Genomic DNA, 54,091 nt, shown 5'->3' with positions numbered 1-54,091 from the left:
CCGACTCCACGCCGTGACGAATCACGCAAAGGACACAAGCCGGTATCGGTGACCGGTCGTAGCGCTGCGTCACGCCCGGGGGCCCGGTGCCCCCGGGCGTCGCGCCCTAGTCCGGCTCGATGACCGTCACGTACGCCGCCAGCGCGGCCACCGCGTCCTCCTCCACGACCCCGCCGTCCCGGTCCGTGTCCAGGCTCTGCGCGGCGAACGCCGCCGCGTCCGGGCTGGCGCCGAGGACTCTCAGGGCCCGCTCCACGGCCGGCACCGGTGCCCGGTTCCCGCCGGACGGCCCGGCCGCCACCGCGAGCGCCGCGCGCAGGAACGGGCGGGCGATCTCCGCGAAGCGCTCCGGGTTGTCGCGCAGCCGCTTGACCGCGCCGCCCACGAACTCCTCACGGGTGACGCGCTGGTCCCCGTCCACGTCGGCGATGCCCGCCATGCCCTGCCAGAACGCCTCGGCGCCGTTGTAGAGCGCCTGGCCCTTGTCGCAGCGGGCCGTCGTACCGAACTCGGTGAGCAGACGGGCCGCGGCGGCGTTGAAATCCGCGCGATCGATGTATCCGTTGCCGTCCTGGTCGAAGGCGGCGAAGCGGAAGGCGATCTTGCGCTCATACTCTGCGCTGTCCATGCGGGGAGCGTACGACGCCTTCGGGCGTCACGTGTCACTTACCGGGCTCAGCCCTGTGACAGCTCCGCACGCACCGATGCGGCGACAACCGTTTCAGGCCGTCAGCGGCTCGGCCTCCTCGTCCACGGCCGCGTCCCAGTCCGGGAAGACATCGAACAAGCGGCGCACGCCGAGGGCCGCGAGCACGCGGTTGACGTGGGAGCCCTCCTCCGCGCCCCGGGCGGGCAGGATCAGCCGCAGCCGGCCGCCGCAGGACCGCATCAGGCGGCGCAGGGCGATGAGCACCCCGACCCCGCTGGAATCGCAGAACTGGACCCCGGACAGGTCGAGGACCACGTCGTGGCGGCCCACGGCCACCACCTCGTGGACGGACTGGCGGACGGTGGCCGAAGTCAGCAGGTCCAGTTCGCCGCCTATGTGCAGCACGGTCCATCCGCCCCGCTCGGTCTCAGAGACTTTCAGGGTCACGCGACTGGGCCTCTCGTTCCGGGGATTCCGGGGCAGCCCGGAGATCCGGAAGTTTGCGTTCCTCCCCTGGCGGCTGCCCCCGTACGTCCCTCGCGAAACACCCGTCTCGCAAAGAGGGCGTGTTCCGGGGGTGTCCGATCAGGGCCGGATCAGGCCGCGGCGTCTGGCGCCTTGCGATGCACCGCGCCAGGCGTCGCGGACCCGGCCATGATCGGCAAGGCACCCCCGGGGACGTACTTGTCGTAAAGGGGCGTGCTTCCGGGGAGGCGGGGACTACATTCGGACAGGACGAGTGGGACAGGGACGCACAGGTCCGACGGCGGAGGGCTGGAGGTCAGATGGCCGAAAACGCACCACCCCGCTGGGACCGCAGGATGCAGCAGCGGCTGTCGCGCGGCGAGGCCGCCGCCCTCGGCGAGATGTACGACCGGTTCGCCGCCCTCGTCCACAGCCAGGCCAACCGGATGCTGGACGACGAGGACGCCGCCGACGCGGTCACCCGCGAGGTCTTCGGCTACGTCTGGGAGAACCCGGACATGTACGACCCGAAGCAGGGCTCCATGCGGGCCTGGCTGGCCTTCCTCACGCACCGCGAGTCCGTACGGCGGCTGCGCGGCGAGGCGGCGGACGGCGAGGCCCCCGATGCCCCCGACGCTTTGGACGAGCGGGTCCGCCGGGCGACCGCCGCCGCCCGGGCCGACTACATCGTCGCCTCGATGCCGGCACCGCTGCGGGCCGCCCTGGAGCTGGCGTACGTACAGCGCCGCGACTACCGGCAGACCGCGGCGGACCTCGGCGTCACGGCGGACGAGGCGCGACGGCGGCTGCGGCTCGGACTCCAGCTGCTGTCCACCGCCCGGACCCGCCCGGTGGAGGGCGCCCCGCCGCCCGGATACGGGAGGGCGCTGTGAGCGGCGGCGCGGGCGGCGACCGGGACGAGGAGGGCCGCGACGAGGTGCGTGGCGCCCGGCGCATACCGGGGCCCAGGCCCGCCGCCGACGACTTCGGCGACCTGGGGCGCATGACGCCGCCCGAGCAGGCGCCCCCGCGACCGGAACCGGAACCCGAAGCGGAACGCGTACCGCGCCCCGCGACGCCCGCCCCGGTCCTCCCCCACCGCGTGCTTCAGGCCCTCCTGGGGGCCTGGGCGCTCGCCGCGTGCTCCGCCGAGGAGACCGAGACCGTCGAGGCGCACCTGACCGAGTGCGCGCCCTGTGCCGACGAGGCGCTGCGGCTGCGGGACGCGGTCGGGCTGCTGCACACGGACCGGAGCCTGGATCTCGATCCGCTGCTGCGGTCCAGGGTGCTGGAGAGCTGCCTGAGCCGGCGCCCCGCGAAGATCCCGGTGCCGGACTGGGCCGCCCCGTACGACGCAGAGACGGCGCGGCTCGACGCGCTGCTGCGGGACATCGACGCCGCCGAGTGGCACGCCCCGGTGCGGCTGAAGTGGTTCGAGGACGAGCGGCAGGCGGGCCGCCGGACCACGGTCGCCGGGGTGATCGGGCACCTGATGAGCGTGGACGGCCTGGTGGGCGCCGCCCTCGGCCTCGACGACCCGCTCCCCGGCGCCCCGCCCACACCGACCGGGCGCACCGAGGCGTACTGGTCGTCCGCCCGGCGCCCGCTCACCCGCGCGGTCCGTGAGCCGTGGCGCGAGCAGAGCCACACGCTGATCAGGACCGTGTCGTTCGCGCGGCGCGGGGCCTCGGAGCTGTCCGTGCCGTACGGGGCGTTCGCGCTGCCGTTGCAGGACGCGATGCTCGACCGGGCCTTCGAGTGCTGGGTGCACGCGCGGGACATCGCGAAGGCGGTGGACTACCCGTACGAGCCGCCGTCCGCCGGGCATCTGCACCGGATGATCGACCTCGCGGCCCGGATGCTGCCGGGGGCGCTGGCGCTGCGGCGCCGGGCGGGGCTCGCGGGCCCGGCCGGGCGGCTGGTGTCGGCCGGGTCCCCGGGGCGCTCGCTGCACCTGGAGATCGAGGGCTCGGGCGGCGGCGACTGGTACATCGCGCTGGACTCCCCGGCCGCCCTCGGGTCCGCCGAGCACGTGGTGGCGCAGGTCGCGCTGGAGGGCGTGGAGTTCTGCCGGCTGGTGGCGGGGCACGTACCGCCCGTGGAGGCGGCGGCCGGGCAGCGCGGGGACCGCGAGGCGATCAGCGACGTGCTGTCCGCGGCCGCCTCGCTCAGCCGCCTGTAGCCCGGCCCCGTACGGCGCTCAGTCGAAGACGACCGTGCGGCGGCCGTTGAGCAGGATGCGGCGTTCCGCGTGCCACTTCACCGCGCGGGCCAGCGCCTGGCACTCCACGTCCCGGCCGATGGCGACCAGCTGGTCCGGGGTCACGTTGTGGCCGACCCGCTCGACCTCCTGCTCGATGATCGGGCCCTCGTCCAGGTCGGCGGTGACGTAGTGGGCGGTGGCGCCGATGAGCTTCACGCCGCGCGCGTGCGCCTGGTGGTAGGGCTTGGCGCCCTTGAAGCTCGGCAGGAAGGAGTGGTGGATGTTGATGATCCGGCCGCTGAGCTGCTTGCACAGGTCGTCCGAGAGGACCTGCATGTAGCGGGCCAGGACGACCAGCTCGACGTTCTCCTCGCGGACCAGGTCCAGCAGCTCCGCCTCGGCCTGCGCCTTGTTGTCGCGGGTCACCGGGATGTGCCGGAAGGGCACGTCGTACGAGGCGACGAGCTCGGCGAAGTCCGGGTGGTTGGAGACGACGGCGGCGATCTCGACCGGCAGCGCGCCGATCCGGGACCGGAAGAGCAGGTCGTTGAGGCAGTGGCCGAACTTGCTGACCATGAGCACGATCCGCATGCGCTCCGAGGCGCGGTGGATCTGCCACTCCATGGCGAAGGAGTCGCCGATCGCGGCAAAGCTGGCCCGCAGCTTCTCCACGGTGACCGGGGTGCCCGCCGAGAAGTGGACGCGCATGAAGAACAGACCGGTGTCGTGGTCCCCGAACTGCTGGCTGTCCTCGATGTTGCAGCCGGTCATGAAGAGGTAGCTCGACACGGCGTGCACGATGCCCTGTTTGTCGGGGCAGGACAGCGTGAGGACGTACTGGTCGGGGGCAGGCTGCGGCGCGGTCATCCCCGTAGCGTGCCACAACCTCGCGGCGTCAGGCGGACCTGGTCAGAATGCGGAGGACGTCCAGGGAACGCGGCGGGGTGTCGGGGTCCTCGCCGTCGTTGGCGGAGAGCAGCACATGCGCCTCGCGGGCGGCGGTGACGGCCTCCGGCCAGCCGGGGTGCTCCAGGTAGACGGAGACGTGGGCGTCCGCTCCGACCTGGTGCAGGATGCGCAGCACCCGGAGTACGGCGGCGTCCACGAGGGCCGCCTCGGCGGCGTCCCGGAAGATCGTGCCGACGTACTTCTCGGCGGACCAGTTGTCGAGCCAGGTGTCCTCGACCAGGCGGTACACGGCGTCGGTGACGTCGCCGTATCCCTCCCGGCCGGCCAGCCAGCAGTCGCGGTGGAAGACGGGGTCGGAGAGCATGTGCAGCGCCGAGCGCACGTTGCTGCGCCAGCGCCACCACGGAAGGTCGTTGAGCGGCATGCCGCCCATGGTGGAGGAGCGACGGCCACGACGGGAAGAGTTCTCGGAACCTTGCTGCACGGTTGTCGATCGTACGTTCCCTTTTCGGTGACCTTGACCGGCCCCTGGCGTTCACGGTGACGTCACCCGCCGTTGACGGGAGCACACCACGGCGTTACCCGGGGCGGGGAAAGGTCTCGGTCCATGACCGGACGGCGACGCCCCCTCCCTTCCCGCCCCTTCGGACTGCTCACCGGTGCGGTGACGGCCGGGGCCCTGCTGCTGTCCGGCTGCGGCGCGCTCCCTGGGGGATCGGGGGACTCCAGGGAGCCCGTCACCGTCGTGACCTGGGCGCCGAGCGGCGCCTCGGCACCGGACGCCGTGAACATGGCCGGGATGACCGCCATGGCGCAGGCGTACGGGCGCTGGACCAACGCGCATGGCGGGATCGACGGGCACGAGCTGCGCGTCGTCACCTGTGACGAACAGGACGCCTGGACCGGGGCCGGGGACTGCGCCCGCAAGGCCGTCGAGGAGAAGGCGGTCGCGGTCGTCGGCTCGTACAGCCGGCACGGGCGGGCGTTCATGGCCCCGCTGGAGGTCGCCGGGATTCCGTACATCGGCGGTTACGGGGCCTCCGAGGAGGAGTTCCGCAGCTACGCGTCCTACCCGGTGACCGGGGGCCAGTCCGCGCTGCTCGCGGGGACCGCCGAGCAGCTGTCGCACGACTGCGCCCGGGTCTCGCTGGTGCGCCCGGACACCCTGTCCGGCGACAGCCAGGCCTGGCTGCTGCGCACCGGTCTCAAGGGAGCCGGGCGACCCGCCCCGCTCGACATACCGGCCGCCGAGGGCGCCACCTCGTACGACGCGGAAGCGGAACGCGCGCTCTCCGGGGCGGGCACCACCGGCGGATGCGTGACGTCCGTGCTGGACGACCGCACGGAGACCTTCTTCGACTCGTTCCGGCGGCTGGAACCGGAGGGCGCCTCGGTGCGCGTGGCCTCCGTGCTCGGCAGTGTGGGGCAGCCGCTCATCGACCGGACCGGCGGCCGGGAGAGCCCGTTCGAGGGGGCGTACGTCACCGGCTGGTACCCGCCCCCGGGCGATGCCAGGTGGAACACGATGCGGAAGGTGATCCGCGAGTACGCCTTCGGCGACAACCGGATCGACCCGGACGACACGGGCGTGCAGACCACCTGGGTCGCGTACACCGCGCTGAAGTCGGTCATCGAGTCGATGCACGAGTCCGGGATCACCGCGGCGAAGCTCACCCACGCCCTCGGCCAGGGGGCGCGCGCGGACACCGGGGGCCTCACGCCCGCGCTGCGCTGGCGCTACGAGGACATGATCGGTTCGCGGTCGTACCCGCGCGTCGTCAACAGCAACGTGACGTTCCAGGTGGTGCGGGACGGGCGGCTGGTCGCCGCGCGGAAGGACTTCGTGGACGTCACGGAGACCATGGCCGAGGCCAGCGCGACCCGCTGAACCGGCGCGGGGGCACCGGTTCAGCGGACCCGGGGAATCAGAGCGCGCGGGAGATCAGAGCGCGGTCGCCTCGCGCTTCGTCAGGCCGTACTTCTCGGCGATCTTGTTCCACAGCGCGGCCGCCTGCCGCTTCGCGGTGCTGGCCTCGCCGCTCTTCACGGTCGCCTGCTGGGTGTGCGAGGTGGTCTTCGCGTGGCCGTGCTTGCAGACCTTCTTGCTCTTGGCCTGCGCCGCCCAGGCCGCGTAGTGGTCGTCGGCGGACGCGGACGCCTGCCACGCCTTGGTGAGCTCGGAGGTGAGCCGCTCGTGGTCCGGCAGCTTGTCGACGGAGAGCGCCTGGAGCCGGGTGACCAGGTCGCGGCGCTGCTTGGCGGCGCCCTTGAGGTCGGCGACGGCCTTGTCCAGGTCGGTGCAGGACTTGGTCTTCTCGACCGCCCCGATCACCGCGGCGCGGCTGTTGTTGCTGTCCGCGAGGAGCTTGTCCAACTCCTCGGCCTGCGGCTTCGCCGGGTCGGCCGCGGGCTGCTCCTCGCCCTTGGACGGATCACCCGCCGCCGGTGAACTCGCGGACGCCACCGGCTGCTTGGCGTCCTTGTCGTCATCGTCGCCGCCGCTCATCAGCGCACCGGCGCCGAGCCCGATCACCGCGCAGCCGACGACGACGGCCGCGATCAGCGGCACCGCGCCGGACTTCTTGCGCCGCCCGCCGTCGCCCTCGTCCAGCCCGGGCCCATCCTGGGGGCCGGTGTACGGGGGCGGCTGCTGGAAGCCCTGCTGCGGCGGCGGGCCCGCCTGGTACGGGGGCTGCTGCGGGCTCTGCTGGTACGGGGGCTGCTGCTGGGCCGGGTCGAACCGGGGCATCTGCTGCGTCGCGCCCTCGGGGGCGTCGCTGCGGAAGAGGTTGTCGAACTCGGCGGGCGGCTGCCGCTCGCCGGGCGTCCCGGGCCGGATGCCGTACGGGGCGCCGCCGGGCACCGGGGGTATGTACTGCGTCGCCTCGGCGTCCCCGCCGCCCTGGGAGGCGTGGCCCAGGAACTGGGTGGACTCCGCGGGGTTCTCCGGCGGCAGCCCGCCGGGTACCGGTGCGATGTACTGCGTGGCGTCGGAGTCCCCGCCCGGGGCGCCCGCCTCGGGCGGCAGCGGCTGCGCGTACGGCTGGGGCTGCTGGGGCTGCGCGGGCGGCAGGGGCGCGGCGCCCCGGCCGTACGCGTCCTGCCCGTACCCGCCCTGCTGCTGTCCGTACGGGCCCGGCTGCTGCGGGTACGACTGCGGCGGCTGCTGCTGCCCGTACGCGTCCTGCCCGCCGCCGTGCTGCGGGCCCCACTCCTGTCCCCACGGCTGACCACCGGCCGGGGCCGCCTGGTCCGCCGCTCTCCCCGGCGTCCAGGGCTCTCCGCCGTCCGAGGGCAGCACGACACCCTCGTGCGCGGGTCGTACAGCAGGGTGCTGCTGCTCGTCGCCCTGTCCGCTCTGTGTCACCGGGACTCCTACGTGCGTGTCAACTATGGAATCGTCGGCTCACGCTATCGGGTGGCGACCGCGGTGTGCCAAGTGCCCGCGGTCCGCAGCACGCCCGTGACACAGGGTGTAACACCGGGGCCCTTTAAGACGCAGTTAAGGGGTTCGCCCGCCGGATCGCCCGCCCCCGCTCAGGCCGCCTGGAGCTCCAGCCGCGTCCCGAACTCCCGTACCGCGGGCTCGTCCCCGTACGGCAGGAGGCGCTGCTGGAGGTCCTCCAGATACTCCGCGCCCCGGGACGAGCGCACCGTGCCGAGGAGCTCCATCGCCCGGGTCCCCGTGTGGCACGCCTGCTCGACCTCCCGCAGCTGCACCTGGGCCGTGGCCAGCAGCGCGAGGCCGATGCCCCGGCGCCGGGCGCGGGACTCCGGGTGGCCGTCCAGGGACTCCTTCGCCCGGCGCGCGGCGGCCTCCGCCTGCCCCAGGTCCCGGTGGCAGTGCGCGAGTTCGTCCGCGAGGTAGGCGTGGTCGAAGTGGGCGATCCAGTCCGGGTCGTCCCCGCTGTCCGGCTCGGCCCGCTCCAGGGCGGCCTCGGCCCGGCCCGCGATCTCCAGGCAGGTGCGCGCGTCCCCGAGCAGCGCGTGGCCGCGCGCCTCCGCCGCGTAGAACATCGCCTCCGCGCGCGGGGTGACCCGGCCGCGCGCGCCCTCCTGCGCGGCGCGCGCCAGCTGGGCGATCTCGCGCGGGTTGCCGAGCTGGGCGGCGAGATGGCTCATCGAGGCGGCCAGCACATAGCCGCCGTAGGCACGGTCGCCCGCCGCCTGCGCGAGGCGCAGGGCCTGGATGTAGTAGCGCTGGGCGAGGCCCGGCTGGCCCGTGTCGATGGCCATGTAGCCGGCGAGTTCGGTGAGCCGGGAGACCGCCGCGAAGAGCTGACGGCCCGTCGATTCGCGGTACGCCCCCGAAAGGAGCCCCGAGACCACGCTGTTGAGGTAGTGCACGAGGACCGGGCGGACATGGCCGCTGCCGAAGCGGTGGTCCAGGTCGACCAGTGCGGCGGTCGTCGCCCGCACCGCCTCCACGTCCGGCATCCCTACCCGGGACCCGGCGGCCCGGGCGACCTGGGGGTCGGCGCCGGTGATCAGCCAGTCGCGGCTGGGCTCCACGAGCGCGGACGAGGCGACCGTCGAGCCGGTGAGGAAGTCGCGGCGGCCGACGTCGCTGCGCCAGAGCTCGCAGACCTGCTCGATCGCCCCAATCACCGTCGGCGCGAACTGGAGGCCGACGCCCGAGGCGAGGTTCTTGCCGTTGGCCATCCCGATCTCGTCGATCGTGACCGTACGGCCGAGCTTGCGGCCCAGCGCCTCGGCGATGGTGCCCGGTGCCCGGCCGCGTGGCTGCTGGCCGCGCAGCCAGCGGGCCACGGAGGTCTTGTCGTAGCGGAGGTCGAGGCCGCGTTCGGCGCCGACCATGTTGACCCGGCGGGCCAGGCCCGCGTTGGAGCATCCGGCTTCCTGGATGAGCGCCTGGAGCCGTTCGTTCGGCTGCCGTGCGACGAGTGGCCTGGCTGCCATGTGTATCCCCCTGAGGCCGCAGTGATAGGTGGCGGGATCACTGCCCGGCATATGTCCGAGAAATGCGCCCATTCATCGTGTTGGTCACTTTCTGCGCGACTTACCTCATTCGTCACGGCCGGTCACTAAAATGCCGCGCCGAACCGGACCGGCCGGACGTCCCGTAACCAGCTACCCGCCCAAGGCCCGTGCCTCTCCCACGCGCCCCCGCCCGTGCACCCGTGCGCCCCGTGTGCGGAACCGTGCGAGAGGCGGCCGTAACTCTTCGTGAAGCCCGTAGTTGAGCTGGACGTGGAAGAGCCCATCGGAGTCATGGAAGCGGCGCAGGTCCCCCGGCAGCGCGTGGAGCAGCTGCTCGACGCCGCCGTGCGGTACACGGAGGAGAGGCACTGGGATGTGTGCCCGGGCACCTGGCTGGAGCCGTCCGGCAGCGGCCGGAGGTGTTCCTGCGGCGAGGAGGCGTGCGCCGCGCCCGGCGCCCACCCCGCCGGGGACGGCTGGGCGGACGGCGCCACCGGCAGCGGCGCGGCGGCCCGCCGGATGTGGAGCCGGCGGCCGGGGGCGGCGGTGCTGCTGCCCACCGGGCGCGCGTTCGACGCCCTCGACGTGCCGGAGTCGGCGGGCTTCCTGGCGCTCGCCCGGATGGAGCGGATGAGCCTGCCGCTCGGCCCGGTCACCCGCACCCCGGACCGCCGCATGCAGTTCTTCGTGCTGCCCGGCGCCGCCGCGAAGGCGGACGACCTGGTCCGCCGGGCCGGGTGGAACGCCGCGTCGATCGGCCTGCGCGGCATCGGCGAGGGCGGTTACGTCGTCGCGCCGCCGACCCGGGTCGGCGGGGTGGGCGCGGTGCAGTGGGCCCGCACCCCCACGACCGCCAACCGCTGGCTGCCCGAGGCCGAGGAGCTGATCGGCCCGCTCGCGTACGCCTGCGGGCGGGCGAAGGCGGACGCGCGCCAATAACGCCTTTCGTAGGGTGGTCCCCACATACGGGGACTTCGAAAGGCGTGCACATGCCGGACCGGGCGGAACGCGAGGGTACGGAAGGGACCGAGGCACCGCGGGCGACACCGCCCGCGGTGCGCGTCCAGGGGCTGTGGAAACGGTTCGGCGAGCAGACCGCCGTCGCCGGCATCGATCTGGAGCTGCCCGCGGGCAAGTTCATCGGCCTGGTGGGGCCCAACGGGGCGGGGAAGACCACCACGCTCTCGATGGTCACCGGTCTGCTCCGGCCCGATCAGGGGCGGATCGAGATCGGCGGGCGCGACGTCTGGGGCGACCCGGTCGAGGTGAAGTCCCGGATCGGTGTCCTGCCCGAGGGGCTGCGCCTCTTCGAGCGGCTGTCCGGCCGCGAACTCCTCGCGTACACCGGCCGGTTGCGCGGGCTGCCCGGCCAGGAGGTGGACAGCAGGGCCACCCAGCTGCTCGACGTGCTGGACCTGGCGGGCTCGCAGCACAAGCTGGTCATCGACTACTCGACCGGGATGCGCAAGAAGATCGGGCTCGCCGCCGCCCTGCTGCACAACCCCGAAGTGCTGTTCCTGGACGAGCCGTTCGAGGGTGTCGACCCCGTATCCGCGCAGACGATCCGCAAGGTCCTGGAGCGCTATACGCGTTCGGGGGCGACCGTCGTCTTCTCCAGCCATGTGATGGAGCTGGTCGAGTCGCTGTGCGACTGGGTGGCCGTCATGGCGGCGGGCACCATCCGCGCCCAGGGCCCCCTGGCCGAGGTGCGCGGCGAGGCGTCCTCCCTCCAGAACGCGTTCCTGGAGCTGGTCGGCGCGGGCGACCGGGACGCCGGCGCCACCCTGGACTGGCTGGGCGGCGACCGATGAGCGTGCTCGACGCCCCCGCCGGAACCGGACCCCGGACCGGGGCCACGGCCGGTGCCCCGGCGCTGATCCCCGTATTCGCCCGGCTCAAGCTGGCCCTGCTCCGCAACGGGCTGCGCCAGTCCTCCGGGCGCAAGGCCGTCTACCTGATCTCGGTGGTGGGCTCCCTGCTGGCCGCGGCCGCGCTGATGCTGGGGCTCGTCCTGCTGCGCGGCCACGACCACGCGGCCTCGCTGGTGGTGCTGCTCGCCGGGGTCCTGGCGCTCGGCTGGGCGGTGATGCCGCTGTTCTTCGCGGCCGGGGACGAGACCCTGGACCCGACCCGGCTGGTGATGCTGCCGCTGCGGCCCCGGCCGCTGATCGTCGCGCTGCTGGTCTCCTCGCTGATCGGGCTCGGCCCGGTGTTCACGCTGTGCCTGGCGGCCGGGTCGGTGGCGGCGCTGGCCGAGGGGGCGGGCGCGGTGGTCTTCGCGGTGCTCGCCGTGCCGCTGACCCTGCTGGTCTGCGTGGCCCTGGCCCGTACGGTCGCCGCCGCCAACACCCGGCTGCTGACCTCCCGCAAGGGCCGGGACCTGGCGGTCCTCAGCGGCCTGCTGATCGCGGTGGGCATCCAGGCCGTCAACTTCGGCGCCCAGCGCCTGGGCCGGAGCGGCGGGCTCGCCCCGCTCGACCCGGCGGCGGACGTGGTGCGCTGGCTGCCGCCCGCCTCGGCCGTGGGGTCCGTGGACTCCGCCGCGGAGGGGGCGTACGGGCGGGCCGTCGCGCAGCTGCTGATCGCGGCGGCCGCGCTGGTGGTGCTGCTGTGGCTGTGGCAGCGCAGCCTGACGAAGCTGATGACCGCGCCGGACGGCTCCACGACCGCCGCCGCCGGGCCGGACCGCGAGAAGTCGGGGCGGATCGGCGCGGGCCTGTGGGCGCTGCTCCCCGAGGACCGCACCGGCACGGCGATCCAGCGGTCCCTGCGGTACGTGGCACGGGACCCGAAGACCAAGGCGGCCTGGGTGACCGCGCTGGCGATCGGGCTGATCGTCCCGCTGATCAACGCCCTCCAGGGCCAGGGCACGGTGTACTTCGCGTGCTTCGCCGCCGGGATGCTCGGCATGCAGATGTACAACCAGTTCGGGCAGGACACCTCCGCGTTCTGGATGGTCGCGCAGACGATCTCCTCGTCCCGGGACGCGTACCTCGAACTGCGCGCCCGGGCGCTGGCGCTGCTGCTGTTCACCCTTCCGTACACCGTGCTCGTGGCGGTGGTGACGGGGGCGCTGCTCGGCGACTGGAAGCTGCTGCCGGGGGTGATCGGGCTGTCGTTCGCGCTGCTGGGCGCGATGCTGGCGACGGGCTCGGTGGCCTCGGTGAGCTTCCCGTACTCGATCCCGCAGGAGGGGGCGTTCAAGAACGTGGCGCCGGGGCAGGCCGGGATCGCCTGGATCTCCATCGTCGGCGGCATGGTCGCGGCGGCCGTGCTGAGCGCCCCGGTGATCGCCCTGACGGTCACCCTGCACGTCACGGACCGCACGGACTGGCTGTGGCTGCTGCTCCCGGTCGGGGCGGTGTACGGGGCACTGATCGCCTGGGGCGGTCTGCGGCTCGCGGCCCCGCGCATGGCCCGGCGGCTGCCGGAGATCCTGTCGGCGGTCAGCAAGGGCTGAGCGCCGTCGGGCTTACGGGGAGGGCTTACGGAGACGGCTTACGGGGACACGGGCTCGCGGTCGTCCCGCGCGTCCTCGGAGAGCTGTTCGAGGAAGGGTTCGACCGCGGCGCGCCAGCCCTCCGGCTGGTCGAAGTGCACGAGGTGGCCGGCGTCCGCCACCTCCGCGTACTGACCGCGCGGCAGGACCCGGACCATCTCCTGGGCCTCCGCCCGGCCGAGCTCGCCGTCCAGGCCGCGCAGCACCAGCGTCGGGCATCTGACCTGGGCCAGCTCCTCCCAGTGCGCGTCGAACACCCAGGTGGCGCGGGACTCCAGCATCTGGCGGCGGGAGAACACGGGCCACCAGCCGCCGTCCCGCTCGGCCATCACCTCGGCGTAGAACGCGCCCCGGGCCGGGCTGGGGCGCTCCACCCAGGGGTCCTCCTCGCCGAACCAGCGCCGCACGGCGTCGGGCGAGGCGAAGGGGAGCGGCCAGCTCCCGAACCAGTCCTCCCACTCGCGCTGCGAGGCCGCGCCGAGCGCGGAGGCCCGCATGTCGCAGACGACCAGCGCGCGGACCAGGTCGGGGCGCTTGGCGGCGAGCTGCCAGGCGGTGAGCGCTCCCATGGAGTGGCCGACGAGGGTGACGGGGGCGAGCCCGAGCTGTTCGATGACCGCCTCGGCGTCCGCCACGTAGGCGTCGCGGGTGTAGGGGCCGTCGGCCGGTTTCCCGCTGTCGCCGTGGCCGCGCTGGTCGAGGCCGACCGGCCGGTGCCGTTCGGCGAGCCAGGCCGCCGTGGGCGCCCAGTGCGAGGCCCGGCCCATCAGGCCGTGCAGCAGTAAGACGGCGGGGGCGTTGTCCGCGCCCGCGCGGGGCGGGTCGGCGAACTCCCAGGCCGCGAGGCGTACGCCGTCCGATCCGGTCACTTCGATGCACCGCGCCATGGCTTCTGGCACCCCCTTCTCTCCCTGAGACTCCGGCTGGGTCACCGGGGTTGTCGTGTCGGCCAGACTATCGAACTCCTATTCGAAAACCGGGATCTGCCGGCCAACACCGCTCGTTCGAGTGACTGCTTCCCAGGATTGACGACGGCGGCTGCGGGGAGATGTTCTGCGGGAGGCGGGCCACTCGGGGATGAGGGCTCGCGGGACCGACCTTGAGAGCTCGGGGCTCCAGGTCGGGCACAGGGAGGGACAGGCCCCGGCGCCTCGCGGCGCCGGGGCCATCCGCTTGTCTGCGGACGACGGGTGCATCGCAGCTCCCCTCCGGCGGCAGGGGCGGCGGCCGACACGCTCAGCCACCCCTCCGCCACAGCCTGGCACGGTCCGCGCCGGAACGCTGCGGTTCCGGACGGAAAAAGAGAAACCGGGCACCGGCGGCTGCCGGTGCCCGGTCTCCCGGAAGGCGGTTCTACCTCTTCGCCACGAAGACGTGCGAGGCGACCTCGGAGTCGAGCTCCGCCGCCTCGCCGCTGCTGCCGACCAGCACTCCGCCGGGCGACTGCGTCACGCTGACCACGGCGCCGGGCTGCACGCCCGCCCGCCGCAGCGTGTACATCAGCTGGGCGTCCGTCTGGATCGGCTCCCCGATCCGGCGGACCACCACCGTCTTGCCGTCGCTGCCCGGGTCGAGATCGGACAGGCTGACCATGCCCTCGTCGAGGAACGGGTCGGCCTCGGCGCTCTCGCCCAGCTCCTCCAGGCCCGGGATCGGATTCCCGTACGGCGACTCCGTCGGGTGCCGCAGCAGCTCCAGCACCCGGCGCTCGACCGCCTCGCTCATCACGTGCTCCCACCGACACGCCTCGGCGTGGACCTGCTCCCACTCCAGGCCGATCACGTCGACCAGCAGGCACTCGGCCAGCCGGTGCTTCCGCATGACGCGGGTCGCCAGGCGGCGGCCCTCCTCCGTCAGTTCCAGATGGCGGTCGCCCGCGACCTGAACCAGGCCGTCGCGCTCCATCCGCGCCACGGTCTGGCTGACGGTCGGACCGCTCTGGTCCAGCCGTTCCGCGATCCGGGCGCGCATGGGGACCACGCCTTCCTCTTCGAGTTCGAGGATGGTGCGGAGATACATCTCCGTGGTGTCGATCAGTCCGGACATTCGTGCCCCTCGATGCAATCGTGCGCTGGCCCTGCACCAATTCTGACGCATCGCGCGTGGAACCGTGCCCCGCCGTCGTCACCGGGGCCGTGCGGTATTGACAGGTCACTGGTCCAGACCGCAACGTGATCGGCGTTACGGACGCCCCATGGACATCCCACCCCGCCGGAAAGGTCCTCCCCGATGAGCGAAAGCAAGCTGGCCGGTCAGTTCTTCGATGCGGCGATCGGCCTGCTGGGGAGGGTACGGGACGAGGAGGCCGGGAACATCGCGGCCGCCGGTGCCGCGATCGCCGACACCGTCGAGGCGGGCGGCCGGCTCTTCGCCTTCGGCGCCGGGCACTCCTCGCTCGCCGCGCAGGACGTCGTCTACCGGGCGGGCGGGCTCGCCCTGATGAACCTCATGGCCGTCCCCGGGGCCCTCGGCGTGGACGTCATGCCCGCCACCCTGGGCTCGGCCCTGGAACGCGTGGACGGCCTCGCGGGCGCGGTGCTCGACTCCAGCCCCGCGAAGTCCGGCGACGTGCTCGTGATCATCTCGCTCTCCGGGCGCAACGCCCTGCCCGTCGAGATGGCGCTCAACGCCCGCGCGCTGGGCCTGAAGGTCATCGGCGTCACCTCGGTCGCGTACGCGGAGAACACCCGGTCCCGGCACAGCTCGGGCGGCTTCCTGCGGGACCACTGCGACATCGTCCTCGACAGCAAGATCGCGATCGGCGACGCGGAGCTGGAGGTGGACGGCATCGAGGCGCCGTTCGCGCCCGCGTCCACGGTGGTCACCAGCGCGATCATGCAGGGCATGATGGCCGCCGCGGCCGAGCGGCTGCTGGAACGGGGCATCGAGCCGCCGCTGCTGCGCTCGGGCAACGTGGACGGCGGCCACGAGTGGAACGGGCGCGTGATGACGCAGTACGCGGACCGGATCTTCTACCGGCACTAGCGGCTTACGGGGCGGCCGGGCCGCCCAGCTGGTGCAGGTCCACCGACGCGGCCACCCGGGCCGCCACGCTCTCCGCGTACATCGCGTCCGGGCGTTCGAACGCGGCGCGGTGGGACGAGCGGAGGAACGTCACCACGCCCAGGGTGCGGCCGCGGCTGCGCAGGACCGTGGAGAGGGCGTGGACCGCGTCCGGGGGCCACTGGCGGCGGCGGGCCCACTCGCCGTCCACCCGGTCCGCCCCCGCCGAGGTGCGCACCGAACCCGTGCGGTCCACCGCCTGGAGCGCCGGGTGGCCCGGCGCGTACCGCAGCGGGATGCCGCCCCCGGCCACCGGGAGGCAGGGGCCAGGCGCGTCGGCCGGGGTGGCCGCGGCCCGGACCAGCCGCTCCCCCGCCATCAGGTCGACCAGCGCGTGATCGGCGAACCCGGCCAGCGCGAAGTCGAGCGACGCCATCGCGGCCTCCATCGGGTCCTCGCACTCCGCGGCGGACCGCGAGGCGCGGTGCAGCTGGTTGGAGCGGAAGCGCAGCCGGTCCGCCTCCTGGGCGGCGAGCCGGGCCTCCGTGACGTCCTGGAAGACCCATCCGGCGCCCAGCGGCACGGGCTCCTCGGTGAGCGGGGACGCCAGCCGCAGAAAGCCGCTGCGCCAGCAGCGACGGCGGGTGCCCTCTCCGCCGCGCAGGGTCACCCACAGCTCGGCGGGCGCGTCCGGCGCCCCCTCCGCGAGGACGTGCTGAAGGGCGCCCTCCAGCTCCTCGACCCCTTGCGCGATCAGCTCGCCGAGGGGCCGCCCCAGCATCGACGTACGACCGCTGCCCAGGGCGCGGGCCGCATGGGCGTTGACGACGGTGGGGCGCAGGTCCACGTCGACCAGGACGACGCCCCAGGAGGCGTCCTCGAACAGGGCCTCGCTCAGCGCGATGGCCCGTTCCAGGTCGATCTGGGCGTGCACCTCGCTGAACGCGCAGTACACCCCGGCCGGCTTGCCGTCGGCGCCCCGGACCCCGGCGGACTGGGTGCGCACCAGGACCCGGCCGCCGTCCTTGCGCAGCAGCGCGAACTCGTGGACCTGGCGCCCCGGCGCGTCCATGACCGCCATCAGCCGCCCCTGCACCTCGTCCGCGTCGGCCCGGCGCACCGCCCAGCCGGCCAGCCCGGGCCGGCCCACGGCCTCGTCGGCGGACCAGCCGAGGACGCGCTCGGCCTCGCGGTTCCAGTGGGTGACGGTGCCGTCCGCACCGAAGGCGCAGAGCGCCGCGTCCATGCCGTCGAGAAGGGCCGCCAGCAGTTCCGCACCGGCCGTCCCCCTGCTCGTGGAAGCACTCATCCCGGTCCCCTTGCGAGAGGTGTCCGCCATAGCCGCACGTCAGACCATTGAACTCGAACGTGACCCGGGACACAGCGACTTTCCCGGAAATCGGCCCGCCGTTAATTCGGTTGTGCGGCCCCGGGGCGCTTCCTAAGCTGTCCGTACACGTTGAAAGGAGGTGATCCGAAAAGTGCAGTCTTATCGGATTCGTGAGGTGGCTGCGGGCTGACAGCCCGTCGTCGCACATCGTGCACCTCGGCGGACTGTCTGCCGAAACCCAAGCAGTCACCGACCCGCAGGCTCGCCGGTAGATCCGGCCGGCTCCTCCGCAAGGAGGGACCAGAGCCTGCGGGTTTCCGCATGTCGGGGGCGGTTTACGGGCACAGGCGCTCGACGCGCCACTTCTCCCCGCCGCCCTCGCGGACGTAACGCAGCCGGTCGTGGAGCCGGTTCTCGTGGCCCTGCCAGAACTCGATCGTCTCGGGGACGACCCGGAAGCCGCCCCAGTGCGGGGGCGCCGGGACCTTCTCGCCCTCCGGGTAGCGGGCCGACAACTCCTCGTAGCGGGCGGTCAGCTCCTCGCGGCTGCCGATCACCGTGGACTGCTCGCTCGCCCAGGCCCCGAGCTGCGAACCGTGCGGGCGGGTGCGGAAGTAGGCGACGGTCTCCTCGCGGGGGACGCGCGCGGCGGTGCCGGTGACGATGACCTGGCGGGCCAGCGGGTGCCAGGGGAAGAGCAGCGAGACGTACGGGTTGGCCGTCAGCTCGCGGCCCTTGCGGGAGCCGTAGTTGGTGAAGAAGACGAAGCCGCGCGCGTCGTACATCTTCAGCAGCACCGTGCGGGAGGAGGGGCGGCCCTCGGGGGTCGCCGTGGAGACCACCATGGCGTTCGGCTCGTGGAGCATGCCACCGGCGGCGACTTGGCGGAACCAGCGCGCGAACTGGTCCATCGGATCGGGCGCGAGCGAGTCCTCGGTGAAGGTCTCGGATCGGTATTGCTCGCGCATCGCGGCCGGATCGGTGGTGGAATCGAAGGAGGAGTCTGAGGAGTCTGGGGTGGGCACGGTGCCATCCTGCCGCAGCGGCCGGACGGGCAGGAGGTCCGCCCGGCGCAACCGTCGAACCGAGGGAGCCGCCTGATGTCCGACTTCGTACCCGGACTCGAAGGAGTCGTCGCGTTCGAGACGGAAATCGCCGAACCCGACAAGGAGGGCGGTTCGCTCCGGTACCGGGGCGTCGACATCGAGGAGCTGGTCGGTCACGTCTCCTTCGGACATGTGTGGGGGCTGCTGGTGGACGGGGCCTTCGAGCCCGGTCTGCCACCCGCCGAACCGTTTCCGCTCCCCGTGCACTCCGGTGACGTCCGGGTCGATGTGCAGGCCGCTCTGGCGATGCTCGCCCCGGTCTGGGGGCTGAAACCGCTGCTCGACATCGACGCGGAGACCGCCCGCGAGAATCTGGCGCGGGCCGCCGTGATGGCGCTGTCGTACGTGGCGCAGTCGGCGCGCGGACAGGGCCTGCCGATGGTCCCGCAGCGGGAGATCGACAAGGCCGATTCCGTGGTGGAGCGGTTCATGATCCGCTGGCGGGGCGAGCCGGATCCCCGGCACGTGAAGGCCGTCGACGCGTACTGGACGTCCGCCGCCGAGCACGGCATGAACGCCTCGACGTTCACCGCCCGGGTCATCGCCTCGACCGGGGCGGACGTGGCGGCCGCGCTGTCCGGCGCGGTGGGCGCCATGTCGGGCCCGCTGCACGGCGGTGCCCCGTCCCGGGTCCTCGGCATGATCGAGGAGATCGAGCGGACCGGGGACGCCACGGCGTACGTGAAGAAGGCGCTGGACAAGGGCGAGCGGCTGATGGGCTTCGGCCACCGCGTCTACCGCGCCGAGGACCCGCGCGCCCGGGTGCTGCGGCGCACCGCCGAGGAGCTGGGCGCACCCCGCTACGAGGTGGCGCGGGCGCTGGAGAAGGCCGCCCTCGAGGAGCTGCACGCGCGCCGCCCGGACCGGGTGCTGGCGACGAACGTGGAGTTCTGGGCGGCGATCATGCTGGACTTCGCCGAGGTGCCGGCGCCCATGTTCACGTCGATGTTCACCTGTGCCCGTACGGCGGGCTGGTCGGCTCACATCCTGGAGCAGAAGCGGACGGGCCGCCTGGTGCGCCCGTCGGCGCGCTACGTGGGCCCGGGCGCGCGGAGCCCGCGCGAGGTCGCGGGGTACGAGGAGCTGAACAGGCCGTAGGGCGGGCCCTGCCCCTGGGCCTCAGTCCCGGTCGAGCGCCCAGGTCTGGAGGGCGTACGGGCGCCCCTTCTCCTCGCCCTCGATGAGCGGTACGCCGAGCAGCCGGAAGCCGTTCGCGGCGGCGACGGCGACGCTGGCCGCGTTCTCCGCCTCCAGTTCCAGGATGACCCGGTCGACGCCCAGCTCCTCGAAGGCGTACGCGGCCATCACCCGCACCGCCCGCCCGGCCAGCCCCTGGCCGCGGTGGGCGGGGCCGACCGCGTAACCCAGCTCCGTGCCCTCGGGGGCGCGCCGCAGCATGACCTCGCCGAGCGGGGCGCCGCCGTCGAGCGTGATGGCGAGCAGCACGGCCGTGCCGTCCGCCCGCAGCTGCCGGGCCTTCGCCAGCCGCGCGCGGGCGGCCTCGGCGTCGAACGGCGAGACGATCGGCGTCCAGTACGCGATGTCCGGGTGGTCGAAGAGCTCCGGCATGGCGGCGAGGTCGTCCTCGGTCCAGTCGCGCAGCACGAGCCCCTCACCGGTGAGTTCGACGTGGCGGGGGAAGGGGGGCGTGGCGCTGCTGGTCATGGTCGGGACCCTATCCGGGCGTTCCGCTGACACCAAGGCGTTTCCTGCGCCATGCTCTGGCTCCCGGAAAGTGACAGAGGTGGGTATGCGCGAGGAAATGCGGCAGTTGACGAAGATCGTCCGAAGACGGGACGCGCTGCGGTACGGGGCGGTCGGCCTCGTCACGGTCGCCCTGGCGGCCTGCGGCAGGAACAAGGACTCCGACGGTGTGCCGGGCCGACCGGCCACGAAGCCGACGGTGGCCGGGGCCGCGCTCGAAGCGTTCGTGAGCGGCACGTGGAAGCTCTCGTACGAGCCGCGGGGCCAGGCCCACGACGAGTGGCGGCGGATCGAGATCAAGGGCGGTCGGTGGAGCCTCGACGGGGGCGACGAGACGGGTACGTACGAGCTGGCCGGGAGTGGCCTGGTGGTCCGGTTCGACGGCCGGGACATGGACGACGTCTGGGCCGCGTCCGGCCTGCCCGCGGCGGTCGGCGACAAGGCCGCGGTCACCCTGGGGTGGGGGCTGAGCGCGGAGTCGGGCGAGGTGGACCCCGGCTCACCGGTGGACACCCGGCAGGCCCCGCTGCCGGTGGTGTGGGACGGCGGGAAGCTGACGATCCGGACCGATCACGGCCTGCGGATCACGGCGGTCCGGGCCTGAGCGGCACCCCTCAGCCCAGGGCCTCGTCCAGCAGCGCGCCCCACTGGGCGACCACCTTGCGGCGGCGGGCGGTGTCGTCGGTGAGGACGTTGGCGAGGCCGAGCCCCCGGGCCATGTCGAGCAGCCCCTGCACGGTCTCGCGCACCCCGGGCCTCGCCTCGTCGGCGCGCAGGAGGTGGACGGCGATGCGGTGGGTCTCGCGGCCCACCCGCGCCTCCAGCTCCGTGACGCGGGGCCGCAGTTGCTCCTCGTTGGACGCGGCGACCCAGAGCTGGAGGGCGGCGCGGAAGAGGGGGCCGGTGTAGAGGTCGACCAGGGCGGCGACGACGGCGGCGCGGTCCTGGTCGGGGACGGCGCGCAGGGCGGCGGAGCGTTCCTCGGCGACGTATTCGACGGCGGCGGTGAACAGGTCCTCGCGAGTGGGGAAGTGGTGCTGCGCCGCGCCCCGCGAGACCCCGGCCCGTTCCGCCACGACGGCGACGGTGGACCCGGCCCAGCCGTGTTCGGCGAGGCAGGCCACCGCGGCCTCCAGGAGGCGGCGGCGGGTGGCACGGCTGCGGTCCTGTTTGGGGCCGGGGCTGCTGCCGCCCGGTGTCACAACGCCCATGCGGGGTCCCGTCGTTCGAGGAAGGCCGTCATCCCCTCCCGGGCCTCCTCGGAGGCGAAGAGCTGGGCGGAGCGGGCGATGAGGTCTTCGGCGTGCTGATCGAAATTCTCCAGCACAGTAGCCGTGACCAGTGCCTTGGACGCCGCCAGCCCCTGCGGCGAGGCCCGCCGCAGATCGTCCAGTACGAGGTCCACCGAGCCGTCCACGTCGGTGGCGGCCATCGTGACGAGGCCGATGCGCTCGGCCTCGTCCGCGGAGAACTTCTCGCCGGTCAGGTAGTAGCGGGCGGCGGCGCGCGGGTCGATGCGCGGGAGCAGCGGCATCGAGATCACGGCGGGCGCGAGGCCGAGCCGTGCCTCGGTGAGGGCGAAGGTCGACCCGGTCCCGGCGACGGAGAGGTCGCAGGCCGCGAGCAGCCCGAGCCCTCCGGCCCGCACGTGCCCGTCGACCCGGGCCACCACGGGCTTCGGCAGCGCGACGATCCGCCGCATCAGGGCCACGAAGTCGTGCGGGTCGGCCGGGGCCCGCAGATCGGCGCCCGCGCAGAAGGTGGTCCCGGTGTGGGTGAGCACGACGGCCCGCACGGAGGCGTCGGCCGCGCACGCGTCCAGCGCCTCCGCGAGAGCGGCGACGAGCCCGGCGCTGAGCGCGTTGCGGTTGGCGGGCGAGTCGAGCGTGAGGGTGGTGACGCCGCGCGTGTGGGCGGGCGGGGCGAGCGGGCTCATCCGCGGTCTCCTTCTCTGCCGGCAGTCGCGTCGAGCGTGGCAGCAGGACCGGGAACAATCAAGCGCGCTTGCATGATTTTACGCGCGTGCGGGGCGGTCCGCCGTGACCAGCCACGAGGTGCTGCGCAGACGGACCGTGCCGTCCGCCGCCTCGTGGCCGCGCAGGTGGTCCGTGAGGACGGCGCGCGCACGGGTGCGGGCTGCCGCGTCGGCCTGCTGCATCAGGTGGCGGCCCGGGCCCGTGCCCAGCAGGAAGTCCGCCGCGTCCCCGGCGTCGGTGCCCCATGTCCCGTACACCTGCGCCTGGTTGACGTCGATACGGGAGAAGCCCGCCGCCGTCAGGATCTCGCGGATGTGGTCCGGGGCGGCCAAAGAGAACATGCCGGGAAGCCCCGGGCGGCCGAAGTCGCCGACCGGGAGGAAGTCACGGAGGGCCGCCATGGCCACGACCCACTCGTTGAGCGCGGCGTCGGCCGGGCAGACGAAGGCGAGCCGCCCGCCGGGGCGCAGTGCGTGGCCGATGTTGCCGAAGGCCGCCACGGGGTCGGCGAAGAACATCACCCCGTAACGGCTGATCGCCGAGTCGTACGCGCCGGGCTCGAAGGGGTGCGTCTGGGCGTCGCCCTGGACGAAGGAGGCGTTGCCGACGCCCTCCCGTTCCGCGCGGGCCCGCGCCTCGGCCAGCATCGGCCCGGACAGGTCGAGGCCCGTGGCGCTCCCCCGGGGCGCCCGGAGCGCGGCGAGGCGCGTGGTCTGCCCGGTGCCGCAGCCGAGGTCGAGGGTGCGGTGGCCGCCCCCGGAGATCCCCGCGGCGTCGAGGAGGGGGTCGTTGAAGCCGCCGTTGACCGCGTTCCAGCGGTCCTGATGGCCGGCCCAGTGGACGCCTTCGGGGCCGTTCCAGGCCTGCTCCTGCTCGGTGTTGACGATCTCGGACACGCGTGCCTCCTGACGTGGGCGCCCAAGAATGGGCGTTCGCCCAAACAGTATGGGCACACGCCCAAACCCGCAATCCCCGCTACCATGCGGAGCGGTCGCGCCCACAAGGGGCGGGGCCGGCAGAACGGAAGAAGGCCCATGTCACCGCGCGGAGTGGCGACGCCGGACGTGCGCGAGCGGCTGTTCGCGGCGGCCGAGCGCATCGTGGAGAAGGACGGGCCCGGCGCGCTCACCAGCCGGGCCGTCACGACGGAGGCGGGCTGCGCGAAGGGCCTCCTGCACACGCACTTCGCGGGGCTCGATGAGTTCGTCGCGGAGCTCTGCCTCGACCGGTTCGCCCGGACGGCCACGAAGGCCCGGGCCCTCTCGGCGCTCGCCGGGCAGGGGACGGTCCGGGAGAACCTGGAGGCCGTGGTCCTCGCCCTCTTCGCCTCCGGCGGCCCCGCGATCTCGGGCCTCGCCATGACCCGCCCGGCGGCCACGGTCCGCGTCCGCGAAGCCCTGGAGGCCGGGGCACCGGGCTTCGCGGCGATCCAGGAGGCCGTCACGGACTACCTGACCGACGAGCAGGAGCGGGGCAGGGTGGCGGCGGAGGTGGACGCACCCGCGGTCGCGCTCGCGCTGGTCGGCACCGCGCACCACCTCCTGATGACGACATGGCCGGGCGCCCCGGACCCACGCCCGGCGATGACCCGGCTGGTGGCGGTGCTGGTGGGGTCCGGAACCTGAGGCCTCGGCGCCCGCCGTCACGCCGCGGGCGCGCTCCAGTGCTCGGCGACCCAGCGCTCCAGGGTGACCGGCGCGGGCAGCGCGCGACGCAGGTCGCTCACCTCGGCCCGGAAGCCCACCTCGTTGAACCAGGCGAACATCGCACCCATCTCCTCGCTGTGCGCCCGGAGTTGCCCGACGGGCATGGGGACGAAGCGCACGGGCCGCCCGGCGGCGCGGGCGAACACCTCGGCCATCTGCGGCCCGGTGAGCGCGTCGCCGGCCATCTCCACGATGCGGCCCAGGTAGTCGGCCGGGGCGGCGAAGGCGGCGGCCGCTAGGGCGCCGATGTCGTCGGGGCTGACCATCCGGAGCCGGGTGTCCGCGTCGAGCGCCAGGGTGAGCGTCAGCTCCTCGCCGTCCCATCGCGGCCCCAGGCCCTCGAAGTTGGAAATGAAGAACGTCGGCCGCAGCACGGTCGCGGGCAGCCCCAGGGCCTCGATGTGCTGCTCGATCTCGCCCTTGCTCGCGAAGTGCCGTACGTCCCCGGCGCGGTCGGCACCGTCCACGGAGCTGTAGACGACATGCGCGACCCCCGCCCGGGCGGCGGCGTCCGCGACCGCCCGGCCCTGCCGGATCTCCCCGTCGAAACCGTCCGGCCCGGCGAAGGTCTGCACGCTGAACACCCCGTACGCCCCCGCCAGGGCCGCGTCCAGGGAGCGTGCATCGTCCAGGTCCCCGCGTACGAGCACCGCACCCGCCTCCTTCAGCGCGAGCGCGGCGGACGCGTCCGGATCGCGCACCAGCGCCCGTACGGTCCAGCCCTGCCCCAGCAGCGCCCGGGCGACGGCCCCGCCCTGCTTCCCCGTCGCGCCGGTGACCACGATGACTCGGTTGTCGGACATGGGTGTTCCTCCTGCGTACGAGGTCCGCCCTCGGTGCGGCGGACCGGCATACCAAGACGGTGAACCCTCAAGCGCGATTGAGGTCAAGGGGAGGCGGTGAGCCGACGCGTCACCGCCCCTCGGAGTACGGCGAAAGCGAGGTGCCGCCTTCCGTGCCGATGCCGTACACGTCGTCCGTGCTGAGGTTCTGCTGGGTGCGGTCGCCCTCGAAGAACAGGACGCGGCGCGACTGCCCCATGCGCTCGAAGCGTTTGATGAGGTCCTGGGCGAGGCCGGGGAGCGATTCGGGCGGTGCCGAGAGGGCGCCGAACGTGCCCTCGTGGAAGTCGCCCGTCCGCGGGTCGCGCAGCGTCGCCCAGCCTCCTCGCAGGGGCAGGATCTGGAGGAGATAGGTGTACGTGCCCGGGCTGGAGACGGCGTGCAGAGCGGTCGGCGTGACGTGCTGGTCGCTCCTCCGGACCGGGACGATCAGATAGTCACCGTCTCCCCCGGGACCGGCCAGGATGTGCATGCGCCGGGAGCGCCCCCAGGAGGCGGGGGCCAGCACGCCTTCGCGTTCCAGGTCGAGCAGCAGGGACTGGGCGAGCCCGTCGCGGGCCGCGCCGTCGCCCATGGTGCCGGGGCGGGCCCTGCGGATGTGGAGGAGGGGCGCGTCGTCGGGGATGAGAGGGAGGAACCTGGTCACCACGGTGAGGGCTTCCTCCGTCGTCGGGCGGATGGGGCCGTCCCGTACGACGACGACGCCCTCGATGGCGTCCGGATCCATGGGCGTCACGTCGGGGCGGCCGGTGGGGAGCACCGGCGCGGACAGCCCCCGGCCGCCGCACTCCCGGTTCGCGCAGGAGGCCGCGACCACCTCCGGCTCGTCGACGGAGAGGGTGTACGAGGTCGGCCGCTGCGCCTTCAGGCAGTCCCTGCACAGCGTGTACCGGCACTTCTGGCATTGCAGCCCGATGGGGTTCGTCGGCTGGATCTCCACGTCGTTGTCGGTGAACATGACCGCGTGCGTCGAGTACCAGCGGCCGTCGCAGGACGAGCACGCCGTCGTGATCGGCGCCAGCAGCGCGTTCCACTGCTGCGTCTCGGTCAGGGGTTCGGGGGACGTCAGCCGCGCCGTACGGCTCTGGGCCAGCACTGTGAGCGCCACGAACAGTCCGTCGGGGTGCTCCGGATCGCGCCGCAGTCCGCGCAGGGCCTCGTCCAGCGCGGTACGGTGCCGCCCTTCCCCGAGCAGCCCCACCACCGTGTTCCGCAGCTCCGTGAGGCGCGGGCTTCGTTTCCATTCCGCCAGTTCGAACCGCCGCATGGAGGTCACCGCCAATCTGCTAGTTCGGTTGCTTCGGCATGCCGCCCGGCTGTGGTCAGCGCCTGGACCGCCGCCTGCCGTGCGGCCTCGAAGAGAGCCGCGGGCAGGGGCGTCGACAGCAAGCGGTTGAGCTCGTTGATGGCCTCGTCCAGCCGGCCGAGCCGGATCAGTACCTGGGCCAGCGAGAGCGATCTGCGCTGCTGGTCGATCTGCGGCAGCGGGGTCGCCAGGGCTTCGACCGGCGGTCTCCGGACCGCCCGGGCCAGCATCTCCGCGAGCATCGTGAACGACTGCGGACGCTCGGACAGGTGTTGCTGCAGGCAGCTCGACAGGAGGACGCTGATGCCCTCACCGGGCGGGGTGACGGGCACCTGGGTCAGCTTGGACTGCCCCCAGTAGTAGAGCTCGCTCTGCCGCTCACCCGGGCCCGAGGACGCGTAGTAGTCCAGCAGTTGCTCCCGCTGGGCGGCCGGGTCGGATGCCAGGGCGAACGGGTAGGGGAGCCTGCCCGTGCACGCCTCGTAGAGGAGCACGCCGAAGGAGAAGATGTCGGCGCGGGTGTCGCAGGGCTCCCGCCGCAGCACCTCGGGCGCGGCGTACGCCCAGGTGCCGCCCCGCGCGCCCGCGAAGCGTCCGTCCTGGATGCGCACCCGTTGGGCCAGGCCGAAGTCGGCGACCTTGGCCTGACCGTTCTCGTCCACGAGGACGTTCGACGGTTTGAGGTCGAGGTGGGCCACCTCTACGACGTGGGACAGGTGGGCCATTCCGGCGCACACCTGCTGAAGGAGTCCGGTAAGTGAAAGCCCGGGCCCCAGTCCGATCAGGTCGGTCAGGGTGGAGGGCGCGTAGTCGAAGACGATGCCCGACCGCCCGCGCACCTCGATGACGCCGAGCGTGGTGACGGTGTGCTGGTGCGGTTCGAGCCGGAGCAGCATTTCGAGTTCGTCGTCGCCGACAAGTGCGCCGGAGAGCGGGACCTTGATCGCGCGGCGGCCGCCGCGTTCGAGGTCATCGACGATGAGGACCCATGCCTGCCCGCCGCGGCGGATCTCCGCCACCGACCAGCGGTCGGACAGCACCTCCCCGATGGCCGCGGGCGCGCCCGCCAGAGGGGGAGGCGGCTCGTAGGGTCCGGCGGCCGTCAGATCGGTGCGGGAATCGGCGTCCAACTGGTTGATCACCCCTTCACTCAGGCGCCTCCGGCGTCATGTGCGCGTTCGGGTCGTACAGGTCGGGCGCGGAGAACTCCACCAGCATCGTTCCGCTCCCGACGCTCAGCCGGTCCTTGTCCCCGACGGAGCAGATGTCCCCCTTGGAGAGCTTCAGCTGGCGTGTGGCGCCTGCCAGGAAGGCCGGGTGCGATCCGAGGTGCTGGTAGGTCAAGGAGGCCCCGACCAGAGCGAGATGGCCGTGGAAGCGACTGTCCCGGTGGTCCGGCAGGTACACCCGGTTGTTGACGTTGCGGCCGAACGAGACCGTGAAGTCATCGGATTCCAGGAAGAGTTCCGTCGAAGCGCCGTGCACCCAGGACAGCCGGAGCGTGCCCCCGGCATGACGGCGTACGGGTGCGGCCGGCCGCAGCCGCTCGGGGGCGAGCGCGACCAGGCTCCCGGCCGGGGCGAGCAGCACGGTGTCGCGGTTCCAGTTCCCCGAGTTGAGACGGGCCGACACGATGCCGATGGCGCTGCCCGTGCCGGTGAGCAGCACCGGTGCGCCGCTCATGCCCGGCTGGGCGTGCCGGCAGCTCACCTTCACCCAGGCCCGGCCGTTCCGCGCCGTGGTGCCGACGTAGTGGCCGACGCCGGAGTCGTAGTCGCGGGACGCGGCGAATCCGCGGAGGTGGACCGGGTCGCCGGGGGTGGCGCCCGTATGCGGGGTGAGCGTCACCGGGTCCCAGTCATCCGCTTCGCGTACCTGGATCAGTGCCACGTCGGCCGCCCCGTCCGAGGGCGGCGAGCAGTCGACGGGGAAGGAAAGCCCCGGCGCGGCGATCGGCTCGAAGGTCCACTGCGCGGCCCGGTGCGACGCGAGGACGTGAGCCGCCGTCGCGGCGAGTCCGTCGGCGGTGAGCACGACCGCCGTCGCCACGGGCTCACCGTCGCGCACCAGTCTTCCGATGGGGTCCACGGCGCCGCCTCAGTCCGGGAACAGCCGGTTGGCCATGTCGAGCAGGGGATCCCGGCCGGACCGGCCGTCCGCCGACAGCTGTTCCGTGTCCGCACCGCCGCCGGGAGCCCGGGAGGCCTGGACCGCCGCCGCCAGCCTATGGCCGTTGAGGGCCGCCGTCTCGTTGGCACTCGCGCGGGACTCGGCGGCCTCGGTGCGGGCCGCCAGATCCGCCACCCGCTGCCGCTGCACCGTCGTGCCGAACAAGGCGCCGATGGCCGCGAACGCGACGGCTTCCACGGAGCCGAGGACGATGAGCAGACGCGACCAGGCGACCTCGGTCGCGTCGGTATGGAACGCCAGCCAGGCGAGCAGCCCGAGCCACAGCACGATGACGGTCACCGCGACGACGAGCGCGGCTCCGACGAGCGGCGTACCCGTCGCCGCCGCGTCCGCCGTCCCGTCGCCCGCGTCGGCGGCCGGATTCTCGGTTTCGGACACATGCCCCCCTGGGTGCTGATCCCTGACCGTCGCCAGTGATTCCTGATCGTCACTATGGTGCGCGAAGTAGCGCTGGGGCGCCCGCAATTCGAGCCACTTGAAGCACGAGGACCGTGCACGAGGCCGACAACGACCGGGGCCTAACGCACCGCCCCTGCGCGCCTATCCTGGACGCCATGGCCCCCACGGACTGGACCAGGCTCACCGAGGCGCGCGGACTGCGGCGGCTGGCGGTGGTCTGCGGGCACATCTTCAGGCGCCCGCACCTGCTCGTCGCCGTCGGCGGCACCGCCTTCCTCGTCAGCCGGTTCGGCAAGGACGTCCCTCTGCTGTACGGCGTGCTGCCCGTGCTCGGAGCCGTCCTGCTCAGCATCAGCATGGGCCGGTTCCGCCCGGCCGACTCGGACGACCCCGGGCCTCAGGCGTAGGGCCCCGTCACATCGCGGCCCGCAGCACGTCCAGTTCGCACCCCGGCGCGGCCGGGTCGAAGCCGTGCTGGATCAGCCAGCGGTACGCGGTGAGGCTGCGCAGCGACCACCAGGCGCGGACGAGGTCCAGGTCGACGTCGGTGCCGTACCCGGCGACGAGGTCACCCAGACGCTCCTCGTGCCCGAGCGTCAGCGTGGCGAGGTCGAACAGCGCGTCCCCACGCGCCGCCTCGGACCAGTCGATGATGCCGGTGACCTCGTCGTCGTCGCCGGTGAACACATGGGTGATCTGCAAGTCGCCGTGCACGAACACCGGCTCCCACGGCCGCAGCGCCGCCTCGGCGATCCGGCGATTACGGGTGACCAGCTCGGCGGGCAGCGCCTCGTGCGCGAGGAGCCAGTCGCACTCCCGCTCCAGCTCGGCCGCCAGGCCGTCCGCGCTCCGCCCGGGCCACGGCGGCAACGGCGCCTCGTGCAGCGTCCGGATCGCGGCCCCCGCCGCGGCCCAGGCCGCCGGTGACGCGGGCGACGGCTCCCCGAGGCGGCCGAGCGCGGTGCCCCGGACGGCGGCGAGCGCCAGCACGGACGGCTTGTGCCACAACACCTCCGGCACCGGGACCGGCGCCAGCGCCAGCGCCTCGGCCTCCACGGCGATCCGCGCCCGATCGGCGTCCACCTTCAGGAACATGTCCCCGACACGCAGCGTCGTCCGCTCGGAGTGGGCTACGACAACCTCGACCTCATCCATGCCGCCCAGTCTCTCCACGAAAGTGCCCCGGGGCGGCGGGCGCCGCTGGGGTCGACCGGATACCAGCCGCCCTCCGGCGCCCGCCACCGCCGGTACCGCGGACCTGCCGTCAGCCGCCAGCCGCCAGCCGTCAGCCGTCAGCCGTCAGCCGTCAGCCGTCAGCCGTCAGCCGTCAGCCGTCAGCCGTCAGCCGTCAGCCCAGGCTCGCCAGGTCCTCCGCGCTCAGCCTCAGCTCGCCCGCCGCGATGTTCTCCTCCAGGTGGGCCGGGGAACCGGTGCCGGGGATGAGCAGGATGTTGGGTGAACGGGCCAGCAGCCAGGCGAGCGCCACCTGCGGGACGGTCGCGTCGTGGCGCTCGGCGACGGCCTCCAGGCGCTCGGCGGTCAGGGGCTGGAAGCCGCCGACCGGATAGAACGGCACGTAGGCGATACCCGCTTCGGCGCAGGCGTCGACCAGGGGATCGTCGTCGCGGCGCGCGATGTTGTACGCGTTCTGCACACAGGCGACCGGCGCCAGCTCGCGCGCCCGCGTGAACTGGTCGAGCGACACGTTGGAGATCCCGATGTGCCGGATCAGGCCCTCGTCGCGCAGGGCCAGCAGCGTCGTGAGGGGGCCGTCGAGCGGGGCGTCCTCATGGCCCCGGTCGCCCATGCGCAGGTTCACCACGTCGAGCCGGTCCAGGCCGAGGGACTTCAGGTTCGCCTCCACCCCGCGTCGCAGCCCGTCCGGGGTGAGACCGTGCTGCTCGCCGGGCGGCAGCGCGATGTCCGGGCCCTCGACCAGCGCGCCGACCTTGGTGACGATCACCAGGTCGTCCGGGTAGGGGTGCAACGCGGACCGGATCAGCTCGTTGGCCGAAACCCCTTCGCGCGCGTAGTAGTTCGAGGTGTCGATGTGGTTGACGCCCAGCTCCACCGCCCGCCGCAGGATGCCGAGGGCCGCGTCGCGGTCGGGCCGCTCGCCCCGTGGCCATCCCGTCAGCTTCATCGCGCCGTAGCCGACCCGGGCGACCCCCAGGTCCCCGCCCAATTCCCACCGTATGGAGTTCATGACCACCAACGTAGGTCACCGGACGCCGACACATCCTCACTGACACGGGGCGCGCCCCGGGGCGCCAACTCCCCACACGTACAACGCTGTACGCGCACACCTCCCGTGGCGGCCGGCTCACCCCACAAGGGCGTGGGCGCGCTCCCGCGGCACCTCGCGCCCCGCGGGAATCGGACGGTATCCCCCCACCCGAGAGGGCGCAGGATGAGCCTCGCGACCGTACGGAAACCGCACCCCACCCGCCCCCGGCTCCGGCACCGGGCCCTGCTCGTGGCCGCCGTGCTCCTGCCCGCGCTGCTGGCGGGGTCCGGGCCGGCCTCCGCCGCCACCGCCACCCGGGCGGCGACGGCGGCGGCCACCGTCCAGAACCCCGTGCCCCGGGCCGTCGTGAACCGCTTCCGGCTCGACACCGGGTGGTACGCGAAGTACGTGGAGGGGCCCAAGGACGTGAACACGGGCGCCTCGATCGCGGTCCTGGGCTCCGCGCAGGTCGCCGACTCCACCCCGCTCAAGGCGGCCCGCCAGCTGGAGGCCCTGGTCCGCACCTGGCCGTACTACCCGGTCGGCGAGCTGGACCGCCGCAACCTCCGCGTGGTGATCACCGCCCGGAACGAGCGGATGAGCTCGGTTCCCGAGGTGCGCGCGGCGTTCGGGACCTCGCTCGACGACCGCTACTGGGCCGAGGGCATCCAGTGCTACTTCGACGTCAACTACGAGGGCCGGCCCGGCGGCGACGGGGTGCACAACGACATCAACACCCGCGCGGAACTGACGCGTTACGACGCCCCGCTGTTCCGCCTGCTCGACCGCGTGCACCGGCGTGCGGCCCTGCCCTCGTAACCCGGCGGGATCACCGCCCGTCCAGCTGCAACGGCGGGTTCGGGTCGGTCTCGTCGCTCATGAAGTCCTTCATGCCCTGCCAGAGCGAGCGGGCCCGGTGGACCGTGGCGCCCCGGGCGTCGGCCAGGACCTCGGCGCGCTCGCCGAAGCCGGCCGGGAGCGGCGGGAGGCCGAGCGCGGTCAGGGTGCGGATCAGGAGTTCCGACGGGTCGCCCGGGTCCCGCAGCATCCGTGCGATCTCCCGGGCGTCGCCCTGGCCCGCCGCCGCGACGAGCAGGTCCGCGTCCTGGCGCGCGGCCTCCTGGGAGGGCGTCGAACCGGGCCCCGCCCAACGGTGCCGGGCGGCCGTCCGGCCCTTGGCGACGACGGACAGCACGCACGCGTCGGCCCCCTCGCGCCGGGCGACCAGCGTGGTCATCCCGGCGGAGTCGAACGCGGTCTCCGCCACCGCCGCCAGACCGTCGAGCCGCAGCACCGTCGCCCGGCGCCCGCGCTTGCCCGGCGTCTCCTGCGAGGGGGCCGGCTCCATCAGCGTCCACCGCCCGGCCGGGGCGAGCCGGACGGTGGCCCCGGACAGCAGCAGCTCCTGCGAGACGCGCTGCGGTGCGCCCGGCACGTACGCGATCTCGTGGGCCGCCTCCGTCCGTACGGACTCCGGCAGGGGGACGCCGGGGGCGGGGACGGTGCCGTTACGGGGGACGGAGGCGGCGAGTCCGGCCCGGGCGCCGTCCCGGAAGTGCCGGAACGCCTCCAGCGGCTCGCCCGCGTAACTCCACGGGTACGTGGTGGCGTACCGCCCGATGGAGCGGTAGACGTCCAGCGATTCGGCCCAGCGTTCGCGCCCGTTCAGCACCCACACCAGGTGGTTGCGGATCAGCCGGGCCGAGTGGTCCTCGGGCGGGCGCGAGGCGGAGTAGGCCTGCGCGGTGGCGATGATCGCCTCGACCCTCTCGGGGCCGGGGATGCCCCGTTTCCGCTCCCGTGGCTCGACCTCGGTCAGGGCCACGACCTCCAGGGCGCGCAGGGGTGAGCCCTCCGGCGCGTCGGCGGCGACGCCGGCCGCGTAGCCGAACATCTCCTCGTGGCTGCCGTGCCACTTGTCGGCGAGGTACTGCACGGCGTGCACATGGGTGGGCAGGTGGTGGGGCGCGCAGGCGAGCGCCTGGCCCAGGCACTCCTCGAAGACGTCGCGCGGGGCCTGGGCGCCGATGCAGTGGGGCAGAGCGGCGGACCACGGCACCGGGTCGCCGGGGCTCGCCGCGACGGCCGCCTCGATGACGGGCAGCGCGTCGTCCAGCAGGGTGCGGAAGGCCCGGTACTGCTCCTCGCTCACGTCCTTGGCCCGCGCGGCCGTGCGGACCGCCCACGCTTCTTCGATACGCCGGAACGCGTCGACGGCGAGCGCGTCGGGGTCCTCCGGCGACCCGTCCAGCCAGGCGCCCACCGGGGCCGCGTCGGCCACGGCGGTCTCGGCGAGCGCGGTGACGACCTCGTGCCGGAGCGTCCAGTCGGCCTCCGCGCGGGTGGCGGCGAGGAGCGCGCGGACCGGCTCGTACGCGCCCCGCCGGGCGGCGGCCAGCGGCTCGACGGCCCGCGCGTCCGGCGCGTCCACGACGACCGCGTGATCCGGGACCAGCCCGACCCCGGTCGCCTCCAGGTTTCTGACCATCCGCCCCACCTTGCCGAACACCCGCACCCCTCCGTAAAACCGTAAGCGTGTACGGGTCATGATCCCCGCCGCACCGCACGCACGGCACCCAGGCTCCCGAGTCGTATCCATACCGCCGCCCCGACGCGACCGGCGGGGCGGTGTCAGTGGTGCCCCATACCGTGCGCCCATGGGATTCTCAGGCCACCTCGTCTTCGCCCGCAGCCAACGCCTCCTGCTGGAGGCACCCTTCTTCGCCGACATCGCCCCGGAACCGGACGTCGAGGCACACGAGTGGCCGTCCCGCCCGGGCGGCTGGCGGACCCTGCAACTCACGAACGGCATCTGGGAGTACGAGATGCTGTCCGGCCTGGTCGAATGGACCGGCGCACCGGCCTGCGTGGCCGACGTCAGCGACAGCTCCGTCGCGTTCGTCGCCGGCCTGGACACCGAGGACCGGCACTGGCATGCCTGGCTCAACCTGGACAACGCCGCGGGCGTACTTCTCGAAACCCCCGAGGACGTGGACGACGACAACCTGTGGTTCGACACCCCGGATTTCGAACTGGCCTTGGCCCGCAAGCGAGCCGAGCTGGACGCCGAGGTCCCCACCAACGCCGAGCTCGCCCTCGCCTGGGCGAGAGCGGCGGGCGTCCGCACGACGGCCGGCCACCACCACATCCAGGAACTGCTGCGCACCCACTCCCCGTTCGCGGAGGACCTGTTCGCCTCACTCCTGGACGAACTGGACTTCCCGGAGGCCCCTCGCTCCTGACCACAACCCGAGTGACCACCGGGAGCCCGCTGCCTAGGGTGTGCGCATGTCGCTCAGCCGCATGGTTCTTCCCTCGGGCCGATCCGTCGATCTCACCGAGATACGTATGTCCTCGACGTACGCCGGATTCCTGGAGGGCTACCCGTGCAGGGCGGCCAACGAGATGGTGGTCCGAGGGCTCCAGTGGCAGGCGGAGCAGGCGTTTCCCGGCACCCCGACCCATCTCGTGCCGCCCCGCCTCACGTACCGGGACGAGGACCGGGGCGAGCCCCCCACGGCGTTCGGTCCCGTCGTGGAGCTGCCTCCCGTGGCCTGCGTCGGCCTTTTCCGCTCGACGGTGATCGCCCCGGCCCTCGACCCGGTCCTGCACCGCTCCTCCCTCGCCGTGGTCTGGTTCCAGACCCCCCTGTCCGTCCCCACGGACGAGTCCGCCGCCCCCGGGCTGCACGACCTGAACTGGGACGAACTGGCCGGGGACTACGAGCTCTAGGGCCTGTCCGGCGTTAGGAGGCCCCGCCCTCCCCCCGCTGCCGCCGATAGTGGCGAGCCGCCCGCGCCCGGTTGCCGCAGGACGGCTTGCACCACTCCTGGCGGCCGTGGCTCTTGATGAAGTAGCGCACGCAGCGCGGGGCCGTGCAGGAGCGGAGCTGCGTACGCTGCGGGCCGCTGAGGAAGTGGATCGCGTCGCGGGCGAGGGCGGCGAGCAGCCGGACGGACGGGGCGGTCTCGTCGGAGAGCAGCCGGACGGCGGGAACTCCCTCGTCGGGCCAGTCGAGTTGGGGCGTGACCGGCTCCCGCGCGGCGGTCGCGTTGAGGCGGGCCGTTGCTTCCTCGGCGGGCATCAGGCGGTGGGCGTCCGCCGGGCTGGCGGGTGCGGGGCTGACCGCTCGGGCGAACAGGGCGCGGACCGCCTGCCGTAGCTCGATGAGGTCGAGCCTGAGGGGTTCGTCCGCGACGAGGTCGGCGGCCGACCGCTCCTGGATCCAGCGCGTCGCGCCCTCGACCGTGGCCAGGTCGTCCGCGACACCGCCGTCTCCGTCGTGGCGGATCGTGCTCGCCAGTTCCAGTGCCGGCCAACGCTCCACAGGGCGCCCCTTCCTCTTCTTCCGACCACTTGAACACACGTCTGCGTACACCCTAAAGTCCCTAACGGAAAAACTGAAAACTACCGTTAGAGGGGACTGCGGCATGACCCTGCTCGCACAGATCAGCGACCTGCACCTGGACGGCAGTACGCGGGCGACCCGGCGCGCCACCCGCGTCATGGACTACCTGCGCGCCCTCCCCCGCCCCGTCGACGCGCTCCTGGTCACCGGGGACATCGCCGACCACGGCACCGAGGCGGAGTACGAGGAGGCGGCCCGGATCCTGGCCGCCCCCTTCCCCGTGCTCATGTGCCCCGGCAATCACGACGCGCGCCCGGCGTACCGCAAGGCCCTCCTCGGGGAGGCGCCTGGCGACGGCCCCGTCAACCGGGCCCACCTCATCGCCGGGACCGCGATCCTGATGTGCGACGCCACCATCCCCGGCCGCGACGAGGGGCGCCTCGACGCCGAGACGCTGGCCTGGATCGACGCCACGCTGACCGCGCTGCCGCGGGACACCCCCGCGCTGATCGCCTTCCACCAGCCGCCGGTCGAGCTCCACCACCCGCTGCCCGACTCCTGCATGCTCGAAAACCGGGAGGACCTGGCCGGGCTGCTCGCCGCGCACCCGCAGGTCGTCGCCGTCCTCACGGGCCACGCCCACACCGCGGCCGCGTCCGCCTTCGCCGGGCGGCCGTTGATCGTCGGGCCGGCGGTCACCTGGACGCTGCGGCTGCCCTGGGAGGGCGACCGGGCCGCCGACCTGGACCAGCCGCCCGGCCTCGCGTTCCACGTCCTGTCCGACGACCGGCGCCTGACCACGCACTACCGGGTCGTGCTCTGATCGTGGTCCACCCCGTCGCCGTCGCCGGGTTCCTGGTGGCGATCCTCCCCCTGATCGCCACCCCCGGCGCCAGCCTGGCGCTGCTGGTCCAGTACGTCACCGAGGGCGGCCGCCGCCGGGCGCTTCCCGTCGTCCTCGGTACGGTCACCGGCCTGTACGTCCACGCCGCGCTCGCCGTGGCCGGCCTGTCGGCCCTGGTCATGCGCTCCAGCGTGGCCTTTACGGTCGTCAGGCTCATCGGCGCGGTCTATCTGATCGGCCTGGGCGTGTGGACCTGGCGCACCGCGACAGCAGCCCCCCGCCGCCGCCCGAGGCGTCGTACGGACTCCGTCTACGTCCAGGCGCTCCTGGCCAACGTCCTCAACCCCAAGGCGGCATCCATCTACCTGACGCTGACCCCCCAGTTCATCGCGCCCGACCACCCCCTCGGCGGCCAGATCCTCACCCTGGCCACCGCCCACGCCCTCCTGATCACCCTCTGGCTCACCGCCTGGACGTTCCTCCTCACACGCGCGACCCGCGTCCTCCGGACCCCCCGCTTCAAACGGACGGCCATCAGGGCCACTTCGGCGGTCCTGATCGCCCTGGGGGTCCGGAGCGCCGTGGCGTAGAGCCTCTTAGGAAGCCCCCGCACCACCCCCGACCGGCCCCACCCCCGTAGCCGCGACGGACAGCTCCCACAGGCGGACCGCCGCGTGGGGGTCGACCGCGTAGGCGCGGACGCCCGCCTCGTCCTCGGGCCCGGTGACGGAGGCGATCTCGCAGTCCTCCAGATACACGCCGCCCCGGTCCGCCAACAGCGGTGACGTGGCTGCCCAGAGGCCGGTGGCGGCGCCCTGCGAGGCGGTTTTGAAGCCCTCGCCGACCACGTTGCCGTGCTCGTCCACCCAGCCGTTGTCCATCTGCTCCTGGAGCGTCATCTCCCGCTGCAGCGCGGTGATGATCTTGCCCGGGTGGAGCGAAAAGGCCCGGACTCCGTCCTCGCGGCCGAGGGCGTCGAGGTGGACGGCGAAGAGGACGTTGGCGGTCTTGGACTGGCCGTACGTCTGCCACTTGTCGTATCCGGTACGGAAATGGGGGTCGTGCCAGCGGATGTCGCTGATGCCGTGGGCAGCGGAGCTGTAGGCGACGACCCGCGCCCCGTCACCGGCGGCCAGGAGCGGGTACAGCTCGCAGGCGAGGGTGAAGTGCCCGAAGTGGTTGACCGCCAACTGGCTCTCCCACCCGGGCCCGACACGTCGCTCCGGGGTGGCCATGATCCCGGCCGTGGCGAAGAGCAAGTCGAGCCCGGTCAGCGTCTCGCGCAGGTGCGCGGCAGCCGCCCGTACGGTTCCGAGGTCGGACAGGTCCATGGCCATGACCTCGACGTCACCGCCCACCCCGTCGAGCGCGGCACGGGCGACGTCGGGCCGCCGCGCGGGTACGATCACCCGCGCCCCGGCGGCGACGAGCGCTCGGGTGGTTTCGAGCCCGAGCCCGGAGTAGCCGCCGGTCACCACGGCGTTCCGGCCGGAGAGGTCGGCGCCCGCGATGACGTCCTGGGCGGTGCTGGCGGCGGAGAAGGGCGAGCCGAGAGGCTGCTGTCCAATGGTGTACATGCGGCGAAGCTACGACCTGGACCGCGCTCTAGATCAAGTCCTACGCTGCGCCGCATGGCAGCAACCACCGACACCCTGGGCATCGGCGAGGTCTCCGCCCGCACCGGCCTCGGCGTCCACGCCCTCCGCTTCTACGAACGCGAGGGCCTGCTCGTGGGCCCGGTGCACCGCACCTCCGGTGGTCGGCGCCGCTACAGCGCGCTCGACGTCGAATGGCTCCTGATCTGCGTGAAGCTGCGCGAATCCGGAATGCCCCTGGCGGACCTGAAACGGTTCGCCGACCTCGTACGCCAGGGCCCGGGCAACGAGGCCGAGCGCTTCCACCTCCTGGACACCCACCGCCAACGCGTCGACGCCCAGATCGCGGCCCTGGAGGAGTGCCGCTCGGTCATCACCTGGAAGGTCGGTATCTACGCGGACCACCTGGCCCGAGGCGCGGCGGACGGCCTCTGGGACCCGACGGGCAGGCCCCAGGACGCCTCTGGAAATATTGAACGATGACTACTGGTGTGCCACATGACGCCGAGTCACTTGCCGCCGGGGCTCTTGAGTGGCTGATGAAGGCCGCCCGAGACGTCGGCCACGGTCTGGCCTGGCCCTACAACCTCGCCGCCGAGCAGGTCACACCGACCCTGTACAGCGGGACGTCGGGGGTGCTGCCCGCTCTCCTCGACGCATGGCGGTACTTCGCCGACGACCGCTACGCGGACGCGGCCTCGCGTGGTGCCCGCAGCGTCGCTGCCGTGGTCGGCGGCTGGGAGAACAGCGGGCTGTACACGGGGGTCGCCGGGATGGCTGTCGCGTTGCGGGGCGTGCACCGGACACTCGGCGACACCGCGGCGGGGGCGGCCGCCGACCGTGCTCTGGGCACCCTCCGGTCCCGCTTCGACGGCGAAGGATGGAACGACCACTACGAACTCATCGTCGGCAACGCCGGTATTGCGCTCGCCGCGCTGCAGTGCGGTGATCTCGATCTGGCCCAACGAGCCGTCGCCCGCTACGCGCGCACCGCCGAAACCACCGCCGCCGGCGTCCAGTGGGAGATCCGGGCCGGCGCCGTCCCGCGTCTGCACCACATATCGCACGGGACCCTGGGCATCGTCTACGCGCTGGCCGCCGTGGGACGCGCCGCCGACCGCCCCGATCTGCTCGACCTCGCACTGGCCGGCGCCGCCGACGTGGTGGCGCGCGATGAGGCGGGCCCGGACGGCTTCCTCGTCGCGCACTCCGATCCGCAGCAGGAACACGAGAAGATCGAACGTCACAGCTACGGCTGGTGCCACGGCACGGCCGGCGACGCACAAGTGTTCCGCCTGCTCAGCCACATCCGGGCCGACGACTCCGCTTGGCCCGCCCTTGTCGACCGCTGTTGGCACACTCTGGTCGACTCCGGCGTTCCCCGACGCATCCGCCCCGGCTTCTGGGACAACAACGGCCGCTGCTGCGGCACCGCCGGTGTCCTCGCCCTCGCCTGCGACCGCCAAGTCGAACGAGGCGACGGCGGCGACTTCGCCGATGTCCTCGTCGCCGACCTCGCGGTCCGCGCGAGGACCGATGAGAACGGCATCTCCTGGTCCAACTTCGAGCACCGTGAGACGCCGAGCGACCTCGCTCCCACCACTGGCTGGTCCATGGGCAACGCCGGCATCATCCGCGAGCTCCTGCGCCACGCCCGCATAACGTCAGGCCGCGACCCGCGGTACGCGGTCCCCTTCCCGGACCACCCACCCACCAACTGACCCCGGCAGCAGAGGAACACGCCGCATCGTCACGGAGGGCGAGGGTCCCTCACGCTCTCCGGCCGGATCACCCCGGCACGGGCAGGCACTCGCCCAGCAGGTCGAGGACGTCGCGCCAGGCGCGCTCCGCGTGCCGGGGGTGGTGGCCGACGCCGGGGAGGGTTGTGTGGTCGACCGGGGGGTGGTGGAAGGCGTGCAGGGCGCCGCCGTAGACCACGAAGCGCCAGTCGACGCCCGACGACCGCATCTCGGCTGTGAACGCGTCCCGTTGCGCGGGCGCCATGATCGGGTCCTCCGAGCCGACCCCGGCCCACACCGGGCAGCGGATGCGCGCGGTCTCGCCCGGGCGGCCGGTGCTCAGTCCGTTGACGGTCCCGATCGCACGCAGGTCGACGCCGTCGCGCCCGAGTTCCAGCGCGATGATGCCGCCGGTGCCGTAGCCGATGGCGGCGATCCGGTCGGGGTCGGCCCTCGGTTCCGCGCGCAGCACGTCGAGCGCCGCGTGGCCGATGCCCCGCATGCGGTCGGGGTCGTCGAGCAGCGGCAGGCAACGGGCCAGCATCTCCCCGGGTTCGCCCAAGTACCGCCCACCGTGGAGGTCGAAGGCCAGGGCTACGTAACCCCGTTCGGCCAGGGCCTCCGCCCGGCGCCGCTCGACGTCGCTGAGCCCCATGCCCTCAGGACCGAGCAACACGGCGGGCCGGCGTCCCGCACCGGCCGGGAGCGCGAGGTGTCCGACCATCGTCAGTCCGTCGGCCGGGTACGCGACCGTGCGCGTGGTAACCGTCGTCATGGAACGGACCGTAGTCCGCGCCGAGGGGCACCGGGCCGGGGTTCACCCCCGGCGCAACGGCGCGGGTGTTCTCTCAGGCGCGCCCTGGAACGCCCCCAGCCGCCTCACCCACGACCTCGGCTGCCCTCACGCCGGGCATCCTGCCGACGTCATCGGGCCCGGCGCACCGTGTTTTCGCCCGTCGGCCGCGTCGGTAGTCTCCCCGGAACAGCCCCGGCGAATTGCGAGAAGCCAGTGGTCCGAGACCTGTACAACGTCCGTGTGCAGTGGCCGGAAGGCGGCCCTGCGCCGCTGACCGAGGAGGAGGAGCAGCGCGCGCGAGCGGTGCTGTTCAGCGACCTCGGCAACACCATCGCCGAACGGGGCTGGGTCCGGTTCCCCGCGTACTCGCCGGAGGAACGCCGCCGACTGGTCGACGTCGCGCACCGCCTCAGCGCCCACTGGGGGCAGCAGGTGTCCGTCGAGGCGGAAGATCAGTGCGCCATGAAGCTCTACCTCGCCGGTCACGGACCGCAGCCGACGAACCCGCCGCTGCCGTAGGCACCCGGGCTATGCCTCCCGGGCCCCCGGCGCCCCCGCGTCGGAAGCGCCGACCGTCCCCGTCATCGGCGAGCTCCGGAAGGACAGCAGCAGGGCCAGCGCGCAGCCGCCGGTGATCGCCCAGTCGGCCAGGTTCATCACGCTGAAGTCCCGGACCGCGATGAAGTCGACCACCGCGCCCTGGAAGTCGCCCGGGGCGCGGAAGACGCGGTCGGTGAGGTTGCCGAGGGCGCCGCCCAGGAGCAGGCCGAAGGCGACGGCCCAGGGGGCGCTCGCCAGGCGGCGCGAGTAGCGGATCACGACGACGACCACGGCCGTGGCGACCAGGGTGAAGACGATCGTCGTCGCCGCACCCATGCCGAAGGCGGCGCCCGGGTTGCGCTGGACCCGGAGCACCAGCCAGTCCCCGAGCACCGACACGGTCGTACGCCCTTCGAGCTTCGCGACCACCGCCAGCTTGGTCCCGAGGTCGACGGCGTACGCGAGGGCCGCGACCGCCCACAGCAGGAAGGCGCGCCTGCGCACACTCGTCGTCACGTCCGGCATGCTCGCCCTCCTGGCCCTCGTCGCACCACGGACGGCACGCTCCCCGCAGGAACGTATCCCGCTCAGGGGCTCCCCGTCATCGTCCGCCCGCCCGTTCCCGCAGCTCACGCCTAAGGATCTTCCCCGACGCCGCCCGCGGCACCGTCTCGATGAACTCCACCTCCCGGACCTTCTTGTACGGGGCCACCCGCTCCGTCACCCACGCCATCAGGTCCTCCGCCGTCACCGGCGCACCCGGGCCCCGGACCACGTAGGCCTTCGGGATCTCGTTGCCGTCGGGGTCCTGGACGCCGATGACCGCCGCGTCCGACACCCCCTCGTGGCCGAGCAGCAGCGCTTCCAGCTCCGCGGGGGCGACCTGGTAGCCCTTGTACTTGATGAGCTCCTTCACGCGGTCGACCACGAAGAGCCAGCCCTCCTCGTCCACCCGGCCGACATCGCCGGTGTGCACCCAGCCGTCGGAGTCGATCATCGCGGCGGTGGCGTCGGGGCGGCCGAGGTAGCCCTTCATGACCTGGGGGCCCCGGATCAGGATCTCGCCGGGCTCCCCGGCCGGGGCGTCGGCGGACGGGTCGTCCAGGGACACGATGCGCATCTCGGTGCTCGGGAGCAGCGTGCCGACGGCCCCCGGCGGCGGGTTCTCGGCGGCGAGCGGGACGACGTGCGTGCCCGGGGACAGCTCCGTCATCCCGTACGCCTGGCGGACCGGCGGCAGCCCCAGGCGGCGGGAGCAGGCGGTGGCCAGGTCCGCGTCCAGCGGGGCGGCGGCGCTGACGATGTACTCCAGCGAGGACAGGTCGTAGCGGTCGACGACCGGGTGCTTCGCGAGGGCCAGGACGATCGGCGGAGCCACGTACAGGCCGTTGATGCGGTGCGTCTCGATCGCCGCCAGGAACTGCGCGAGGTCGAAGCGCGGGAGGACGACGACCGTGGCGCCCAGTCGCAGGGGGGCGTTCATCAGGGCCGTCAGGCCGTAGATGTGGAAGAACGGGAGGACCGCCAGAATGCGGTGGCCCTCGCCCAACGGCACGAACGGGCTCAGCTGTTCCAGGTTCGTCGCCATCGAGCGGTGCGTCAGCATCACACCCTTCGGGGCGCCCGTCGTGCCCGAGGAGTACGGGAGGGCCGCGACGTCCTCCGCCGGGTCCAAGGTCACCATCGGTTCCGGGGCGGTCGTGGTGAGCATGTCCAGGAGCGAGGCGTGCCCCTCGGCGTGGTCGCAGACGAACACCTCCTCGATGCCGCCCACGAGTTCGGCCGCACGGCGCGCGACCGCGAGCAGCGGGGACACCGTGACGATCCAGCGCGCGGAGGAGTCGCGGAGCTGCTTCGCGAACTCCTCCGCCGTGGCCAGCGGGTGCACCGTCGTGACCGTGGCGCCCGCCCGCGTCGCGGCGTAGAAGACGGCCGGGTACGCGATGGTGTTCGGGCTGTGCAGGGCGAGCACGTCGCCCTTGGCCAGCCCGGCGGCGGCGAGTCCGGCCGCGATCCTGCGGTGGAAGGCGTCGAGCTGCGCGTAGGTGAGGCGGCTGCTCTCGTCGGTGCCGTCGATCAGGGCGACGGTCTCGCCGAACCGCTCGGTGGCGTGCCCGAGCACCGCGTCGTGGATGGCGGCGTCGAGCGGCTGTACGTCGGGGTAATCGCTGCGGAACACGTGCGCCATGCTGGGTCGGTCCCTTCGGTGCGGTGGGGGCGGCGGCCTCTCGCGTGCGTACGGGCAACTGTGCGCCCCTCAGTACGACTTGGGGAGACCCAGGGTCTGGTGGGATATGTAGTTCAGGATCATTTCCCGGCTGACCGGGGCGATCCGCGCCACCCGCGCCCCCGTGATCAGCGAGGCCAGCCCGTACTCGCGGGTCAGCCCGTTGCCGCCCAGCGTGTGCACCGCCTGGTCCACCGCCTTCACGCACGCCTCGCCCGCCGCGTACTTCGCCATGTTCGCCGCCTCGCCCGCGCCGAAGTCGTCGCCCGCGTCGTAGAGCCGGGCGGCCTTCTGCATCATCAGGCGGGCCAGTTCGAGTTCGATGTGGGCCTGGGCCAGCGGGTGGGCGATGGCCTGGTGGGCGCCGATGGGCTCCTTCCAGACCTGGCGCGTCTTCGCGTACTCGACCGCCCGGCCGAGCGCGTAACGCCCCATGCCGATGCCGAAGGCCGCAGTCATGATGCGTTCCGGGTTGAGCCCGGCGAAGAGCTGGAGCAGCCCCGCGTCCTCGTCCCCCACCAGCGCCTCGGCGGGCAGCCGGACGTCGTCCAGGACCAGTTCGAACTGCTTCTCCGGGGCGTGGACCTCCATGTCGATCCGGTTCCGCTGGAAGCCGGGCGTCTCGCGCGGGACGATGAACAGGCAGGCCTTGAGCTTGCCGGTCCGCGCGTCCTCCGTGCGGCCGACGATCAGCGTGGCGTCCGCGATGTCGACGCCGGACACGAACACCTTGCGGCCGGTGAGCAGCCAGTCGCCGCCGTCCCGGCGCGCCGTGGTCGTGATGCGGTGCGAGTTGGAGCCGGCGTCCGGCTCGGTGATGCCGAACGCCATGGTGAGGGAGCCGTCGGCGAGCCCGGGGAGCCACTGCCGCTTCTGCTCCTCCGTGCCGAAGCGGGATATCACCGTGCCGCAGATCGCGGGCGACACGATCATCATCAGGAGCGGCGAGCCGGAGGCGCCCAGCTCTTCGAGGACGATGGACAGTTCCGCCATGCCCGCGCCCCCGCCGCCGTACTCCTCGGGGAGGTTCACGCCGAGGAAGCCCGCCTTCGCGGCCTCGGCCCACAGCTCGCGGGGGTGGGCCCCCTCGCTGACGAGGGACTGCATGTACTCCCGCCCGTACCGCTTCCCGAGGGCGGCGACGGCGGCGCGCAGGGCCTGGTGCTCTTCGGTTTCGAGGACGGTGCTCGTGCTCATGCGTGCTCCTCAGCAGGGTCTGCGGATTCCGTGACTACGGCGAGCAGGGCGCCGACCTCCACCTGGAGGCCGGGCGCGGCGTGCAGGGCGGTGAGGGTGCCGGAGGCGGGGGCGAGGATGCGGTGCTCCATCTTCATCGCCTCCAGCCAGATCAGCGGCTGCCCGGCCACCACGGCGGCCCCCTCCGCGAGGCCGTCCGCGAGGCGGACCACCGTGCCGGGCATGGGCGCGAGCAGCGAGCCGGGTTCGGTGCGGTCGGCCGGGTCGGTGAAGCGGGGCAGGGCGGTGAAGGTGTACGCGCCGGAGGCGGTGTCCACGTAGACCGTGCCGTCGTCCGGGAAGACGTCGAAGTGCCGGGTGACGCCGTCGTGTTCGAGGGTGACGCGGGCGCGGCCCGCCGACACGACGCGTATGCCGTCGGCGCCGGTGCTCAGGCCGTCCCGGGTCGGGCGGTACGTGATCTCGTGCTCGCCGCCGTCCGGTTCGCTGCGGTAGCGCCGGAGCTGGGGCTGTGAGGGGAGGTTGCGCCAGGCGCCGAAGCGGGTGAAGCCGCCCCTGGTGGTGGAGGTGGCGTTACGGGCCGCCTCCACCACGGCGGCGGCGGTGGCCGCGAGCCGGGCGGACGCCTCATCGCCCGGAGCCGTCAGCTCCGGCAGGTGCCGGTCGTAGAACCCCGTGTCCAGCCGCCCGGCCACGAAGTCCGGGTGGCGCAACGACCGGACGAGCAGGTCCCGGTTGGTCACCGGGCCGTGGATGCGTGCCCGCTCCAGCGCATGGGCGAGCAGCCGCACCGCCTCGGCCCTGGTCGGCGCCCGGGCGATCACCTTGGCGATCATCGGGTCGTAGTGCACGCCGATCGTGTCGCCGCCGGTGTACCCGGTGTCGAGCCGCACCCCCGGCACCTCCGGGACCCGGAGCGAGAGCAGTGCTCCGGTCTGCGGCTGCCAGTCTCGCGCCGGGTCCTCCGCGTACAGCCGGGCCTCCACGGCGTGCCCGGACGGCGAAGGGGGCTCGGCAGCGGGCAGCGGCTCGCCCTCCGCGATCCGGAGCTGGAGCGCGACCAGGTCGAGCCCGAACACCTCCTCGGTCACCGGGTGCTCCACCTGGAGCCGCGTGTTCATCTCCAGGAAGTACGGCCGCCCGTCCGAGGCGACCAGGAACTCCACGGTCCCGGCCCCCCGGTAGCCCACGGCCCGGGCCGCCGCCACCGCCGCCTCGTGCAGCCGGTCCCGCAGCGCGTCCGGCAGGCCCGGCGCGGGCGCCTCCTCGATGACCTTCTGGTGCCGCCGCTGGAGCGAGCAGTCCCGGGTCCCCAGCGCCCACACCCCGTCGTGCTCGTCCGCCATCACCTGGACCTCGACGTGCCGGCCGCGCTCCACGTACGGCTCGGCGAACACCTCACCGTCCCCGAACGCGGACAGCGCCTCGGCCCCGGCGGCGGTCAACTCACCCGGGAGGTCCACCAGTTCACGGACGATCCGCATCCCCCGCCCGCCGCCGCCGGCCGCCGCCTTCAGCAGCAGCGGCAGGTCCTCGGCGGTCGCGGCGGCCGGGTCGACCGGCGCGAGGAGCGGCACCCCGGCGGCGGCCATCAGCTCCTTGGCGCGGGTCTTCGACGCCATCAGCTCGATCGCCTTCACGGGCGGCCCGATCCACCGCAGCCCGGCGTCCTGCACGGCGGCGGCGAAGTCCGCGTTCTCGGAGAGGAACCCGTAGCCGGGGTGCACGGCGTCCGCCCCGGCCGCGAGCGCGGCGGCCACGACGAGATCGCCGCGCAGATACGTATCGGCGGGGGCCGCGCCCGGCAGCCGTACGGCGGTGTCGGCCTCCCGGACGTGCAGCGCACCGGCGTCCGCGTCCGAGTACACGGCGACGGTGGCGATGCCGAGGGCCCGGCAGGTGCGGAAGATCCGGCAGGCGATCTCGCCCCGGTTGGCGACGAGCAAACTCTTGATCACGTGGAGCTCCCTCACATCCGGAAGACGCCGAAGCCGCCCCGGGCGCCCTCGACCGGTGCGGTGTGGATGGCGGACAGGCACAGGCCGAGGACGGTCCGGGTGTCGCGCGGGTCGATGACCCCGTCGTCGTACAGCCGCCCGGACAGGAACATCGGCAGGGACTCGGACTCGATCTGCTGCTCGACCATCGCGCGCAGGGCGGCGTCCGCCTCGTCGTCGTACGGGCGTCCCTTCGCGGCGGCCGAGGCGCGGGCGACGATGGAGAGCACCCCGGCGAGCTGCTGCGGGCCCATGACGGCGGACTTGCTGCCGGGCCAGGCGAAGAGGAAGCGCGGGTCGTACGCCCTGCCGCACATGCCGTAGTGCCCGGCGCCGTAGGAGGCGCCCATCAGGACCGAGAGGTGCGGGACCTTCGAGTTCGAGACGGCGTTGATCATCATCGCGCCGTGCTTGATGATGCCGCCCTGCTCGTACTCCTTGCCGACCATGTAGCCGGTGGTGTTGTGCAGGAAGAGCAGCGGGATGTCGCGCTGGTTGGCGAGCTGGATGAACTGGGCGGCCTTCTGCGACTCCTCGCTGAAGAGCACGCCCTGCGCGTTGGCGAGAATGCCGACCGGGTAGCCGTGCAGCCGCGCCCAGCCGGTCACCAGGCTCGTCCCGTACAGCGGCTTGAACGCGTCGAAGTCCGAGCCGTCGACCAGCCGGGCGATCACCTCGCGCGGGTCGAACGGCACCTTCAGGTCGCCCGGCACGATGCCGATGAGCTCGTCCTCGTCGTACTTGGGCTGCTCGGCGGGGCCCGGATCGGCGTGCGCCTTGCGCCAGTTGAGGCGGGCGACGATGCGGCGGGCCTGGCGCAGCGCGTCGGGCTCGTCCACGGCGAAGTGGTCGGCGAGCCCGGACGTGCGGGCGTGCATCGCGGCGCCGCCGAGCGATTCGTCGTCGCTCTCCTCGCCGGTCGCCATCTTCACGAGGGGCGGTCCGCCGAGGAAGACCTTCGAGCGTTCCTGGATCATCACGGTGTGGTCGGACATCCCGGGGACGTACGCGCCTCCGGCGGTCGAGTTGCCGAAGACCACGGCGACGGTGGGGATTCCGGCGGCGGAGAGCCGCGTGAGGTCGCGGAAGAGCGCGCCGCCGGGGATGAAGATCTCCTTCTGCGACGGCAGGTCCGCGCCCCCGGACTCGACCAGGCTGATGACCGGCAGCCGGTTCGCGAAGGCGATCTCGTTGGCCCGCAGCGCCTTCTTCAGCGTCCACGGGTTCGACGCCCCGCCGCGTACGGTCGGGTCGTTGGCGGTGATCAGGCACTCCACGCCCTCCACCACCCCGATCCCGGTGACGAGCGAGGCGCCGACCGCGTACTCGCTGCCCCAGGCCGCGAGCGGCGACAGCTCCAGGAAGGGCGTGTCCGGGTCGAGCAGCAGCTCGATGCGCTCGCGGGCCAGCAGCTTGCCGCGCCCCCGGTGCCGCTCGACGTACTTCTCGCCGCCGCCCTCCAGCGCCTTGGCGTGCGCGGCCTCCAGCTCGGCCAGCTTGTCGAGCATGGCGGCCCGGTTGGCCGCGTAGTCGGGGCTCGCGGTGTCGAGCCCGGTGGGCAGGACGGTCATGCGGGCACCTCCAGAAGGGTCACGGGTATCTCCAGGTGGCGGGCGCGCAGCCACTCGCCCAGCGCCTTGGCCTGCGGGTCGAAGCGGTGCTGCGCGGCGACGCCTTCGCCGAGCAGCCCGTGCACGGTGAAGTTCAACGCCCGCAGGTTGGGCAGGACATGGCGTACGACGGTGAGCCCGTCGGTCTCCGGGAGGAGCGCGCGGAAGCGGTCGACGGTCAGCTCGTGCGCCAGCCACCGCCAGGCGTCCTCGTCCCGGACCCACACCCCGACGTTGGCGTCCCCGCCCTTGTCCCCGCTGCGGGCCCCGGCGACGCGGCCGAGGGGGGCACGGCGCGTGGGCCCGGCCTCCAACGGCAGTGGCAGATCAGGCTGTTCGACGTCCCGCAGCGGCTGTGTCCGCGCAGGTGCTTTGACGAAGTGGCGCGTCCCGTCCGGCAGTACGGCCACGTGCTCCACGTCCTCCGCCGGTACGTACCGCGCCTCGAACACCCCGTACGGCGCGCCCTTCCCGGGCGGGGCGGTGACATGGAAGCCGGGGTAGCTGCCCAGGGCCAGCTCGATCGCCGCGCCGGACAACGCCCGCCCCACGGGCTCCTGTTCGGGGTCCCGGACGACCAGCCTGAGCAGGGCGCTCGCGGTCTCCTCGGTGGCGGCGTCGGGTCTGTCCGTACGGGCCAGCTCCCAGCGGACTTCCCCGGGCTCCCGTCCGGCGCGCGCGAAGGCGTCCGCGAACTGGCCCTGGACGAGCGCCGCCTTGGCCTCGATGTCGAGACCGGTGAGCACGAAGACGACCTCGTTGCGCCAGCCGCCGAGCCGGGTCAGCCCGGCCTTGAGCGTGGGCGGCGGGGCCTCCCCGCGTACGCCGGAGACCGCGACCCGGTCCGGCCCTTCCTGCGTCAGCCGTACGGTGTCGAGGCGCGCGGTGACGTCGGGGCCCGCGTACCGGGCGCCGCCGGTCTCGTAGAGGAGCTGCGCGGTGACCGTGCCGAGGTCCACGACGCCCCCGGTGCCGTGGTGCTTGGTGATGACGGAGCTGCCGTCCGCGTGGATCTCCGCGACCGGGAAGCCGGGGCGGCGGATGTCGTGGTCGCGGAAGAAGGCGTAGTTGCCGCCCGTGGCCTGCGTACCGCACTCCAGGACGTGCCCGGCGACGACGGCCCCGGCGAGTGCGTCGTGGTCCTCGGGACCCCAGCCGAAGTGGGCGGCGGCTGGGCCGGTGACGAGGGCGGCGTCCGTCACCCGGCCGGTGACGACGACCTCGGCACCGGCCCGCAGGCAAGCCGCGATGCCTGCCCCACCAAGGTACGCGTTGGCCGTGAGGAAGCCCTCCGGTACGGGGATGTTGTCGCCCTCCACATGCGCGACGCGCACCGGCACGCCGACCTTTTCGGCCAGCTCCCGGATCGCGTCGGCGAGCCCGGCCGGGTTGAGGCCGCCCGCGTTGGCGACGATCCGCACCCCGCGCTCGCGGGCCAGCCCGAGGCCGTCCTCCAACTGCCGCAGGAACGTGGAGGCGTAGCCGCGCGCCGGGTCCTTGAGGCGGCTGCGGCCGAGGATGAGCATCGTCAGCTCGGCGAGATAGTCCCCGGTGAGGACGTCGAGCGGGCCGCCGGTCAGCATCTCGCGCAGGGCGTCGAAGCGGTCGCCGTAGAAGCCGGAGGCGTTGCCTATCCGGAGGGGCGCGGGGGGCTCGGCTGCGAGGGGCGCGGGCTCCGTCATCGCTCCCCCTTCGGCGCCCGCCCCGCCCCCGCGGGGCCCGCGAACGCCTGCGCGATCGACAGCCAGGCGTCGGCGTCGGCCCCCTCCGCGCGCACCGCCAGGTCGTCGCGGTGGGCGCGCTGCGTGACGAGCAGGCAGAAGTCGTGCAGCGGCCCGGTGACGCGCTGGCCGGCGCCCTCGGGGCCGTACGTGATCAACTCACCGCCGGGCGCGGTCAGTTCCACCCGGAACTCCTCGGCGGGCGGTTGCTTGCCCCGTACGAAGTAGGCGTAGTCGCGGGCCCGGACCCCGATGCGGGCCACGTGGCGCAGCCGGGCGGTCGGGGTGCGGGTGACCCCGAGGGCGTCGGCGATGTCCTGACCGTGGGCCCAGGTCTCCATCAGCCGCCCGGTCGCCATGGAGGCGACGCTCATCGGCGGCCCGTACCAGGGGAACTTCGCCCCGGCGGGCGCGGCGCGCAGGGCCTCCTGCAGGCGCTCGCGGCCCTCGCGCCAGCGGATGAGCAGCGCGTCCGGCGGATACGCGGCGACGATCTCCTCGGCGGCCCGGTCCACGAAGCCCTCGGGGTCCTCCATGGCCTTGGCCACCTCGTCCCCGAAGCGTCCGGGGTCGGTGACGGAGATCAGCGCGACGTCGTCGGTCCAGCTCAGGTGCGCGATCTGGTGGGCGAGGGTCCACCCCTCGGCCGGGGTCTCCCCCGCCCACTGTCTCGCGCTCGCCCCGGCGACGAGCAGGTCGCACTCCAGGCTCTCGCTGCGCAGATCATCCAGCACGGCTGAGGCATCGGACACGGTGCGCTCCCCTCGGGGCGTGACGGCGTGCCCGGGAGCCTGCCAGCGGAACCCTAAACAATCAAGCACGCTTGCATGATTTTTTCCGCGCCGGAACCGGACGGAAGCCCGCCCGGTTCCTCGTCTACTCCCTCCCCACCATCTTCGCGGTGGTGCTCGCACCGTCCAGCGCCTCGCGGACGATGTCGGCGTGACCACTGTGGTGGGCCGTCTCGCGGAAGATGTGCCACAGGACGTGGCGGACGGTCCAGCGGACCGGCTCGGGAGGGGACCAGGGGTACGCGGGCAGCACTATCGCGCGGTCGAGATCGGGTTCCTGCCGCACCACGCGGTCGAACGCGCCCGCCATCGCACGGAAGGTCTCCAGCAGTTCCGGCAGGGTTTCGGAGTCGGTCATCCGGTCGTTGTCCGGATCGAGATCGCTCCACTCGATCTTGGCCGGGGCGGTGCCGTCGATCACGGCGAGCCAGATGCGGTGCATCGAACCGAGGTGCTTGAGGATGCCGCCGAGGGTCAGCTCACTCACCGTCGTACGGGTCCGCGCCTGGTCGTCGTCGATCTTGGCGACGGTGTAGAGGAAGTTGGTGCGCTGGTCGTCCATGAGCGCGAGAAGATCGTCGCGTTCCGTCATGCAACCCTCCAAGTCGGCTGCTGTCAGCCTACGTTGGGAGGATCGGAGCGTTCGGGCGCGCGGTGCGCGGGCCCGAAATACGCCGCGCTCTCCTCGTCCGCCGGGTAGTACAGCTCGATCGCGATCTCGTCCAGCGTGATGTCCATCGGGGTGCCGAAGGTGGTGATGGTCGAGAACATCCGCACCTCGCGTCCGCCGAGCCTCAGGATCATCGGGATCACGACTTCGGACCCGGCGGCGATCGACGCGCCTTCCGCCTCGTCCTCCCCGCCGGGCGCCAGCAGCTCCTCGTACAGGGCGGCGAGGCGGGCGTCGGGGGCGGCGGCGAGCTGACGGCCGACGCGGGCCCGGAACAGCGTCCGCACGTCGACGAGGTTGACCACCAGGGGCGCGAATCCCCGGGGGTCCAGGCCCAGGCGCACGAGGTTGACCGGCGGGCGCAGCAGCTCGGGGGCGACGCCCGCGAAGAACGGCTCGACGGCCCGGTTGGCGCGCACGATGTCCCAGTGGCGGTCGAAGGCCACCGCCGGATACGGCTCGTGCGCCCGGAGCACCCGCTCGACCGCCTCCCGGGCCGCCGCCAGCGCGTCGTGCCCCAGGGGGCGTTCCGCGTACCGGGGCGCGAAGCCGGCCGCGAGGAGCAGCCGGTTGCGCTCGCGCAGGGGGACGTCCAGGTGCTCCGCCAGCCGGAGGACCATGTCGGCGCTGGGGTGCGACCTGCCGGTCTCCACGAGGCTGACGTGCCGGGGCGAGACGCCGGCCGAGAGCGCGAGGTCGAGCTGGCTGACGCCCCGGCGGTGGCGCCAGTGCCGCAGGAGTTCGCCGACTTTCCGCACGAGCGCCGACCGTACCGGCCGCCGGGGCCGCCCGCCATGACATGGCATTTCATCGACAGCCGGTGCGGCGGCGGAAAGCATGGGCCGCATGAGCGACGAGAACAGGAACATCGTGCGGCAGGCCCTGGCCACCCTGCTCGAAACCGGCAGCACCGAGGCGCTGGCCCCGCTCCTGAGCGAGGGCTTCACGCACCACCGGCCCGGCGGGATCACCTCCACCAAGGCGGAGTGGCTGGCGGCCGTGGAGGCGGCGATCGCCCCGACCGCCGGGATGGAGGTCGGGATCGATCACCTGCTGGCCGACGGCGACCACGTCGTGGTGCACTCCCGGCGCGGCCTTCCCGACGGCGGCCCGGAGATCGTGGTGGTGGACCTCTGGCGCGTCGAGCAGGGGCTGATCGCGGAGGGCTGGGAGGTCATCGAGCCGGTGGCGCGGGCGGCCGCGAACCTGTCGTGGTGGGAACCGGACGCGGGCTGACCGCGTCGGCCCCTGTCACCGCTTCGCGACCCCCCGCACCTGACTCCGTACCGCCCCCATGCTCGCCCCGATGACCAGCGCGATGGCGAGGGCGTCCGTCAGGGACAGGGCCTGGTGGAGGATGAGGAATCCGGCCATGGCGGCGATCGCGGGTTCCAGGCTCATCAGGATGGCGAAGGTGGGCGCGGGCAGACGGCGCAGCGCGATGAGTTCCAGGGTGTACGGGAGCACGGAGCTGAGGAGCGCGACGGCCGCGCCGAGCCCGAGCGTCGTGGGGACGAGGAGCTTGGAGCCCGCGTCCATGATGCCGAGGGGCAGCGAGAGGAGCGCGGCGACCACCATCGCCAGGGCGAGGCCGTCGGCCTGCGGGAAGCGGCGGCCGGTGCGGGCGCTGAAGACGATGTACGCCGCCCACATCACCCCGGCCCCCAGCGCGTAGGCGGCGCCGACCGGGTCGAGCCGGTCGAAGCCGCCGCCGCTGAGCAGGACGACGCCGCCGAGGGCGAGGGCCGCCCAGACGACGTTCACCAGGCGGCGCGAGGCGATCACGGACAGGGCGAGCGGGCCGAGCACTTCGAGGGTGACGGCGGCGCCGAGCGGAATGCGGTCGGCGGCCTGGTAGAACAGCGTGTTCATGCCGCCCATGGCGATGCCGAAGGCGACCACGGTGCCCCAGTCGGCCCGCGAGTGGCCGCGCAGCTTCGGCCGGCAGACGACGAGCAGGACGAGCGCGGCGGCGGCCAGCCGCAGCGTGACGACCCCGAGCGCCCCGGCCCGGGGCATCAGCAGCACCGCGATGGCGGCGCCGAACTGCACGGACAGCGCGCCCGCGACCACCAGCGCGACCGGGGCGAGCGCGGCCCGCCGCCCGTCGGGGCGCTCCGGACCGCCGAGCGCCGGGGCGGCGACCACCTCCGGCACGGCGACGGCAGCGGCTGCGGCCGGTTCTGCGGCGGCGGTCTGGTGGTTCACCGGGGGCCTGCCCTTCTGACTCCTGAAACGTGCGGTATTGCCTCACCAGCCAGGTTAACGGTCAGAAATTGACAAGTTGAAATCAGAAACAGAACAGGTCCCACCACAAGCTCTTCCCAAAGGGATCGTCAATTCTCATATAGTGACGGGGACTTAGCTGGGAATCTCCTGTTCCACTAGTCACGTTTGTCGCTCGCGTCACACAGGTCCGAATCGCCCCCGTCCGCCGCCGTCCGCCCCAAGGACTCCGCTTTGCGCCCCTCTACCCGGCCGACCGCACTGGCCCTTCTGGTCACGGTGGCCCTCTCCGCAGCCCTGAGCGTGTGGGCGACCTTCGCCGCTCCCGAATCGGCCAGGACCGCGGTGGCCTGGGGCTCCGGCGGGGCCGCCCTGCTCCTCGTGGCCGCCGTCACCACCGCCGTCCACGCCCGGGCCGCCGTGCGCCGCCTCCGCGCGACGCACGCCGCCGAGAGCGGCCGGTTCACGGCGGAGGTCTCCCGCATGGTCTCGGCCTCCGCCGCCGACGCCCAGCGGTTCACCGCGGAGAACGCCCGCATCAAGGCGGCCGCCGCCGCGGAGACGGCGAGGGCCAGGGAGGAGGCCGAGGCCGGCACCGCCCGCCTCACCGCCGAGAACGCCCGGCTGAAGGCCCGCACCGCGCGCGCCGAGACCGAGCGCTCCGCCGCCCTCACCGCCTGCGCCAACGCGGCCGGCCGGATGCAGGCCCTGGCCACGAGCATGCTCGCCGACCTCCGCGAGATGGAGCACCGGCACACCGCCGAGGACGTCCTCGCCGACCTCCTCCACCTCGACCACCGCACCGCCCAGGCCGGCCGCCTCGCCGACTCCATCGCCGTGCTCACCGGCGCCCGCTCCGGACGGCGCTGGGCCAAGCCCATCGTCATGGAGTCCGTGCTGCGCGGCGCGATGGGCCGGATCAGCGGCTACCAGCGCGTCCGGCTCCACTCCACCAGCGACGTCGCCGTCTCCGGCCACGCCGCCGAGGGCGTCATGCACGCCCTCGCCGAGCTCCTCGACAACGCCGCGAACTTCTCGCCACCCACCGCCGAGGTCCATGTGTACGTGGAGGAGGTCCCGGCCGGGATCGTCGTCACCGTCGAGGACAGCGGCCTCGTCATGAGCGACGTGCAGCTGCGCCGGGCGGAGCGCGCCGTCTCCGCCGACGACGCCGACCTCACCGGCCTGACCGGCACCCGCCTCGGGCTCGCCGTCGTCGGCCGGCTGGCCCGCAAGCACGGGCTGACCGTCTCCTTCCGGCCCTCCGCGCGCGGCGGCACCGGCGCGCTGATGATGCTCCCGCAGGAGATCGTCACCCGCGCCACCACGCCCCGG

Annotated in this window: 56 protein-coding genes (1 of these 56 running past the window's edge); 21 read left to right on the top strand and 35 right to left on the bottom strand. The window is 73.2% G+C overall.

Annotation, left to right across the window (positions count from 1 at the left end; all coding sequences use genetic code 11):
- Nucleotides 1–106 precede the first annotated feature (106 nt).
- Together OHS17_RS19130 and OHS17_RS19125 are read right to left on the bottom strand one after the other, a co-directional pair.
- Nucleotides 107–628 (bottom strand): EF-hand domain-containing protein, encoded by a 522-nt coding sequence (locus tag OHS17_RS19130; protein WP_330313165.1) that lies wholly within the window; start codon nt 626–628, stop codon nt 107–109.
- 93 nt (nt 629–721) lie between these two features.
- Nucleotides 722–1,096 (bottom strand): STAS domain-containing protein, encoded by a 375-nt coding sequence (locus OHS17_RS19125; protein WP_018101410.1) that lies wholly within the window; start codon nt 1,094–1,096, stop codon nt 722–724.
- 338 nt (nt 1,097–1,434) lie between these two features.
- On the opposite strand from OHS17_RS19125, the gene OHS17_RS19120 reads away from it, so the two are divergent.
- Nucleotides 1,435–2,007 (top strand): RNA polymerase sigma factor, encoded by a 573-nt coding sequence (locus tag OHS17_RS19120; RefSeq protein WP_330313164.1) that lies wholly within the window; start codon nt 1,435–1,437, stop codon nt 2,005–2,007.
- A complete protein-coding gene (locus OHS17_RS19115) occupies nt 2,004–3,296 on the top strand; it encodes a zf-HC2 domain-containing protein (protein ID WP_330313163.1) in 1,293 nt (430 codons plus the stop codon). The genes OHS17_RS19120 and OHS17_RS19115 overlap by 4 nt, the downstream gene beginning before the upstream one ends.
- 18 nt (nt 3,297–3,314) lie before the next feature.
- On the opposite strand, the gene purU is transcribed toward OHS17_RS19115, so the two are convergent.
- Both purU and OHS17_RS19105 read right to left on the bottom strand, forming a co-directional pair.
- A complete protein-coding gene (gene purU, locus OHS17_RS19110) occupies nt 3,315–4,184 on the bottom strand; it encodes a formyltetrahydrofolate deformylase (RefSeq protein WP_330313162.1) in 870 nt (289 codons plus the stop codon).
- A gap of 28 nt (nt 4,185–4,212) precedes the next feature.
- Entirely contained in the window at nt 4,213–4,659 is a 447-nt protein-coding gene (locus OHS17_RS19105) for an SCO4402 family protein (RefSeq protein WP_443066173.1), read from the bottom strand.
- A 174-nt stretch (nt 4,660–4,833) separates the two neighbouring features.
- Here OHS17_RS19105 and OHS17_RS19100 point away from each other — a divergent pair, with 174 nt between their 5' ends.
- Nucleotides 4,834–6,114 (top strand): ABC transporter substrate-binding protein, encoded by a 1,281-nt coding sequence (locus OHS17_RS19100; protein ID WP_330313160.1) that lies wholly within the window; start codon nt 4,834–4,836, stop codon nt 6,112–6,114.
- Between the two features lie 54 nt (nt 6,115–6,168).
- Here the strand turns inward: OHS17_RS19100 and OHS17_RS19095 are convergent, their stop codons facing one another.
- Both OHS17_RS19095 and OHS17_RS19090 read right to left on the bottom strand, forming a co-directional pair.
- Nucleotides 6,169–7,527, bottom strand: a complete 1,359-nt coding sequence (locus tag OHS17_RS19095; protein ID WP_330315295.1) for a hypothetical protein — start codon at nt 7,525–7,527, stop codon at nt 6,169–6,171.
- A 236-nt stretch (nt 7,528–7,763) separates the two neighbouring features.
- Nucleotides 7,764–9,146, bottom strand: a complete 1,383-nt coding sequence (locus tag OHS17_RS19090) for a transcriptional regulator (protein WP_330313159.1) — start codon at nt 9,144–9,146, stop codon at nt 7,764–7,766.
- A gap of 312 nt (nt 9,147–9,458) precedes the next feature.
- Between OHS17_RS19090 and OHS17_RS19085 the strand changes: the two genes are divergently transcribed.
- Genes OHS17_RS19085 through OHS17_RS19075 form a run of 3 tightly spaced genes read left to right on the top strand, consistent with a single transcriptional unit; the run spans nt 9,459 to nt 12,627 of the window.
- Nucleotides 9,459–10,106 (top strand): bifunctional DNA primase/polymerase, encoded by a 648-nt coding sequence (locus tag OHS17_RS19085; RefSeq protein WP_330315294.1) that lies wholly within the window; start codon nt 9,459–9,461, stop codon nt 10,104–10,106.
- A 50-nt stretch (nt 10,107–10,156) separates the two neighbouring features.
- Complete coding sequence (locus OHS17_RS19080) at nt 10,157–10,978, top strand: ABC transporter ATP-binding protein (protein ID WP_330313158.1); 822 nt, start codon at nt 10,157–10,159, stop codon at nt 10,976–10,978.
- Entirely contained in the window at nt 10,975–12,627 is a 1,653-nt protein-coding gene (locus tag OHS17_RS19075; protein WP_330313157.1) for a transporter, read from the top strand. The genes OHS17_RS19080 and OHS17_RS19075 overlap by 4 nt, the downstream gene beginning before the upstream one ends.
- A 38-nt stretch (nt 12,628–12,665) precedes the next feature.
- Here OHS17_RS19075 and OHS17_RS19070 read toward each other — a convergent pair whose 3' ends face one another.
- A complete protein-coding gene (locus tag OHS17_RS19070) occupies nt 12,666–13,553 on the bottom strand; it encodes an alpha/beta fold hydrolase (RefSeq protein WP_330315293.1) in 888 nt (295 codons plus the stop codon).
- 466 nt (nt 13,554–14,019) lie between these two features.
- Nucleotides 14,020–14,712: a metal-dependent transcriptional regulator gene (locus OHS17_RS19065; RefSeq protein WP_330313156.1), complete on the bottom strand. Its 693-nt coding sequence runs from the start codon at nt 14,710–14,712 to the stop codon at nt 14,020–14,022.
- Nucleotides 14,713–14,895: 183 nt separating this feature from the next.
- Here OHS17_RS19065 and OHS17_RS19060 point away from each other — a divergent pair, with 183 nt between their 5' ends.
- Nucleotides 14,896–15,651: an SIS domain-containing protein gene (locus OHS17_RS19060; protein WP_161207320.1), complete on the top strand. Its 756-nt coding sequence runs from the start codon at nt 14,896–14,898 to the stop codon at nt 15,649–15,651.
- Nucleotides 15,652–15,655: 4 nt separating this feature from the next.
- Here OHS17_RS19060 and OHS17_RS19055 read toward each other — a convergent pair whose 3' ends face one another.
- Together OHS17_RS19055 and pdxH are read right to left on the bottom strand one after the other, a co-directional pair.
- The gene (locus OHS17_RS19055; protein ID WP_330313155.1) at nt 15,656–16,978 is read right to left on the bottom strand and encodes a PAS domain-containing protein; all 1,323 of its coding nucleotides are present in this window, start codon (nt 16,976–16,978) and stop codon (nt 15,656–15,658) included.
- Nucleotides 16,979–17,334: 356 nt separating this feature from the next.
- On the bottom strand, nt 17,335–17,967 hold the full coding sequence (gene pdxH / locus OHS17_RS19050; RefSeq protein WP_164628737.1) for a pyridoxamine 5'-phosphate oxidase: 633 nt from the start codon (nt 17,965–17,967) through the stop codon (nt 17,335–17,337).
- A 132-nt stretch (nt 17,968–18,099) separates the two neighbouring features.
- On the opposite strand from pdxH, the gene OHS17_RS19045 reads away from it, so the two are divergent.
- Nucleotides 18,100–19,203: a citrate synthase 2 gene (locus OHS17_RS19045; RefSeq protein ID WP_330313154.1), complete on the top strand. Its 1,104-nt coding sequence runs from the start codon at nt 18,100–18,102 to the stop codon at nt 19,201–19,203.
- A gap of 21 nt (nt 19,204–19,224) precedes the next feature.
- On the opposite strand, the gene OHS17_RS19040 is transcribed toward OHS17_RS19045, so the two are convergent.
- Nucleotides 19,225–19,770: a GNAT family N-acetyltransferase gene (locus tag OHS17_RS19040; protein ID WP_330313153.1), complete on the bottom strand. Its 546-nt coding sequence runs from the start codon at nt 19,768–19,770 to the stop codon at nt 19,225–19,227.
- Between the two features lie 85 nt (nt 19,771–19,855).
- On the opposite strand from OHS17_RS19040, the gene OHS17_RS19035 reads away from it, so the two are divergent.
- Nucleotides 19,856–20,413 (top strand): hypothetical protein, encoded by a 558-nt coding sequence (locus tag OHS17_RS19035; protein ID WP_330313152.1) that lies wholly within the window; start codon nt 19,856–19,858, stop codon nt 20,411–20,413.
- Between the two features lie 10 nt (nt 20,414–20,423).
- On the opposite strand, the gene OHS17_RS19030 is transcribed toward OHS17_RS19035, so the two are convergent.
- The 3 genes from OHS17_RS19030 to OHS17_RS19020 all read right to left on the bottom strand — a co-directional run bounded on the left by OHS17_RS19030 (nt 20,424) and on the right by OHS17_RS19020 (nt 22,681).
- The gene (locus OHS17_RS19030; RefSeq protein WP_161207324.1) at nt 20,424–21,020 is read right to left on the bottom strand and encodes a TetR/AcrR family transcriptional regulator; all 597 of its coding nucleotides are present in this window, start codon (nt 21,018–21,020) and stop codon (nt 20,424–20,426) included.
- Nucleotides 21,008–21,745: an enoyl-CoA hydratase family protein gene (locus OHS17_RS19025; protein WP_330313151.1), complete on the bottom strand. Its 738-nt coding sequence runs from the start codon at nt 21,743–21,745 to the stop codon at nt 21,008–21,010. Before OHS17_RS19025 ends, OHS17_RS19030 begins: the two co-directional genes overlap by 13 nt.
- 78 nt (nt 21,746–21,823) lie before the next feature.
- Nucleotides 21,824–22,681: a class I SAM-dependent methyltransferase gene (locus OHS17_RS19020; protein WP_330313150.1), complete on the bottom strand. Its 858-nt coding sequence runs from the start codon at nt 22,679–22,681 to the stop codon at nt 21,824–21,826.
- A 138-nt stretch (nt 22,682–22,819) separates the two neighbouring features.
- On the opposite strand from OHS17_RS19020, the gene OHS17_RS19015 reads away from it, so the two are divergent.
- Nucleotides 22,820–23,410, top strand: coding sequence for a TetR/AcrR family transcriptional regulator (locus tag OHS17_RS19015; protein WP_330313149.1), 591 nt, complete (start codon nt 22,820–22,822; stop codon nt 23,408–23,410).
- A gap of 17 nt (nt 23,411–23,427) precedes the next feature.
- On the opposite strand, the gene OHS17_RS19010 is transcribed toward OHS17_RS19015, so the two are convergent.
- From OHS17_RS19010 to OHS17_RS18990, 5 genes are all read right to left on the bottom strand, one after another.
- Nucleotides 23,428–24,294 carry an NmrA/HSCARG family protein gene (locus OHS17_RS19010; protein ID WP_330313148.1) on the bottom strand — a complete coding sequence of 289 codons (867 nt, stop codon included), beginning with the start codon at nt 24,292–24,294 and terminating at the stop codon, nt 23,428–23,430.
- Nucleotides 24,295–24,403: 109 nt separating this feature from the next.
- Complete coding sequence (locus tag OHS17_RS19005) at nt 24,404–25,600, bottom strand: hypothetical protein (RefSeq protein ID WP_330313147.1); 1,197 nt, start codon at nt 25,598–25,600, stop codon at nt 24,404–24,406.
- Nucleotides 25,601–25,605: 5 nt separating this feature from the next.
- The gene (locus OHS17_RS19000; RefSeq protein WP_330313146.1) at nt 25,606–26,769 is read right to left on the bottom strand and encodes a serine/threonine-protein kinase; all 1,164 of its coding nucleotides are present in this window, start codon (nt 26,767–26,769) and stop codon (nt 25,606–25,608) included.
- A gap of 16 nt (nt 26,770–26,785) precedes the next feature.
- The gene (locus OHS17_RS18995) at nt 26,786–27,727 is read right to left on the bottom strand and encodes a trypsin-like peptidase domain-containing protein (RefSeq protein WP_330313145.1); all 942 of its coding nucleotides are present in this window, start codon (nt 27,725–27,727) and stop codon (nt 26,786–26,788) included.
- Nucleotides 27,728–27,736: 9 nt separating this feature from the next.
- The gene (locus OHS17_RS18990; RefSeq protein ID WP_330313144.1) at nt 27,737–28,207 is read right to left on the bottom strand and encodes a hypothetical protein; all 471 of its coding nucleotides are present in this window, start codon (nt 28,205–28,207) and stop codon (nt 27,737–27,739) included.
- Nucleotides 28,208–28,383: 176 nt separating this feature from the next.
- Between OHS17_RS18990 and OHS17_RS18985 the strand changes: the two genes are divergently transcribed.
- Nucleotides 28,384–28,635, top strand: a complete 252-nt coding sequence (locus OHS17_RS18985; protein ID WP_330313143.1) for a hypothetical protein — start codon at nt 28,384–28,386, stop codon at nt 28,633–28,635.
- 7 nt (nt 28,636–28,642) lie between these two features.
- Here OHS17_RS18985 and OHS17_RS18980 read toward each other — a convergent pair whose 3' ends face one another.
- The gene (locus OHS17_RS18980; RefSeq protein ID WP_330313142.1) at nt 28,643–29,383 is read right to left on the bottom strand and encodes a phosphotransferase family protein; all 741 of its coding nucleotides are present in this window, start codon (nt 29,381–29,383) and stop codon (nt 28,643–28,645) included.
- 193 nt (nt 29,384–29,576) lie between these two features.
- Entirely contained in the window at nt 29,577–30,434 is an 858-nt protein-coding gene (locus OHS17_RS18975; protein WP_330313141.1) for an oxidoreductase, read from the bottom strand.
- Between the two features lie 204 nt (nt 30,435–30,638).
- Here OHS17_RS18975 and OHS17_RS18970 point away from each other — a divergent pair, with 204 nt between their 5' ends.
- Complete coding sequence (locus tag OHS17_RS18970) at nt 30,639–31,274, top strand: hypothetical protein (protein ID WP_330313140.1); 636 nt, start codon at nt 30,639–30,641, stop codon at nt 31,272–31,274.
- A 10-nt stretch (nt 31,275–31,284) separates the two neighbouring features.
- On the opposite strand, the gene OHS17_RS18965 is transcribed toward OHS17_RS18970, so the two are convergent.
- Nucleotides 31,285–32,943 (bottom strand): hypothetical protein, encoded by a 1,659-nt coding sequence (locus tag OHS17_RS18965; protein WP_330313139.1) that lies wholly within the window; start codon nt 32,941–32,943, stop codon nt 31,285–31,287.
- A gap of 169 nt (nt 32,944–33,112) precedes the next feature.
- On the opposite strand from OHS17_RS18965, the gene OHS17_RS18960 reads away from it, so the two are divergent.
- Entirely contained in the window at nt 33,113–33,697 is a 585-nt protein-coding gene (locus tag OHS17_RS18960) for a hypothetical protein (protein ID WP_330313138.1), read from the top strand.
- Nucleotides 33,698–33,803: 106 nt separating this feature from the next.
- The gene (locus OHS17_RS18955) at nt 33,804–34,187 is read left to right on the top strand and encodes a hypothetical protein (protein WP_330313137.1); all 384 of its coding nucleotides are present in this window, start codon (nt 33,804–33,806) and stop codon (nt 34,185–34,187) included.
- 13 nt (nt 34,188–34,200) lie between these two features.
- Here the strand turns inward: OHS17_RS18955 and OHS17_RS18950 are convergent, their stop codons facing one another.
- Nucleotides 34,201–34,782, bottom strand: coding sequence for a CGNR zinc finger domain-containing protein (locus OHS17_RS18950; RefSeq protein ID WP_330313136.1), 582 nt, complete (start codon nt 34,780–34,782; stop codon nt 34,201–34,203).
- Between the two features lie 103 nt (nt 34,783–34,885).
- On the opposite strand from OHS17_RS18950, the gene OHS17_RS18945 reads away from it, so the two are divergent.
- Both OHS17_RS18945 and OHS17_RS18940 read left to right on the top strand, forming a co-directional pair.
- The gene (locus OHS17_RS18945; protein ID WP_330313135.1) at nt 34,886–35,626 is read left to right on the top strand and encodes a metallophosphoesterase; all 741 of its coding nucleotides are present in this window, start codon (nt 34,886–34,888) and stop codon (nt 35,624–35,626) included.
- Between the two features lie 2 nt (nt 35,627–35,628).
- On the top strand, nt 35,629–36,237 hold the full coding sequence (locus OHS17_RS18940; RefSeq protein WP_330313134.1) for a LysE family translocator: 609 nt from the start codon (nt 35,629–35,631) through the stop codon (nt 36,235–36,237).
- Between the two features lie 6 nt (nt 36,238–36,243).
- Here OHS17_RS18940 and OHS17_RS18935 read toward each other — a convergent pair whose 3' ends face one another.
- Nucleotides 36,244–37,224 (bottom strand): SDR family NAD(P)-dependent oxidoreductase, encoded by a 981-nt coding sequence (locus OHS17_RS18935; protein ID WP_330313133.1) that lies wholly within the window; start codon nt 37,222–37,224, stop codon nt 36,244–36,246.
- A gap of 54 nt (nt 37,225–37,278) precedes the next feature.
- On the opposite strand from OHS17_RS18935, the gene OHS17_RS18930 reads away from it, so the two are divergent.
- Nucleotides 37,279–37,725: a MerR family transcriptional regulator gene (locus tag OHS17_RS18930; protein ID WP_330313132.1), complete on the top strand. Its 447-nt coding sequence runs from the start codon at nt 37,279–37,281 to the stop codon at nt 37,723–37,725.
- A 56-nt stretch (nt 37,726–37,781) separates the two neighbouring features.
- Complete coding sequence (locus tag OHS17_RS18925; protein WP_330313131.1) at nt 37,782–38,963, top strand: lanthionine synthetase LanC family protein; 1,182 nt, start codon at nt 37,782–37,784, stop codon at nt 38,961–38,963.
- Nucleotides 38,964–39,030: 67 nt separating this feature from the next.
- Here the strand turns inward: OHS17_RS18925 and OHS17_RS18920 are convergent, their stop codons facing one another.
- Complete coding sequence (locus tag OHS17_RS18920) at nt 39,031–39,756, bottom strand: dienelactone hydrolase family protein (protein WP_330313130.1); 726 nt, start codon at nt 39,754–39,756, stop codon at nt 39,031–39,033.
- Between the two features lie 261 nt (nt 39,757–40,017).
- Here OHS17_RS18920 and OHS17_RS18915 point away from each other — a divergent pair, with 261 nt between their 5' ends.
- Nucleotides 40,018–40,296 carry a hypothetical protein gene (locus OHS17_RS18915; protein ID WP_330313129.1) on the top strand — a complete coding sequence of 93 codons (279 nt, stop codon included), beginning with the start codon at nt 40,018–40,020 and terminating at the stop codon, nt 40,294–40,296.
- Between the two features lie 9 nt (nt 40,297–40,305).
- On the opposite strand, the gene lspA is transcribed toward OHS17_RS18915, so the two are convergent.
- The 9 genes from lspA to OHS17_RS18870 form a co-directional block, all read right to left on the bottom strand.
- Nucleotides 40,306–40,842 carry a signal peptidase II gene (gene lspA, locus OHS17_RS18910; RefSeq protein WP_330313128.1) on the bottom strand — a complete coding sequence of 179 codons (537 nt, stop codon included), beginning with the start codon at nt 40,840–40,842 and terminating at the stop codon, nt 40,306–40,308.
- 76 nt (nt 40,843–40,918) lie between these two features.
- On the bottom strand, nt 40,919–42,505 hold the full coding sequence (locus tag OHS17_RS18905) for an AMP-binding protein (protein WP_330313127.1): 1,587 nt from the start codon (nt 42,503–42,505) through the stop codon (nt 40,919–40,921).
- Between the two features lie 69 nt (nt 42,506–42,574).
- Nucleotides 42,575–43,741 carry an acyl-CoA dehydrogenase family protein gene (locus OHS17_RS18900; RefSeq protein WP_161209123.1) on the bottom strand — a complete coding sequence of 389 codons (1,167 nt, stop codon included), beginning with the start codon at nt 43,739–43,741 and terminating at the stop codon, nt 42,575–42,577.
- Entirely contained in the window at nt 43,738–45,699 is a 1,962-nt protein-coding gene (locus OHS17_RS18895) for an acetyl/propionyl/methylcrotonyl-CoA carboxylase subunit alpha (RefSeq protein ID WP_330313126.1), read from the bottom strand. Before OHS17_RS18895 ends, OHS17_RS18900 begins: the two co-directional genes overlap by 4 nt.
- Nucleotides 45,700–45,710: 11 nt before the next feature.
- The gene (locus OHS17_RS18890) at nt 45,711–47,309 is read right to left on the bottom strand and encodes an acyl-CoA carboxylase subunit beta (RefSeq protein ID WP_330313125.1); all 1,599 of its coding nucleotides are present in this window, start codon (nt 47,307–47,309) and stop codon (nt 45,711–45,713) included.
- Nucleotides 47,306–49,030: an acyclic terpene utilization AtuA family protein gene (locus OHS17_RS18885; protein WP_330313124.1), complete on the bottom strand. Its 1,725-nt coding sequence runs from the start codon at nt 49,028–49,030 to the stop codon at nt 47,306–47,308. Before OHS17_RS18885 ends, OHS17_RS18890 begins: the two co-directional genes overlap by 4 nt.
- Entirely contained in the window at nt 49,027–49,821 is a 795-nt protein-coding gene (locus tag OHS17_RS18880) for a TIGR03084 family metal-binding protein (protein WP_330313123.1), read from the bottom strand. The genes OHS17_RS18885 and OHS17_RS18880 overlap by 4 nt, the downstream gene beginning before the upstream one ends.
- A gap of 124 nt (nt 49,822–49,945) precedes the next feature.
- Nucleotides 49,946–50,452, bottom strand: a complete 507-nt coding sequence (locus OHS17_RS18875) for a DinB family protein (protein ID WP_330313122.1) — start codon at nt 50,450–50,452, stop codon at nt 49,946–49,948.
- 23 nt (nt 50,453–50,475) lie between these two features.
- Nucleotides 50,476–51,336, bottom strand: coding sequence for a helix-turn-helix domain-containing protein (locus OHS17_RS18870; protein ID WP_443066140.1), 861 nt, complete (start codon nt 51,334–51,336; stop codon nt 50,476–50,478).
- Nucleotides 51,337–51,376: 40 nt separating this feature from the next.
- Between OHS17_RS18870 and OHS17_RS18865 the strand changes: the two genes are divergently transcribed.
- On the top strand, nt 51,377–51,766 hold the full coding sequence (locus OHS17_RS18865; protein ID WP_330313120.1) for a nuclear transport factor 2 family protein: 390 nt from the start codon (nt 51,377–51,379) through the stop codon (nt 51,764–51,766).
- A 15-nt stretch (nt 51,767–51,781) separates the two neighbouring features.
- On the opposite strand, the gene OHS17_RS18860 is transcribed toward OHS17_RS18865, so the two are convergent.
- Nucleotides 51,782–52,738, bottom strand: a complete 957-nt coding sequence (locus tag OHS17_RS18860; RefSeq protein WP_330313119.1) for an EamA family transporter — start codon at nt 52,736–52,738, stop codon at nt 51,782–51,784.
- Nucleotides 52,739–52,990: 252 nt separating this feature from the next.
- Between OHS17_RS18860 and OHS17_RS18855 the strand changes: the two genes are divergently transcribed.
- Nucleotides 52,991–54,091 carry the 5' portion of a sensor histidine kinase gene (locus OHS17_RS18855; RefSeq protein ID WP_330313118.1) on the top strand. Its footprint extends 378 nt past the window's final position, so only the first 1,101 of its 1,479 coding nucleotides appear in the window; its start codon is at nt 52,991–52,993; its stop codon lies off the right edge, out of view.

The sequence above is a fragment of the Streptomyces sp. NBC_00523 genome (assembly GCF_036346615.1).
In the GTDB taxonomy this organism is placed as follows: domain Bacteria; phylum Actinomycetota; class Actinomycetes; order Streptomycetales; family Streptomycetaceae; genus Streptomyces.
The sequence above is the reverse complement of the archived record's forward strand: the minus strand, read 5'-3'. Positions and strand labels throughout refer to the sequence as shown.

Excerpts from the sequence above, each read along its gene's own strand:
- OHS17_RS18960 (WP_330313138.1), top strand. The coding sequence starts at position 33,113 with ATGGGATTCTCAGGCCACCTCGTCTTCGCCCGCAGCCAACGCCTCCTG.
- OHS17_RS18865 (WP_330313120.1), top strand. The coding sequence starts at position 51,377 with ATGAGCGACGAGAACAGGAACATCGTGCGGCAGGCCCTGGCCACCCTG.
- OHS17_RS18955 (WP_330313137.1), top strand. The coding sequence starts at position 33,804 with ATGTCCTCGACGTACGCCGGATTCCTGGAGGGCTACCCGTGCAGGGCG.
- OHS17_RS18900 (WP_161209123.1), bottom strand. The coding sequence starts at position 43,741 with ATGAGCACGAGCACCGTCCTCGAAACCGAAGAGCACCAGGCCCTGCGC.
- OHS17_RS18965 (WP_330313139.1), bottom strand. The coding sequence starts at position 32,943 with ATGGTCAGAAACCTGGAGGCGACCGGGGTCGGGCTGGTCCCGGATCAC.
- OHS17_RS18905 (WP_330313127.1), bottom strand. The coding sequence starts at position 42,505 with ATGGCGCACGTGTTCCGCAGCGATTACCCCGACGTACAGCCGCTCGAC.
- OHS17_RS18885 (WP_330313124.1), bottom strand. The coding sequence starts at position 49,030 with ATGACGGAGCCCGCGCCCCTCGCAGCCGAGCCCCCCGCGCCCCTCCGG.
- OHS17_RS19035 (WP_330313152.1), top strand. The coding sequence starts at position 19,856 with ATGCGCGAGGAAATGCGGCAGTTGACGAAGATCGTCCGAAGACGGGAC.
- OHS17_RS19045 (WP_330313154.1), top strand. The coding sequence starts at position 18,100 with ATGTCCGACTTCGTACCCGGACTCGAAGGAGTCGTCGCGTTCGAGACG.
- OHS17_RS19010 (WP_330313148.1), bottom strand. The coding sequence starts at position 24,294 with ATGTCCGACAACCGAGTCATCGTGGTCACCGGCGCGACGGGGAAGCAG.
- OHS17_RS18875 (WP_330313122.1), bottom strand. The coding sequence starts at position 50,452 with ATGACGGAACGCGACGATCTTCTCGCGCTCATGGACGACCAGCGCACC.
- OHS17_RS19005 (WP_330313147.1), bottom strand. The coding sequence starts at position 25,600 with ATGCGGCGGTTCGAACTGGCGGAATGGAAACGAAGCCCGCGCCTCACG.
- OHS17_RS19030 (WP_161207324.1), bottom strand. The coding sequence starts at position 21,020 with ATGGGCGTTGTGACACCGGGCGGCAGCAGCCCCGGCCCCAAACAGGAC.
- OHS17_RS19120 (WP_330313164.1), top strand. The coding sequence starts at position 1,435 with ATGGCCGAAAACGCACCACCCCGCTGGGACCGCAGGATGCAGCAGCGG.
- OHS17_RS19055 (WP_330313155.1), bottom strand. The coding sequence starts at position 16,978 with ATGAGTGCTTCCACGAGCAGGGGGACGGCCGGTGCGGAACTGCTGGCG.
- pdxH (WP_164628737.1), bottom strand. The coding sequence starts at position 17,967 with ATGCGCGAGCAATACCGATCCGAGACCTTCACCGAGGACTCGCTCGCG.
- OHS17_RS19040 (WP_330313153.1), bottom strand. The coding sequence starts at position 19,770 with ATGACCAGCAGCGCCACGCCCCCCTTCCCCCGCCACGTCGAACTCACC.
- OHS17_RS19065 (WP_330313156.1), bottom strand. The coding sequence starts at position 14,712 with ATGTCCGGACTGATCGACACCACGGAGATGTATCTCCGCACCATCCTC.
- OHS17_RS19105 (WP_443066173.1), bottom strand. The coding sequence starts at position 4,659 with ATGGGCGGCATGCCGCTCAACGACCTTCCGTGGTGGCGCTGGCGCAGC.
- OHS17_RS19015 (WP_330313149.1), top strand. The coding sequence starts at position 22,820 with ATGTCACCGCGCGGAGTGGCGACGCCGGACGTGCGCGAGCGGCTGTTC.
- lspA (WP_330313128.1), bottom strand. The coding sequence starts at position 40,842 with ATGCCGGACGTGACGACGAGTGTGCGCAGGCGCGCCTTCCTGCTGTGG.
- OHS17_RS18985 (WP_330313143.1), top strand. The coding sequence starts at position 28,384 with ATGGCCCCCACGGACTGGACCAGGCTCACCGAGGCGCGCGGACTGCGG.
- OHS17_RS18935 (WP_330313133.1), bottom strand. The coding sequence starts at position 37,224 with ATGTACACCATTGGACAGCAGCCTCTCGGCTCGCCCTTCTCCGCCGCC.
- OHS17_RS18925 (WP_330313131.1), top strand. The coding sequence starts at position 37,782 with ATGAAGGCCGCCCGAGACGTCGGCCACGGTCTGGCCTGGCCCTACAAC.
- OHS17_RS19025 (WP_330313151.1), bottom strand. The coding sequence starts at position 21,745 with ATGAGCCCGCTCGCCCCGCCCGCCCACACGCGCGGCGTCACCACCCTC.
- OHS17_RS19080 (WP_330313158.1), top strand. The coding sequence starts at position 10,157 with ATGCCGGACCGGGCGGAACGCGAGGGTACGGAAGGGACCGAGGCACCG.
- OHS17_RS18890 (WP_330313125.1), bottom strand. The coding sequence starts at position 47,309 with ATGACCGTCCTGCCCACCGGGCTCGACACCGCGAGCCCCGACTACGCG.
- OHS17_RS18930 (WP_330313132.1), top strand. The coding sequence starts at position 37,279 with ATGGCAGCAACCACCGACACCCTGGGCATCGGCGAGGTCTCCGCCCGC.
- OHS17_RS18970 (WP_330313140.1), top strand. The coding sequence starts at position 30,639 with ATGAGCCTCGCGACCGTACGGAAACCGCACCCCACCCGCCCCCGGCTC.
- OHS17_RS19060 (WP_161207320.1), top strand. The coding sequence starts at position 14,896 with ATGAGCGAAAGCAAGCTGGCCGGTCAGTTCTTCGATGCGGCGATCGGC.
- OHS17_RS19075 (WP_330313157.1), top strand. The coding sequence starts at position 10,975 with ATGAGCGTGCTCGACGCCCCCGCCGGAACCGGACCCCGGACCGGGGCC.
- OHS17_RS18980 (WP_330313142.1), bottom strand. The coding sequence starts at position 29,383 with ATGGATGAGGTCGAGGTTGTCGTAGCCCACTCCGAGCGGACGACGCTG.
- OHS17_RS18945 (WP_330313135.1), top strand. The coding sequence starts at position 34,886 with ATGACCCTGCTCGCACAGATCAGCGACCTGCACCTGGACGGCAGTACG.
- OHS17_RS19085 (WP_330315294.1), top strand. The coding sequence starts at position 9,459 with ATGGAAGCGGCGCAGGTCCCCCGGCAGCGCGTGGAGCAGCTGCTCGAC.
- OHS17_RS18920 (WP_330313130.1), bottom strand. The coding sequence starts at position 39,756 with ATGACGACGGTTACCACGCGCACGGTCGCGTACCCGGCCGACGGACTG.
- OHS17_RS19090 (WP_330313159.1), bottom strand. The coding sequence starts at position 9,146 with ATGGCAGCCAGGCCACTCGTCGCACGGCAGCCGAACGAACGGCTCCAG.
- OHS17_RS19130 (WP_330313165.1), bottom strand. The coding sequence starts at position 628 with ATGGACAGCGCAGAGTATGAGCGCAAGATCGCCTTCCGCTTCGCCGCC.
- OHS17_RS18975 (WP_330313141.1), bottom strand. The coding sequence starts at position 30,434 with ATGAACTCCATACGGTGGGAATTGGGCGGGGACCTGGGGGTCGCCCGG.
- OHS17_RS19100 (WP_330313160.1), top strand. The coding sequence starts at position 4,834 with ATGACCGGACGGCGACGCCCCCTCCCTTCCCGCCCCTTCGGACTGCTC.
- OHS17_RS19070 (WP_330315293.1), bottom strand. The coding sequence starts at position 13,553 with ATGGCGCGGTGCATCGAAGTGACCGGATCGGACGGCGTACGCCTCGCG.
- OHS17_RS18870 (WP_443066140.1), bottom strand. The coding sequence starts at position 51,336 with ATGCCATGTCATGGCGGGCGGCCCCGGCGGCCGGTACGGTCGGCGCTC.
- purU (WP_330313162.1), bottom strand. The coding sequence starts at position 4,184 with ATGACCGCGCCGCAGCCTGCCCCCGACCAGTACGTCCTCACGCTGTCC.